Genomic DNA, 42,980 nt, shown 5'->3' on the forward strand with positions numbered 1-42,980 from the left:
ACCGCGGCAGCCCGAAACTCCGGGCTGAAGTGCTTGTGTTTCTCGTGTTCCATTTGTCTATCCAATCCTGAATTCAGGAGGACTGTCCGGAAACACTGGGTCACCCCAGATGTTCTGGGCGGGGTTTGAGCAAAATCTCCGTCGAATTCGTTCGGCCGGGGGTCCGTGGCCGGGCTCGGAGACCGGGTCGCCGGGTTTCGACAGGCTCAACCATCGGGGGGCGGGTTTAGCGATAGAGTCGCCGGGTTTCGACAGGCTCAACCACCGGGGGGCGGGTTTAGCGATAGAGTCGCCGGGTTTCGACAGGCTCAACCACCTGGGGCGGGGTTGCAGGCTGGCCCGCCGGGTTTCGCTAAGCTCACCCTCCGGCGGCGGACAGCGCGACGAATCTCCGTCGAACGCGCATCCCCGTGCACAAAAAAACGGCCGCGCAGCCTGAGCTGCGCGGCCGTTCTGGAACTATACGGTCGGCTGGACTACGCCGGCGAGGGCATCGTGAAGCTCTTTGGCTTCAGCGTCGTTCACAGAGACGACAAGTCGGCCTCCACCTTCGAGCGGAACACGCACGATGATGAGGCGCCCCTCTTTTACAGCCTCCATTGGCCCGTCTCCGGTCCTTGGCTTCATGGCCGCCATGAACTCCCCTTCCATTCATTCGTCTGAACTTCTATTATCTGCCATTGCGCGCTGAGACTGTAATTAGGGAGGTGTCCAGTCCGCTCCGTCGACCCCCCAGCACAGCAGGAGCCAGCCCCACTGGCCGGCAATGAACAGCAGCACCATCCCCACCCGGTACAGCGTGCTCCGCGGTTGGGCCACGGCTCCGAGCAGCGGAAACATCGGCATCAGCAGGCGGAAGGTGCTCGACTGCGGGAAGAAGACCGCCAGCAGGTAGAGACCGTAGCCGGCCAGCCAGAAGCGCAGGTCGACGCCCAGCCGGCGAACGGCCGGGAGGAACAGGGTCAGGCCGAAGGCCAGGATCAGCACCGAGACGACGACGATGCCGAGCGGCATCCCGAGCCACCAGACGCCGCCCTGGAACCAGGCGGTGAACGGAACGAGCTCCTGGTAGCCGATGTAGGCCGATCGCCAAGCCAACTCTGTGTCGGTGTAGGCCGTAATCGACCCGGTAATGATCCAGGCGATGGCCGGCCAGGCCAGTCCGGAGATGCCGCTGAACACGGCCACGGATGCCGCCAGCATCCGTTCTCTCACCGGGAAGGGGTCTCTCGCCCGGGCGATCCAGCGGTGCACGCAGTGCAGCCCCAGCGCGAGCGCAAAGGCCAGGCCGCTCGGCCGGGTCAGCGCCATCACGGCGATCACCGGGAACAGCAGCACATACCGCCGCTCGAGCAGCAGGAGGAGCGCCAGGATGAGCAGGAAGAGGTACAGCGACTCGGCGTAGCCGAACTGGAGCACGGGCGACAGCGGGGCCACGCAGAAGAGCACCACGGCGAACAGGGCCACAGTGTGCGGCTGCACCGTGCGCATCAGCCTGTAGAAGAGCAGGGCGGCGCCCAGACTCGCGGCCAGGGACACGACCACGGCCACGGGTGCCCACGGAGCGCCGCTGAGTGCCATCAGCAGGCGCACGACCACCGGGTACCCCGGCATGAAGGCCCACGCGTTCTCGGCGATCTCCCCACCGGCGGTCAGCGGCAGCACCGAAGGGTAGCCGGTGACGGCGACGATGTTGTACCAGCGGGCGTCCCACATGTTCGCGAACTCCGCATAACCCGGCGATGCGCCAGTCCAGGGGTTGGCACCCTGAACGTTGGCGAGCAGCAGCACCAGGGCCGTGGTGACGATCCGGGACGCGGCCCAGATCAGGGTGACCAGGGTCCACCACGGCACGAGTAGAAGACGGGCCCACCAGTAGGAGCGGCTGCCGGCCGGGCCGCCGACTGCGCCACTGAGCGGTGCCGGGGCTACCCGACGCTTGTGCTCAGCCACGCGCGGAGGCCGTCCTCGCAGTCCGTGATCTGCGCCAGGGCGACGCGCTCATCGTCGGCGTGGGCTTTCAGCGGGTCGCCGGGGCCGTAGTTGACGGCGGGGATGCCGAGCGCGGAGAACCGTGCGACATCCGTCCAGCCGTATTTGGGCTTGGCCTTGCCGCCGACCGCCGTCAGGAATTGCAGGGCCAACGGTGCGTCCAGGCCTGGCCGGGCGCCCTCGGCCCGGTCCACGATAGTGATCTCGTAGCCCGCGAAGAGGTCTTCCAGGTGCAGGACGGCCTCCGCCGAGGTGCGACTCGGGGCGAAACGATAATTCACGTGCACCATGCACTCGTCGGGGATGACGTTGCCGGCGATGCCGCCAACGATACCGACGGCGTTGAGGCCCTCACGGTAGACGAGGCCCTCGACCTCGACCTGCCGCGGCTCGTAGGCAGCCAGGATGTCGATGACGGGCCCGATCTTGTGGATGGCGTTGTCGCCGACCCAGCTGCGGGCGGAGTGGGCGCGCAGCCCGAAAGTGCGGATCTCCACTCGCACGTTGCCGTTGCAGCCACCCTCGACCTGGCTGTTGGTGGGCTCGCCGAGGATGGCGAAGTCGCCCTCGAAGAGGTCGGGACGGTTGCGGGCGAGGCGGCCGAGGCCGTTGAGGTCGTCGGATACCTCCTCGTGGTCGTACCACATCCACGTCACGTCGACGATGGGTGCGGTCAGTTCGGCGGCCAGCTTGAGCTGCACGGCCACGCCGGCCTTCATGTCGACCGTGCCGCGGCCCCAGAGGTAGTCGACGCCGTCGACGGTCTCGAACCGCGTCGGCAGGTTGCGGTTCACCGGGACCGTGTCGAGGTGGCCGGCGATGATCACACGTTGGGCCCGGCCGAGATTGGTGCGGGCCACGACGGTGTCGCCGTCACGGATGATTTCGAGGTGCGGGAACCCGGCGAGAGCGCGTTCGACCGCGTCGGCGATGGCGGTCTCGTCACCGGAGACCGACTCGATGTCGCAGAGTGCGCGGGTGAGCTCGATCGAGGTCGCGGAGAGGTCTAGGTTCACGGCGTTTTGGGGCACTCTACTAACCTAGAGGCATGATCACCGCCGTGCCCCCGACATCCGTTTCCCCCTCGAACGCCTGGGGCTACGGCCTCGCCACCGTCGCCGGCGACGGCACGGTGCTGGACACCTGGTTCCCGGCACCCCGGCTCGGCACCCTGCCGGCCGGCCGCGACCGCTGGATCGTGCCGTCCGAGCTCGAGGAATTCGCCGGGGAGGACCCGAGGCGCCAGGTGCGGATCGAGGCCGTCACGGTCGAGATCGACCTCACCGCGGCGCCGGCCGGAACGTCGGATGCCTACCTGCGCCTCCACCTGCTTTCGCACCTGCTGGTGCGCCCGAACACCCTCAACCTCGACGGCATCTTCGGCTACCTGCCGGCCGTGGTCTGGACCAACGCCGGCCCGATGCTGCCCGCCGATTTCACCCGGCTGCGGCCGGCCCTGCAGCGCCACGGCATCCAGGCGACCGGGATCGACAAGTTCCCACCGCTGCTGAACTACGTCACGCCCGATCGGGTGCGGATCGCGGACGCCTCACGGGTGCGCCTGGGGGCCCACCTCTCCCCCGGCACCACGGTGATGCACGAGGGTTTCGTCAACTTCAACGCCGGTACGCTCGGCACCTCCATGGTCGAGGGGCGGATCTCCCAGGGCGTGGTCGTGGGTGACGGCGCCGACATCGGCGGTGGTGCCTCCATCATGGGCACGCTCTCCGGCGGCGGCACCGAACGGGTGTCGATCGGCGAACGAGCGCTGCTCGGCGCCAATTCGGGGGTGGGCATCTCCATCGGGGCCGACAGCGTCGTCGAGGCGGGGCTCTACGTGACCGCCGGCACCAAGGTTCTGTTGCCGGGTCAGCCGCGTACGGCCGACGGCAGGATCCCGTCGGTGAAAGCGGTCGAACTCTCCGGGGTCGCGAACCTGCTGTTCCGCCGCAACTCGGTTTCGGGTGCGGTCGAGGTGCTGCAGCGCAGCGGCACCGGCATCGTGCTGAACGCCCAGCTGCACGCCTGATCCGGGTACCCCGCATCCGTCGCCGCGCACCGACCGCACCGACCGCACCGACCGCACCGACCGCACCGTAACCCAGGAGATTTTCGCGACACGCCGACCAACCCGCCTGAAAACACGGTGAGCCGCAAAATTGTCCGGTTTTAGGTCGCAACGGATGCCCCTGCACACGCCGCTCCGCTTGCCCCTCGCCCCCCTGACGAATTCGACGGAGATTTTCGCTGTCAACACCTTAAACGGCCCCGAAAGCGGCTCTTCCGGCAAAATCTCCGTCGAATTGGTTCGACGGAGACTTCTGGGGCAAGCGGCGCGACACCCAGCGAAAGCGAAACCCAGCGGCACGGCACCCAGCGCAGCGGCACCGCGCCACGCCGCGTTCAGGCTAGCGGTGCGGGAAGTCGCGGGCCGGGGATCCGATGTAGAGCTGCTGTGGGCGACCGATCTTGGTCGTCGGGTCCTCGTTCATCTCACGCCAGTGCGCCACCCAGCCGGGCAGACGGCCGATCGCGAAGAGCACCGTGAACATACTCGTCGGGAAGCCCATCGCCTTGTAGATGACGCCGGTGTAGAAGTCCACGTTCGGGTAGAGCTTGCGCTCCCGGAAATAGTCGTCATTGAGGGCGATGTGCTCGAGTTCCTTGGCGATGTCGAGCAGGTCGTCCTTGACGCCCAGGGCGGCGAGCACCTCGTCGGCGCTCTCCTTGACCAGGGTCGCGCGCGGGTCGTAGTTCTTGTACACCCGGTGGCCGAAGCCCATCAGGCGCACGCCCTGTTCCTTGTTCTTGACCCGTTCGACGAACTTCTCGACGCCCTCGCCGGATGCCTTGATCTCGCCGAGCATCTTGAGCACTGCCTCGTTGGCGCCGCCGTGCAGCGGCCCGGAGAGCGCGTTGATGCCCGCGGAGACCGACGCGAACAGGTTCGCCTCGGTGGAGCCGACCAGGCGAACGGTCGAGGTGGACGCATTCTGCTCGTGGTCCTCGTGCAGCATCAGCAAACGTTCGAGGGCCTTACTGACGACCGGGTTCACTTCGTAGGGCTCGGCCAGGGTGCCGAAGATCAGCCGCAGGAAGTTGTCCACGTAGCCGAGCGAGTTGTCGGGGTACAGGAACGCCTGGCCGATGCTCTTCTTGTAGGCGTAGGCCGCCATGACGGGCAGCTTGGAGAGCAGGTGCACGGTGGCGAGCTCAACCTGCTCCGGGTCGTTGGGGTCGAGTGCGTCCTGGTAGTACGCGGCCAGCGCCGAGGTGCCGGCGGAGAGCACGGCCATCGGGTGCGCGTTGTACGGCAGCACGTCGAAGAGGCGCCGCAGGTCTTCGTGCAGCAGGGTGTGACGACGGATGCGCGTGTCGAAGGCCTCGAGTTCGCTCGCGCTGGGCAGCGCGCCGTAGATCAGCAGCCAGGCGGTCTCGAGGAAGTTGGAGTTCTGGGCGATCTGCTCGATCGGATAGCCCCGATAGCGCAGGATGCCTTTCTCGCCGTCGATGAACGTGATCGCCGACCGCGTGGCGGCGGTGTTCACGAACCCGGAATCGAGGGTGACCAGACCCGATTTGCGGGTCAGCGTCGAGATGTCGATGCCGGAGGCGCCGGCCGTGCCGCGCACGATCGGAAAGTCGGCGGATCCGCCGGGAAACGACAGTGTCGCCTGCTTGGGTTCGATGGATGGCGTTCGCTCGGCGATGTCGCTCACGGCGGCTCCCTGGGTCTGACTGAGTGTCACTGATATCACTACCTAACCGTCTGGTGGCTGACCGTCTGTGGCGAATGGCCACAGCACACCGGTGTGTCTGGAGACGTCAACGCTGATACAGCCTAATGGGCGCAGCCGCCTACTGTTGCATTCGACAAGAATGCCCCCGCTCCATTGGAGAGCGTTGACAATTCGTGAATATGGACTACTGACCGGCGTGCAACCGATCAGCAGCCGCGGCGATGCGTTCGTCCGTGGCGGTGAGCGAGAAGCGCACGTGTTGCGGGTAGCCGTCGCCATAGAACGGACCGGGGCCGGCCAAGATGCCCAGTCCGGCGAGCCGCCCGATCGATTCCCAGGCCGGTCGTCCTTCGGTCGCCCAAAGGTAGAGCCCGGCCTCGCTGCGGGTGATGCGGAAACCCGCCGCCACCAGCGCAGGCAGCAGCACCTCGCGGCGCGCCTGATACCGCCGACGCTGCACCGTCACGTGCGCATCGTCGCCGAGCGCGGCCACCATGGCGGCCTGCAGCGGCGCCGGCAGCATCAGGCCGGCGTGCTTGCGCACGGTCAGCACCCGGGCGAGCAGGTCCGCGCAGCCGGCCGCGAACGCGCCCCGGTAACCGGCCATGTTGGACTGCTTGCTCAGGGAGTAGAGCGCGAGCACATTGTGCCGGTCCTGCCCGATCACGCGGGGGTCCAGGATGCTGGGGGTCGGCCGGGTGTCCCACCCGTGGGTCCAGCCGAGCTCGGCATAGCACTCGTCGGAGACGATCACCGCGCCGAGTTCCCGGGCGCGCGCAACGGCCGCCCGCAGCTCGTCGACCGACAGGACCCGGCCATCCGGGTTGCCCGGACTGTTCAGCCAGACCAGCTTCGTCGTCTCGGGCCAGTCGGCGGGGTCGTCGGCGGCGAGGGCATCCGCTCCGGCCATGGCCGCGCCGATGCTGTACGTCGGGTACGCGGCGAGCGGGTGCACGATGGTGTCACCCTCGCCGCACCCGAGCATGAAGGGCAGCAGGGCGACCATTTCCTTCGACCCGATGGTCGGCAGCACGTTCTTCTCGGTGAGGCCGGTCACGCCGCGCCGTCGCTCGTACCAGTCGATGATCGCCCGCTGCAGCTCCGGCGTTCCGGCGGTCTGCGGGTAGGAGTGGGCGTCGGTGGCGTGGGCCAGCGCCTGGCGGATGACCTCGGGCGTCGGGTCGACCGGCGATCCGATCGACAGGTCGACGATGCCGCCGGAGTGCGCTCGCGCCCGGGCCGCGAAGGGGACCATCTGGTCCCAGGGGTAGTCGGGCAGCGGCTTCAGCACGTCTGAATCAGCCCTGGGGAGGCAGCACGGAGATGATCGGGTGGTCCTTGTGGATCACGCCGACCTTGGCGGCGCCGCCGGGCGACCCGATGTCGTCGAAGAACTCGACGTTGGCCTTGTAGTACTCGGCCCACTGCTCGGGCACGTCGTCTTCGTAGTAGATGGCCTCGACCGGGCAGACCGGTTCGCAGGCACCGCAGTCGACGCATTCATCGGGGTGGATGTAGAGCGAGCGGTCACCCTCGTAGATGCAATCGACCGGACATTCGTCGACGCAGGCGCGGTCCTTCACATCGACGCACGGCAAGGCAATGACGTATGTCACGTTGGAGGGCTCCCTTCACGAGCGAATATCCAGTCTATGCCGAACCCGGACGGGCCGGGATTCGCGGCCAGGCCAGCACGATCGTGGCCACCAGGGTCGGAACGACGGTCCAGAGCAGGCCCGGAATTCCCTCGGGGACCAGGACCGAGCCGCCGGTGCTGCGCAGCGACAGGATGAAGATCGTGCCGAGGAGGCCGATTGCGGAGGACAGGACGGCCATGCGACCGCCCAGCACCAATCGAAGTCCCACCAGAAGCGCCGTGATACCGGACAGGGCCAGGATCAGCCCGATCGGGACCGTCACCGACCCGATCGAGACGGTGGCCTGGTGCGCGATGGTGCCGAGCACGCCGAAGACGACCCCGGTCAGGAGGGCGACGACCGCGGCCAGGCCGCGGTTGAGCGGTCCCGGGGCCGCCTGGGCGTCGGGAGCGTGCTCCGGGGACAGGCGAAGGAACGTCTCGGTTCCGCCGATCGTGACCGGGAGCTCGACCGGCCCGACCGGCCCGACCCGCCCGACCGACCCGACCGGCCCGACCGCCTTGACGGCGTGGTCGGTGACGCTCCACAGGCGCGGGTAGGCGGCGATCGCACGCAGCTTCTGGTCGACCTGGCCGCTCACGTCGATCGCGACCAGAAGCCGGCCCACGGCATCCGTCACCCGGCGATGTTCGAAGACCGGCACATTCAGGCTGCCGGCGGCCCCGGCGGCGGCCGTGCGCAGGGTGTCGTCGGCCGCGCCGAGCACGACCGCGGTGGCCTGCACCTCGTCGAGCACGTCGGCGACGGCCTCGGCCAGTGACTGCGCCCCGGATGCGGCGGGCAGCATCCGCCAGTCGCTCACGTCGAGCGCCGCCATGGCCGCGCGCACGTCGGAGTCTGCTGCGGAAAGGGAACCTGCGGAGGGGAAACCTGCGGACGCGGAGCCGAAGAGAACGATGACCTCGGCGCCGTCCGACCGAAGCCGGGCGATGGTTCCGCCGGTCAGGAATGATTCCAGGCCGGGCCGGTCGTGCACGAAAACGACTCGTTCTGCGCTGCCGGACATGACCATTGCTGAGCTCCACGGAGTTGGGACGGGCGGACACCCACGCATGAATGATAGCTGGACACGGTCGCGGAACCGAAGCTAGAGTAAGGCAGTAAGGCAAGCCTAACCAAACCTCTGCCGTTTGAACCAGAAAGTCAGCGCTGTGATCCCCCCGGACAGCTGGTACGGCACCCTGCTGAAGGGCACCCTCAACTTCTCCCCCGCCACCACCTGGATCGAGCTGGCCGCCTGGCTGGCCTATCTGCTGCCCGCGTTGACCCTCTTCATCCTGAAGAGCCGGCAGGGCCGCCCCACCAGCACAACCGGCACCGCCGCACCCGAGCGCCAGATCGCGATCGCGGCGGTCCCCGGCTGACCGAGCACCAACCTCCCGAACCGCACCTCACCTGCTAAGGACACTCATGCGCGCCCGCCTTCTCCCCCTCGCCGTCGTTTCCTCGTTCGCCCTGCTCGCCCTCACCGGCTGCGTCGCCAACACCCCGGCCGGTTCCACCGGCGCGTCGCTCACGGTCGACAGCAGCGCGGATGCCTGCACCGTCTCCGCCCGGGAGGCCCCGGCCGGCAACCTCAGCTTCAGCATCACCAACTCGGGCGACCAGGTCACCGAGTTCTACTTGCTCGCCGACGACGGCCTGCGCATCGTCGGTGAGGCCGAGAATATCGGTCCGGGACTCACCCGCGACCTGGTCGTGCAGCTGGCCGAGGGCGAATACGTCACCGCCTGCAAGCCCGGCATGACCGGCGACGGGATCGGCACGGCCGGCTTCACGGTCACCGCGTCCGGTCAGGAGGTCACGGTCGACGAGGGCCTCGAGGCGCAGATCGAGACAGCCAACGTCAACTACGCCTCGTATGTGCGCGACCAGGTTGCCCAGCTGGTCACCGGAACCGACGCGTTCGCGGCCGCTTACGTGGCCGGCGACCTCGACACCGCCCGCGGCCTCTATGCGCCGACCCGCGCGCACTGGGAGCGGGTGGAGACGGTGGCCGAGTCGTTCGGTGACCTCGACCCGCAGCTCGACCTGCGCGAAGCCGACCTCGAAGAGGGCCAGGACTGGACCGGCTGGCACGCGATCGAGAAGGACCTCTGGCCTGCCGGCGCCGAGGCCGGCTTCGCCGCCTACCCGGCCGAGGAGCGCGGGCGCCTCGCCGACCTCCTGGTCGCCGACACGGCGACCCTGAACGTGAAGGTGCAGACCCTCTCCTTCACGCTGTCGCAGCAGACCAACGGCGCGATCGGCCTGCTCGACGAGGTCGCCACCGGCAAGGTCACCGGCGAGGAGGAGTTCTGGTCGCACACCGACCTCTGGGATTTCCAGGCGAACATCGACGGTGCCGCGGTGCTCTACGCGGGAGTGCGGGACATCCTGGTCGACAAGGATGCCGCCCTCGCCGAGAGCCTCGACACCGAGTTTGCCGAGCTGCAGGCCCTGCTCGACGCCGAGCGCGTCGGTGACGGCTTCACCCTCTACACGGACCTGAGCGACGCCGAGATCAAGGCCCTCGCCGATCAGGTGAACGCCCTCGGCGAACCGCTGAACCGGCTCACTGCGGCGCTGGTGCTCTGAATGACCGAGGAACCGGTGGCCGGGAAGCAGATGACCGGGGAAGAGGTGACCGGCGAACAGCCGGCTCGCGGCCTGTCGCGCCGCGGACTCCTCGGACTGGCCGGCGCGGGCGTCGCCGGGCTCGGCCTCGGGGTGGGCGGCGACCGGGCGGCGATCGCCGTTTCGGCAGCCTCGGCGTCCGCACCCGCCACGGCCGTGTACCCGTTCTATCAGGAGCACCAGGCCGGCATCCTGACCCCGGCGCAGGACCGCCTGCACTTCGCGGCCTTCGACGTCTCGGCGGGTACCACCCGGGCCGGGCTGATCGCGCTGCTCCGGGATTGGACCGTGGCCGCCGCCGCCCTGGCCGCGGGGCGCGATATCGGCGATTTCGGGGCCGTCAGCGGCCCCTACGACGCACCCCCGGAGGACACCGGCGAGGCGCTCGGCCTGCCGACGTCCGGACTGACGATCACGTTCGGGTTCGGCCCGAGCCTGTTCGAGGATGCCGTCGGCGTCGACCGGTTCGGCATCCGGGCCCGGCGTCCGGCCGAGCTGGCCGAGCTGCCGCACTTCCCCGGGGACATGCTCGAGCCGGGGCGGAGCGGAGGCGATCTCTGCATCCAGGCTTGCGCCGCCGACCCGCAGGTGGCCGTGCACGCTATCCGCAACCTGTCCCGGATCGCCTTCGGTCGCGCGGCCATCCGCTGGTCCCAGCTGGGGTTCGGGCGCACCTCCTCGACCAGCCGGGCCCAGGCCACCCCGCGCAACCTCTTCGGTTTCAAGGACGGCACATCCAACATCAAGGCCGAGGAGTCGGCTGCCGCCGCCGAGCACGTTTGGGTCGGCGCCGGAGACGCGCCCGCCTGGCTGGCCGGCGGTTCCTACCTGGTGGCGCGGCGCATCCGGATGACCATCGAGACCTGGGACCGCACCAACCTGCGCGAGCAGGAGGCCGTCTTCGGTCGCAACAAGGGCGAGGGTGCCCCCCTATCGGGCGGCACGGAGTTCGCCGCGCCGGACTTCGCCCTCACCGGCCGGGCCGACCTGCCGCTGATCGGCTCGGCCGCGCACGTGCGCCTGGCCCACCCCGCCCAGAACGCGGGTGCACGGATGCTGCGCCGTGGCTACAACTTCGTCGACGGCACCGACGCGCTCGGCCGCCTCGACGCCGGACTGTTCTTCATCAGCTTCCAGAACACGCCGCAGACCTTCACCGCCGTGCAACTGAACCTGGCCCGGCACGACACGCTGAACGAGTACATCCGCCACGTCGGGTCGGCCCTGTTCGCCGTTCCGCCCGGTGCCGCCCGCGGCTCCTACGTGGGAGCCGCCCTCTTCGCCTGATTCCTCCGCGGCTGCTGCCCGAGCTCTGACGGTGTCGCCTTCGAGGCCGAGACCGCACCGCAGCGACTCCGACCCGAACGAATTCGACGGAGATTCTGCCTGAATCAGCCCCAAACAAGCCCAAACAGTCGTTTTGCGGCAGAATCTCCGTCGAGTTGGTTCTCAGCCACGCGGCCAGGCACACCGCCCGGATCAATCACGGGGTTAACGCACGAAACCGCAGGGCATGACCATGGAAAACCATGGCCACACGCACTGCGGTTTCGAACTCCGAGCGGAGCGAAGGTTAGTTCGCGTCCTGCTTCTTCAGACGGGAGACGTTGCGCTGACGCGCCGAAGCGGCCAGCTCCACCTTGCGGATGCGCACGACGGCCGGGGTGACCTCGACGCACTCGTCCTCGCGAGCGAACTCGAGGCACTGCTCGAGCGTGAGCTGCTTGGACGGGGTCATCGACTCGAACGTGTCGGAGGTGGACTGACGCATATTGGTCAGCTTCTTCTCCTTGGTGATGTTCACGTCCATGTCGTCGGCGCGGGAGTTCTCGCCGATGACCATGCCCTCGTAGACCTCTTCGGTCGGGTTGACGAAGAACGACATACGCTCCTGCAGGGCGATGATCGCGAACGGCGTGACCACGCCGGACCGGTCGGCGACGATCGAGCCGTTGGTGCGGGTGTTGATCGTGCCGGCCCAGGCCTCGTAGCCGTGGAAGATCGCGTTGGCGATACCGGTGCCGCGAGTGTCCGTGAGGAACTCGGTACGGAATCCGATCAGGCCGCGCGACGGAACGATGAACTCCATGCGGACCCAACCGGTGCCGTGGTTCGCCATGTTCTCCATGCGACCCTTGCGGGCGGCGAGCAGCTGGGTGATCGCACCGAGGTACTCTTCCGGCGAGTCGATGGTGAGGTGCTCGTACGGCTCGTGGATCTTGCCGTCGACGCGCTTGACGACGACCTGCGGCTTGCCGACGGTGAGCTCGAAGCCTTCGCGGCGCATCTGCTCGACCAGGATGGCAAGGGCGAGTTCGCCTCGGCCCTGAACCTCCCAGGCATCCGGGCGTCCGATGTCTATGACGCGGAGCGAGACGTTGCCGACGAGCTCCTTGTCGAGACGGTCCTTGACCATGCGGGCGGTGAGCTTGTGGCCCTTGACCTTGCCGATGAGCGGCGAGGTGTTGGTACCGATGGTCATCGAGATGGCCGGGTCGTCGACCGTGATGGTCGGCAGCGCGCGCGGGTCCTCGGGGTCGGCGAGGGTCTCACCGATGGTGATGTCGGCGAATCCGGCGACGGCGACGATGTCGCCGGGGCCGGCGCTCTCGGTCGGGTAGCGGTCGAGTGCCTTGGTGATCATGAGCTCGGTGACACGCACGTTCGCGATGGTGCCGTCGTGCTTGATCCAGGCGACCGTCTGGCCCTTCTTGATGGTGCCCTGGAAGATGCGCAGCAGCGCGAGGCGGCCGAGGAACGGCGAGGAGTCGAGGTTGGTGACCCAGGCCTGCAGCGGGTGCTCGTCATCGTAGACCGGCGCGGGGATGTGCTCAAGGATCGCTGCGAACAAGGGCTCGAGGTCGTCGTTGTCGGGCAGTTGGCCGTTCTCGGGACGGTTGAGGCTGGCAGAACCGTTGCGGCCGGACGCGTAGACGACCGGCACGTTGAGCACCAGGTCGAGGTCGAGGTCGGGCACGTCGTCGGCCATGTCGCTGGCGAGGCCGAGGAGCAGGTCCTGGCTTTCCTCGACGACCTCGTCGATGCGAGCATCGGGCCGGTCGGTCTTGTTCACCAGGAGGATGACGGGCAGGTGGGCCTCGAGCGCCTTGCGCAGCACGAAGCGGGTCTGCGGCAGTGGGCCCTCGCTGGCGTCGACGAGAAGAACGACACCGTCGACCATGGACAGGCCGCGCTCGACCTCGCCACCGAAGTCGGCGTGGCCGGGAGTGTCGATGACGTTGATGGTGATGGGGCCATCCGTGGCGTGCATGCCCTTGTAGGAGATCGCCGTGTTCTTGGCGAGGATGGTGATGCCCTTTTCGCGCTCGAGCTCGTTCGAGTCCATGGCGCGCTCTTCGGTGTGTGCGTGCTCAGCGAACGAGTTGGTCTGCTGGAGCATCGCATCAACCAGCGTGGTCTTGCCGTGGTCAACGTGGGCTACGATCGCGACATTTCGGAGGTTATTGCGCGTGGCAATCGCCATGAAGTAAATCCTTACGAAGAATGGATGCCGCAAAGTACCGCATGCGACGAAGAATGGATGTGTGTGGTCAAAGTCCGACCCAACGGATAATCCTACCGCACTCTCCCCGTCCGGAGGCTGAGAGACCCTCGGATCCGCTCCGAGGGCACGAAAAACGGGGCGGGAACCGAAGTCCCCGTCCCGTCGTCCGTGCTGTGTTGCGGTTGTTTCGGTTCTACTTCCTCCAGCCGACGATGGTCCAGTCGACCGTTGCGAACTGGGTGGCGCCGTAGTTGACGAGTCCGGACTTCACGGCGTACACGTTCGGCAGCGGCGCGATCGGGATGATCGGCACATAGGCGGCGAGCACGTTGTCGATCTCGTTCGCGATGCCGATGCGCTTGTCCGGTTCGAGCTCCGTGTTGGCCTCATCGAAGAGGGCGGAGAGCATCTCGTCGGTGATACCGGTGAAGTCCGACTCGGAGTCGACCGGGGAGAACAACGCTTCGCTCGAGGAGATCGGCCACGGCGTGCCGACCCAGGAGAAGCTGGTCATCCCGAAGTCGCCCGGGATGATGTAGTCCGAGAAGTACTTCGCGGCGGGAACCTCGTTGAGTTCGACGGTGACGCCGACCTCCTTGAGGTCAGCCTGCACCTGCACGGCACGCTGCTTGTTCGTGGGGGTGTCGGCCGGCACGGTGATGGACAGCTCGAGGGCCTTGCCGTCCACCGAGGACCGGGCCGAGGTGCGGGCCGAGGACGGCGCGCCCCGGCACGGCATCGGCCAACAGCGTGGCGCAGAGCAGAACCAGGGCGACAAAGACAGCCACGGAGGCCGGTGCCCGCACGGCGATCGGGGTCCGGCCCTGGCCTGCAGGATCTTCCCGGACGGGCGCCTGCCGGGGTTTCCGGCGGCCGGGGAGAACGTCCCGGGCCGCCGGAACCCGGTCAGCGGCCAAACTGGAAGTTGCCGCCGGGGATGGCTGCGAGCAGTTCCTGGGTGTAAGCCTCGCGAGGACTGTCGAAGACGTCGTCCGTGGACGCGGTCTCGACGATCCTGCCCTGCTGCATGACGCAGACATTGTCGGCCACCAGCCGCACGACCGCCAGGTCGTGCGTGATGAACAGGTAGGTCAGTCCGAGGTCCGTCTGCAGTTCGGTGAGCAGGTTCAGAATCTGCCCTTGCACGAGCACGTCGAGGGCGGAGACCGCCTCGTCGAGCACGAGCACGTCCGGCTTGAGGGCCAGGGCGCGCGCCACGGCGATGCGCTGGCGCTGCCCGCCGGACAGTTCGCTGGGGTACCGGTACCGGGTGGCCCAGGGCAGGGAGACCTGGTCGAGCAGTTCGCGCACCCGGGCCTGGCGATCCGCGGAGGTGCCGATCTTGTGCGCCAGCAGGGGCTCCGCGATCGTATTGCCCACGTTGTACTGCGGGTCCAGGGAACCGTACGGGTCCTGGAAGACCGGCTGCACGCGGCGCCGGAACTTGAGCAGCGCCGCGCCCTTGAGCCCGGCGACATCCTGGCCGTCGAATTCGATCTGCCCGCTGGTGATGCTCTCCAACTGCAGGATGAGCTTGGCAACGGTGGACTTGCCCGAACCGGATTCGCCGACGAGCGCCGTGGTGGTGCCCTTCTTGATGGCGAAGGACACGTCGTTGACGGCCAGCAGTTCGTTGTACTTCAGTCCCTTGGTGCGAATGCGGTACAGCTTGGAGATGTTCTGCACCTTGATCAGGTCTTGCGTTGCCGCCGCGGGCTCCCGCTCGGCCGCACGGGCCACGAGGGTCGTGTCGAGCGAGCCGCCGGAGAAGATCTCCGCGCCGGCCGCGTCGTCGTTCTTGGCCGACTGGATGCGACGGGACGCGAGGCTCGGAGCGGCCGCCACGAGACGCTGGGTGTAGGGATGCTGTGGGTTGGCGAGGATCTCCTGCGACGGCCCGGATTCGACGACCTTGCCCTTGTACATCACGACAAGCTGTTCCGCCCGCTCGGCCGCGAGACCGAGGTCGTGGGTGATGAACAGCACCGAGGTGCCGTAGTCGCGGGTGAGGGTGCCGAGGTGGTCCAGGATCTGGCGCTGCACCGTGACGTCGAGCGCCGAGGTAGGCTCGTCGGCGATCAGCAGCTTCGGCCGCGCGGACAGGCCGATGCCGATCAGAACGCGCTGGCGCATGCCGCCGGAGAACTGGTGCGGGAACTGCTTGAGGCGGTCTTCCGCGTCGCTGAGGCCCGCCTCCTGCAGCACCTGGATCGTGCGCTGGCGGGCGGCCTTGCCCTGGGCCACGTTGTTGGCCTTGATGGCTTCCTCGACCTGGAACCCGATGTTCCAGACGGGGTTCAGGTTGCTCATCGGGTCCTGCGGCACGTAGCCGATCAGGCGACCGCGCACATCCTGCATCTGCTTGTCCGACAGCCCGGCGAGGTCACGGCCCTCGAACAGGATCTGCCCGGCCGTGATCGTGCCGGTGCCGGCGAGGAGTTTGATGATGGCCTGCGCGGTCGTGGTCTTGCCCGAACCGGACTCCCCCACGATCGCCAGCGTCTGGCCGGCGTAGAGAGTGAGGCTGACCCCGCGCACGGCGGGGACGACGCCGTGCTGGGTTTGGAAACCGACCTCGAGGTCGCGGATCTGGAGCAGCGGCTCCGTGGAGGCGTCGGAGCTCTCGCTGACGGGTTCGATGACGGTCTGGCTCATCGGCGGGCCCTCGCTTCGGGGTCGAGGGCGTCGCGCACGACGTCGCCCAGCATGAGGAACGCGAGAACGGTCACGGACAGTGCCGCCGCGGGGTACAGCAGCACCTGGGGGTTGGTGCGCAGCGAGCTCTTCGCGGCATCGATGTCGTTACCCCAGCTCATGATGCCCGGCGGGAGGCCGATGCCGAGGAACGACAGGGTGGCCTCGGCCACGATGAACGTGCCCAGTGAGACGGTGGCGATCACGATCACGGGGGCGATCGAGTTCGGCACGACGTGCCGCAGAAGGATGCGGAACCGGCTGACGCCCAGGGCGACGGATGCCGTGACGTAATCCGAGTTGCGGGCGGAAAGCACCGCGCCGCGCATGATTCTCGCGATCTGGGGCCACGCGAAGAGCGACAGCACCAGCGCGATGGTGACCGGGGTGCGCTCCGGCAGCACCGACATGAGCACGATGGCGCCCAGCACGGTGGGGACGGCGAAGAAGATGTCGCCGATGCGGGAGACGATCGAGTCGAGCAGGCCGCCGTAGTAGCCCGCGAGCGAGCCGACGACGATGCCCGTGAAGGTCACCAGCATGGTGGCGAGGAGGCCGACGGTGACCGAGGCCTGCGTGCCGAAGATGATCCGGGCGTAGATGTCACAGCCCTGACGGGTGAATCCGAGCGGATGTCCGTCTGACGGACCCGCGTGGCTGTCGCCGAGGTCGCACTGGGTGGGCGAGGCCTGGGCGAACAGGCTCGGGAACAGGGCGACGATGACGATCAGGAGGATCAGGGCCGACGAGATCCAGAAGCTGGGCCGCACGCGCATGGCGTCCCAGGCATCCGCCCAGGTGCTGCGGGCCTTCTGCGATTCGTCGAGGCGGTCGACGGTTTCGACCGGGGTCTCTTCCAGCGCGGCGACGTAGTGCGTCTGCGCGTTCGGGTTCTTATTTGGCATAGCGAATCCTCGGGTCCAGAGCTGCGTAGAGGAGGTCGACGAGCAGGTTGGCCAGCACGAAGATCACGACCATCACCGCGATGAACGACACCACGGTGGGTCCTTCGCCGAGCTTGATCGCCTTGTAGACGGTGCCGCCGACGCCGTTGATGTTGAAGATGCCCTCGGTGACGATGGCACCGACCATGAGCGAGCCGAGGTCGACGCCGAGGAAGGTCACGACGGGGACCAGAGAGTTGCGCAGCACGTGGACACCCACGACGCGACGGCGGGATAGGCCCTTCGCGGTGGCGGTGCGCACGAAGTCCGCGTTGAGGTTGTCGGAGACGCTGGCCCGGGTTAGCCGCACGATGTAGGCGAATGAGACCGAGGCCAGCACGAGCGCCGGCAGCAGCAGTTCATTGAGGGGAGCCTCGCTGCTCACCGTCGTGCGTGCCCAGCCGAGCTTCACCGCGAAGACGTACTGCAGCACGAAACCGATCACGAACGTGGGAACGCTGATCAGGAGGAGGCTGACCACGAGGGCGCTGGTGTCGAAGAGCTTGCCCTTGCGAAGCCCGGCGATGAGGCCGACGAGGATGCCGAAGAACGCTTCGATGGCCAGCGCGAGCAGGGCCAGGCGGGCGGTGATCGGGAATGCCTTCGCCATCACGTCGCTGACCGGGCGGCCGGAGTACGTGGTGCCCAGGTCACCCTGGAAGAAGTTGCCGATGTAGATGAAGTACTGCACGATGAACGGCTTGTCCAGGTTGTACTGGGCGCGGATCTGGTCGATCACGCCCGGAGCGGGGGGACGGTCGCCGTACAGTGCCGCGATCGGGTCTCCGGGAAGGGAGAACACCATGAAATAGATCAGGAGCGTTGCACCGAAAAACACCGGGATCATCTGAAGCAGCCGTTTGCCGGTATACCAGATCATCAGGTCCCCAAACCGGAACGTATGTACATGAGATTCACAATCACTGGTTGAGTCTAGTCAGTGTGGGGTCCGGGGCTGAACGCCCCGGACCCCACACTTGTCATTCATTTACTGCTGTCGAACGGATTGAACGAAGATTACTCGCTCTTGGTGATGTCGGAATACAGCGGCACGGAGTCCCAGCCGAACACGACGTTCTCGACCGACTCGGACCAGACACCGGTCACGTTGGAGTACCAGAGCGGGATCGTCGGAAGGTCGGCGAGCAGGACTTCCTGCGCTTCCTGGTACTTCGCGGTGGCGTCCTCGACGGAGGACGCTGCTGCGCCTTCCTTGAGCAGCGCGTCGAACTCGGGGCTGGTGTAGTCCTCGTAGTTAGAGCCGGCACCGGTCTGGTACAGCGGGGCGAGGAAGTTGTACAGCGACGGGTAGTCGCCCTGCCAGCCGGCACGGGTTCCACCGGTCAGCTTGTCGGCGGCACGGTCGTCCAGCGCCGCGGCGAACGTCGGGTACGGCTTGCCGATGGCTTCGATGCCCAGCGTGTTCTTGATGCTGTTGGTGACCGCGTCGACCCAGGCAGCGTGGCCGCCGTCGGAGTTGTAGGCGAGGTCGAACGTGCCGGTGTAGGGCGCGATCTTGTCAGCTTCGGCCCACTTGGCCTTGGCCTCTTCGGGGTTGTATTCGAGGACTTCGGCACCCTTGAGGGAGTCGGAGTAACCGTCGATGACCGGCGAGGTGAAGTCGGTCGCGGGGGTGCGGGTGCCCTGGAAGATGACGTCCGTGATTTCCTTGCGGTCGATCGACATCGAGATGGCGGCGCGGCGCAGCTTGCCTTCCTCACCACTCCAGTGCTCGAGGTAGTACGGCATGTTGAAGCCCTGGAAGATGGCCGCCGGCTGGTTCACGAACCGCTCCGGGAAGTCCGACTCGTAGGACTCGAACGCGGCGTCCGGGACGGCGTCGAGCACGTCGAGGTTGCCACCCTGGACGTCCGCGTAGGCGGCGTCCATCGAGGCGTAGAAGACGATGTTCAGGCCGCCGTTGGCGGGCTTGCGAACGCCCTCGTAGTCAGGGTTGGTGACGAGGTCGATCCCGACCTCGTGCTCCCAGGCACCCTCTCCGTCCAGCATGTACGGGCCGTTGCCGATCGGGTTCTCGCCGAAGGCGTCCATGTCGTCGTACGCGGCGGACGGGAGCGGCATGAACGCCGTGTAGCCGAGGCGCAGCGGCCAGTCGGCCTCGGGAGAGGCCAGCTCGACCGTGAAGGTGGAGTCGTCGACGACCTTCAGTCCGGTCAGCTCCGAGTCGGCTTCATAGTCGAAGCCGACAATGTTGTCGAAGAAGTAGGAGGCGCTCTGGGCGTTACTGAACTTGGCGCCGAAGTTCCAGGCATCCACGAAGGAGTCGGCCGTGACGGCCTCGCCGTTGGTGAACTCCCAACCGTCGTTGATCGTGACGGTCCAGTTCTGCGCGTCGTCGGACTCGATCGACTTGGCGACCTCGTTCTCGGTCTCGCCCTTGGCGTTGTACGAGACGAGTCCGGCGAAGATCGAGGTGGCGATCTTGCCGCCACCGGTCTCCGTGGTGTTCGTGGGGATCAGCGGGTTCTGCGGCTCGGAGCCGTTCGTCGTGATGATCGCCGCGGAGTCGCCCTCGGCCGGGGTGGCTTCTCCGCCTGCACAACCGGAGAGCATGAGCGCTCCCGCGGCGGCCAGAGCGATGGCAGGTATGCCCAGTCTCCTGATTTTCAATTTTCCTCCAGTAAGCAGGGAGATACCGCGCGGCCTGTGGGCACGCAGACATCTCGGATATTTCGACCCTAAAGAGCGGTCGCGCACTTCGCATAATCTATTGCCGAAACGTTACACATGCGAAACAAACTGCGCAGGATAGTTGCGCCCCAGCAGGTTCTTGCGCGCAATCCCTCTGCAGAATACAGCAACCTGCACGTTCCGGGCAGTGAGAGAATCGAAGGATGACCGTCACCGCTTCCGCCCGTCCTCCGCTGTTGATCTTCGACGGCGACTGCGCGTTCTGCACCACCTCCGTGAACACCATGAAGCGACTGCTTCCCGGCATGCCGGCATCCGCCCCCTATCAGTGGACCGACCTGGCCTCCTATGCGCTGACGACCAAGGATGCCCAGTCCCGGGTCTGGCTGATCGTCGACGGCCACCAGTACGGCGGCGCCGCGGCCGTCGCCGCCCTGCTCCGGCACCAGCCGAATGCGACGCTGCGTGCCCTGGGCTGGCTGGGGACCGTTCCGCCGTGGTCCTGGGCGGCCGAAGTGGGCTATCGGTTCGTGGCGCGCTATCGCCACCGGTTGCCCGGGGGAACGCCGGCCTGCCGGATGAAGCCCGGCGCGTGACCCTGCGCGACCCACACACCGCATTCCGCTGGGAAGTGGGGATCGTCCTCGGGCTCTCGCTCGGGGCATCCGCCCTCTATTCGATCGTGTCGATCATCGCCCGGCTGACCGACACCCGACCGCTCTCGGAGCAGTCCGCGACCCTGAACGGGTCGCAGTCGTCCCGGGAATGGCTCGATTTCACCTATCAGTTCCTGGGTATCTTCTTCGCCCTGTTCGCGGTGGCCCTGGTGCTCTACCTGCTGTGGCTGCCGGGGCAGAGTTCGTTCCGGCGACTCGGCTTCGACTTCACGCAGCCGGGCCGCGACCTGCTGCGCGGCTTCGGGCTGGTGCTCGTGATCGGCATCCCCGGCCTGGGGCTCTACCTCGCCGGGCGGTCCCTCGGCTCCACCGTGGCGGTCGTGCCGTCGCCACTCGACACGTTCTGGTGGACGGTCCCGATCCTGGTGCTCTCGGCGCTGCGCTCGGCGCTGGTGGAGGAGCTGATCGTGGTCGGCTACCTGTTCACCCGGCTGCGCGAGCTGGGCTGGTCGACCTGGACGATAATCGTGTCCTCGGCGCTGCTGCGCGGCAGCTACCACCTGTACCAGGGCATCGGCCCGTTCTTCGGCAATGCGGCCATGGGAGTGCTGTTCGGCTGGTGCTACCTGCGCTGGGGACGCACAATGCCGCTGGTGATCGCGCACTGGATCCTCGACATCGTCTCCTTCGTCGGGTATCCGCTCGCCCTCGCCTGGTGGCCCGGGCTCCTCACCCCCGCCGCCTGACCTGCCGGCGGGCGTGCGAATTCGACGGAGATTGTGCCGAGAAAGCCGCCAATCGGGCCAAAACCCGGCCGAATGGGCAAAATCTCCGTCGAATTCGTTAGGGAGCGGGGCGTTCTACTCGAAGGCCTCGGGCGGCGGGCAGGCGCAGACCAGGTTGCGGTCGCCGAAGGCGTTGTCGATCCGGCGCACGGGCGGCCAGTACTTGCCACGGATGAGGCTGCGCACCGGGTAGACGGCGGTCTCGCGGTCGTAGGCGTGCGTCCACTCCCCCTCGATCACGGACTGCGCGGTGTGCGGGGCGTTGTGCAGCGGGTTGTCCTCGGCAGGCCAGCGGCCGGCGGCCACGGCATCCGCTTCGGCCTTGATCGCGATCATGGCCTCGACGAACCGGTCGATCTCGCCCAGATCCTCGCTCTCGGTGGGTTCGATCATGAGCGTGCCGGACACCGGAAAGCTCATGGTCGGCGCGTGGAAACCATAGTCGATCAGGCGTTTGGCCACATCGTCCACGCTGACCCCGGTGGCCTCGGTGAGCGGGCGCAGGTCCAGGATGCACTCGTGCGCGACCAGTCCGTTGTCGCCGGAGTACAGCACCGGGTAGTGCGCCTCGAGCCGCTTGGCCACATAGTTGGCCGCGAGCACCGCGGCGCCGGTGGCCTCGTGCAGACCCTCGGCACCCATCATGCGCACATAGGCCCAGGAGATGGGCAGGATGCTCGGGCTGCCGTACGGCGCCCCCGAGACCGGCCCGCCGGCGTGCACGACCGTGCGGCCGATCGTGCCACCGCCCGTACCGCCGGCAGCGCCATCGGCACCGTCGTCGCCCACGGCGTCGCCGGCACCGAGCAGGTAGTGCTCGTCGCTCTGGGCCAGGGCATGCCCCGGCAAAAACGGCGCGAGGTGCGCCTTGGCCCCGACCGGACCGACGCCGGGTCCGCCGCCGCCGTGAGGAATGCAGAACGTCTTGTGCAGGTTGAGGTGCGACACGTCGCCGCCGAAGTCGCCGTACCGAGCGAAGCCGAGCAGGGCGTTCAGGTTGGCGCCGTCGACGTAGACCTGGCCGCCGGCGTCGTGCACGGCCGTGCAGATGGTGCCGACCTCATGCTCGTAGACGCCGTGCGTCGACGGGTAGGTGATCATCAGCGCAGCGAGGTTCTCGGCGTGCTCGGCGATCTTCGCCCGCAGGTCGTCCAGGTCCACGTTGCCGAGCTCGTCGCAGGCGACGACCACGACCTTCATCCCGGCCAGTACGGCGGATGCCGCGTTGGTGCCGTGCGCACTGGACGGGATCAGGCAGACCGTGCGCTGGGTGTCGCCGGTGGAGAGGTGGTAGCCGCGGATGGCCAGGAGCCCCGCGAGTTCACCCTGGCTGCCCGCGTTGGGCTGCAGCGACACCGAGTCGTAGCCGGTGACATCCGTCAGCCAGGTTTCGAGCTGCCGGATCAGTTCCAGGTAGCCCTCGACGTCGGCGCGTGGAGCGAATGGGTGCAACCCGCCGAATTCGGGCCAGCTGACAGCCTCCATCTCGGTGGCCGCGTTCAGTTTCATGGTGCACGAGCCGAGCGGGATCATGCCGCGGTCGAGCGCGTAGTCGAAGTCGGCGAGGCGCTTGAGGTAGCGCATCATGCTCGTCTCCGAGCGGTGCGTGTTGAACACCGCGTGGGTGAGGAACTCACTCGTGCGGTGCAGCTCGGGCGGCAGGCCGGCCTCGACCATGCTGAAGTCGACCAGGCCGAAGGCGTCCCGGCCCCCGAACGCGCCGACGACGAGGGCGAGATCGGCGAGGGTCGTCGTCTCGTCGACGGCGATGCCGATGGTGTCCGCGTCGACGAGGTACAGGTTGACGCCGTTGGCGGCGGCGGCGGTGACGACGTCGGCGGCACGACCCGGAACGGAGACCCGGACCGTGTCGAAGAAGGTCGCGGTGACCACGTCGACGCCGGCGGCGAGGAGGGCGACGACGAGCTGCCCGGCGCGTTCGTGCACCTGGGCTGCGATCTTCCGGAGTCCGTCGGGCCCATGGTAGACGGCGTACATGCCGGCCATCACGGCCAGCAGCACCTGGGCGGTGCAGATGTTCGAGGTGGCCTTGTCCCGACGGATGTGCTGCTCACGCACCTGCAGCGACAACCGGTAGGCCGGGTGGCCGGCCGCGTCCACGCTGACGCCGACCAGGCGGCCGGGGAGCTGACGCTCGAGGCCCTTGCGCACGGCCATGTAGCCCGCGTGCGGACCGCCGAAGCCCATCGGCACGCCGAAACGCTGGCTGGTTCCCACGGCCACGTCGGCGCCGAGCTCACCGGGCGAGGTGATCAGGGTCAGGGCGAGCAGGTCGGCGGCGACGACGGCCAGTGCACCCTGCGCCTGCGCGGCGGCGACGACGCCGGCCGGGTTCCAGACCCGACCGGATGCGCCGGGGTACTGCACGAACAGACCGAAGTACTCGCCGAGGTCGGTGGTCGAGCCGCCTCCGGTGGTCGAGCCTGTCGAGACCCCCGCCAGGTCGACCTCCACGAGGTCGATCCCGAGGGCGGCCGCACGATTGCCCAGCAGCGCCTTCGTCTGCGGCAGAGCGTCGGCGTCGACGATGAACCGGGTCGACGTCGACTTCGACGCCCGGCGGGTGAGGAGCATGCCCTCCACGACGGCGGTCGACTCGTCGAGCATGGACGCGTTGGCCGTGGACAGTCCGGTCAGGTCCGCGATCATGGTCTGGAAATTGATCAGCGCCTCGAGGCGGCCCTGCGAGATTTCGGGCTGGTACGGCGTGTAGGCCGTGTACCAGCTGGGGTTCTCGAACACATTGCGCTTGATCACGGCCGGGGTGACCGTGTCGTAGTAGCCGAGCCCGATCATGGAGCGCTTCACGGTGTTGCGGCCGGCAAGGTCCCGCAGCTCCGCGATGGCCTCACGCTCGGTGGCTGCGGGCGGGAGGGTGCTGTCACCGATGGTGCGGAACTGGTCCACCTGGATTGATTCGGGCACGGCCGCGTTGACGAGGGCGTCAACCGAGTCGTAACCGAGGATGGACAGCATGCGGGACTGTGCGTCGGCATCCGTGCCGATGTGGCGCTGGGTGAAGGGCTGTGACATGGGTGCGGGAACCTGCGCTTTTCGTTTTCGTTACTCGCCGATGAGGGCGGAGTATTCGGCGTAGCTAAGGAGGGGAGGGAGCTCGGCGAACGTGACCTTGATCAGCCAGCCGTCGCCGAAGGGGTCGCTGTTGACGAGCTCCGGGCTGTCGACGACGGCGTCATTGGTCTCGGCGACGGTGCCCGTGACGGGGGCGAAGAGCTCGCCGACCGACTTCGTGGACTCGATCTCGCCGACGACGGTGCCGCTCGCGACATCGCTTCCGACATCGGGCAGCTCGACGAAGACGACATCGCCGAGCTTGTCGGCGGCGTAGGCGGTGATGCCGACGGTGGCGGTGTCGCCGTCGACGAGAATCCACTCGTGCTCGGCGGTGTACTGGAGTTCAGACTGTTCAGCCATGGGGGCGTTCCTCTCGAGGGGTGGATTACTTCTGGCGTTTGTAGAACGGAAGGGCGGTGACGGTTGCGGGGACGCGGGTGCCGCGCACGTCAACGAAGACCTCGGTGCCGAGGCGCGCCAGCCCGGGCGCCACGTAGGCCATGGCGATCGGATGTCCGAGCGTCGGCGACAGGGCCCCGCTCGTGATCACGCCGTCGGCCACGGTCGCGTCTGCACTGCGATACACCAGGTAGTCGGCCCGCCCGGCACGCTTGCCGGCCGACGCCAGCCCCACGAGCACGCGCGCCTCGGCGCTGGGACCCTCTTCACTGGCCTCGCGGCCGATGAAGTCGACCTCCTTGGCGAGGTTGACGACGCGGCCGAGCCCGGCCTGCGCCGGATAGGTGGTGGTGTTGAGCTCGTGGCCGTACAGCGGCATGCCGGCCTCGAGGCGGAGGGTGTCGCGGCTGGCGAGCCCGGCCGGGACGAGGTGGAACGACGCTCCCGCGGCGCGGAGCGCATCCCAGAGCGCCGCGGCATCCGGCACGTCGACGTAGAGTTCGAAGCCGTCCTCACCGGTGTAGCCGGTGCGGGCGATGAGGACGCTGCCGGCTTGGAAGGTGCCGCCCAGAGCGCGATAGTACTTGAGCGCGGACAGCTCACCGTCGACCGTGAGGTCCACGGTGGCCTCGAGGATGGCACGCGAATTCGGACCCTGCACGGCGATCAAGGCGACGTCGTCGCTCCGGTCGGTGACGGTGACGTCGAAGCGGGCGGCCCGGGCCGTGAGCGCCTCGAAGGCCTGGAAGCGGTTGCCCGCGTTGGCGATGACGAGGAACTCGTTCTCATTCGTGCGGTAGACGACGATGTCATCGATGATGCCGCCGGCCCGGTTCAGGATAAGGCTGTACTTGGCCTGCAGGATGTCGATCGCGGAGAGCCGGCCGGCCAGGGCGTAGTCGAGGTACGCGGCGGCGTCCGGCCCGGCGACCACGATCTCGGCCATGTGCGAGAGGTCGAAGATGCCTGCGCTGGTGCGCACCGCGTGGTGCTCGGCGAGATCGCTCGAATAGCGCACCGGCATCTGCCAGCCGGCGAAGTCCGTGAAGCCGGCACCGGCGTCGACGTGCGCCTGGTGCAGTGGGGAGAATCGCTCCACCGCGGGGGTGGAATCAGTGTGGGCGTCAGTGTCCGAGGTCATGAGTTCTCCAGGTTGTCGTCGGCCGCGGGCCGAGCGAGAATCTCCGGGGCGCGATCGAGCGACCGAACCCCTGGGAACTCCCCCTCTGTCGTTTCGGCCTGAGAGCTTCACCGCATCCGCTGGTCGGGTGCGACTTTCACCATGGGCGAGTCGCTGCGGTGCCGCGACTACTTTTCAGAGTGGCCAGTCCGATGCGGTACGAGTACCTGAGAGATTGTCGGGGAGGATTGCTCCTTCGGTGTTCGGCTGCCTAGCGGCACCGAACTCTCCCGCATCGACCTTGATGGCCCGGTATTCACTTGAGGGACACGTCGCAACCGGGTTCTGAGTGGGTGCGCGTGTGCGCTCACAGCCTAGCCTGTGCGGGCCCGGCGGTGCGCTGCGTCCGCTGCCGGGGCCTCCCGCCGCCGCCCGCAGCGGGAACGCGTACCCTAGTGAGCCTGCCCGCGAATCGTGCGGCGCACGAAGAAAGGCGTTCCGTGGACCTCACCCTCCTCCGGCATTTCATCGCCGTCGCCGAGGAATTGCATTTCCCGCGCGCCGCGATGAACCTCAATGTCTCCACCCCCAAGCTGCGCTCCTCGATCGCGAAACTCGAGGCCAACCTCGGCGTCGTGCTGATCGACCGCACCACGGAGACCACCCGGCTGACCGCGGCGGGCAACCTGTTTCTGACGGATGCCCGCACCGAGCTGGCCGCGGCGGACGAACCCTGGAAGCCGCCGCTCCCCGCCGGCGGCAAGGCCAAGGCCGCCAAGGGCAAGGGCCGCGCGCCCGAGGTCAAGGGCCAGCCGCGTCCGGGGAAGCGCCGCCAGGGTCGCTAGCCCGCACGCTCGCCCTCGGCATTTAGAGTCCGGGCAGACGCCCCGTGTCCACTGGTCGATCGTCGCCGACCACGTCGACCAAGGCCCGTCGCCAGGCCGAAAAGCTGGCCACCGAGCCGCTGTGCGGCGCCACCAGCCACGGCCACGGATGCAGTTCGGCCGCCCCCTCCGCGTAGCGGGTGAAGCTGGGCACCGGCGCGAACGTGACCGCTGCGTCGAGACCCGGAACGATCACTCGCGGGTCGCCCAGGTGCACGATCACCTCGCGGCGCCGGGCCAGGTCCTGCAGGGTCTCCACCGTGAAGATCAGTCTTTTGCTCGAGAGCCGCAGCCGGGCCAGGGCCGGCTCGTCGAAGACGAAGACGGCCGGAAGCTCGGGATGCGCGCGGAGGGCCGGATCGGCGTCACCAAGGGAGTCCACCGTCAACAGCACCGACCGGGCAGCGCGGCGCCGCAGAACGCTGGCGGGTCCGCTGGTGGCGGACAGGTGCGGATCGTGCGTGAGGTTTCCCGGAGCATCCGTCACCCGCGGCGGTGCGGAATCCGCCGGGAACTGTTCGATCGGGCAGGACCGGGCGAGCGGGCAGGCCCGGCAGAGCTGGGGGGCCCGTTTCTCCACCTGCCAACGGGCGAAGCCGTAGGGAGCGCCGGTGCCGGCGCCCACGGTCCACTGCCAGCCGAGCAGGTTGGCCGCACGGGAGCCGTCGAGTAGGTGCCGATAAAACACTTCCTGGCCGGCATGCCAACCGGCGCCGGACCGGACCGTGTACTGCGAAGCCAGCCACATCCGCGTCTGGTTCACCAGCCAGCCGTCGGTTTCCAACTCCGACAGGACCGAATCGACGCAGTGCATGCGTCGCGGCCAGGCCTCGGGTTCGAATTCGCCGTCCCAGGGTGCCGCGAAACGCAGGTTCCGGTGCAGGGCGACACCCACCCGCGCATAAAGATGCCGGGCGTACTCCTGCCAGAGCAACTCGTCCCGGAATTTTCGGGCGTCCCGGGCCGGTCCATCCGCCACGTGCTGCCACACCCGCCGCAGCGGCAGGAGGGAATGCCGAATGTACGGCGAGAGCCGGGATGCCCCGCGGGCGGTTTCCGGCAGCACCTGACTGCGCCTGGCCGCGTATCCCGAGACCGAGAAACCGGCCAGGGCACGGTCGGCGCTGGTCTGGCCGCCCCGGATATCGGGACTCGCCCGCACCTCGTCGTCGACCAAGTGGTTCAGGTGGCGGCGCACGATGGCATCCGCGGTTCCGTCGTCCAGGGGGATGAGCACACCTGATTTTAGACTCTGCCTGACAGTGACCGGACAGTGAAAACGGGCCTGGGCCGGTAGCGATCACAAGGATCACGACCGGCCCAGGCCCGGTGGCTGCGAGCAGGACGCCGAGTAGGCCTAGTTCCGGCGAGCGTTCGTGCTGGAGATCATCTCGTCGGCCTCATCGACAGACAGCTCGAGGCGGGCGAACGCCGGGTCGTCCGCGAACGACTTCATCCGCGCGATCTTGTAGATGATCAGGCCGTAGAGGGCCTTGGCAAGGATGTCGGCGATGGAGTAGCCGACCTGCTTGCCGACCCAGGCATCCGAGCCGTCGATGCCGAGCATGGGCAGCAGGTAGGCGATCGGGTAGACGCCCCAGGTCAGCAGCAGCAGCAGGCGCAGCTGGCTGATCGTGCGGCGGACACTTGCGGGCTGGCGGTCGAGAGACTTGGTCAGTTCGACGAACAGCACGTAGAGGATGTACGCGAACGGGATGGTCGAGAGCAGACCGAAGATGCCACGCACAGCGTTATCGCCGCTGAGCTCACCGGGGTAACCGAGGATGATCATCAGCGCCGATGCCGGGATGAGCCGGTAGAGGAGGCTGGTCTGGACCTTGCGGGCCAGGGCGAGAACCGCGATCAGTTCGAGCAGGAGCAGGGGAACGGTGAGCAGCCAGTCAACATAGCGGTAGCCCTCGTTGAAGGATGCCCCGGCGACCTGCACATAGTCGCCCGCACCACCGATGGCTTCGGTTACGAAGGCCGCCTTGAAGGAGTCGAAGATGCGGAAATAGTGATAGGCGGCAATCGCACACACAATGGCCGCGACAGTCATCGCCTGCCGGTAGCGCGGGAGGATCCGCTTGAGGGAAACGATGATGAAGATCGCCGTGAAGAGCTGTGAAGCGATGACGAGCGAAAACACGTTGTACACGGTGTCGTATTGAATTTGAGTGAGGGAATCAGGAATCACTTTTTATCCTCCGGATGAGCGAAAAAGCACAGGGGAATATCACAGGAATAGCAGCGGACGTGCCTTGCTGTGTTGCTTGACTATTCAGGTTCCGAATTGCCTGTTCGGTTGCTTACTAGGAAATTAGTACGAGTTCCCTGAGTCTTAGCAGGGAGTATCCACACCGATCAGACAGTGAATTCGCGGCCGCCCGGCTGGGTGCGGCTGGCCGGCCTGTCTCACTCGAATTCACCCCCGTTCGTGGGCGGGAAGCACCGGGCCAACCGCAATAACTTCTGGGCATGCGCGAAACCTCGGATGGCCTGATGAACCTGGCTCTGTTCGCCATCGACCATGCGACCAGTTCCGTGGTTCCCCGAGGCGGCCCGTTGATTCCGTTCGCGGTGATCGAAAAGGACGGCGATCGCGACCTTCACCGGTTCGAAGTCGGCCGACTCGAAGCGATGGTGGCCGCCGGCCGGCACTTCGTGCGCGAGCAGAACGACCTCGATCGGGTCGCGTTCGCCTGGGACGGCTACCTCAGCCTCGACGGCGAGCGCTCGGACGCGGTGTTCGTCGAGGCGTCCGACGCGCACGCCCCGTCGAGTGTGATCCTCGCCCAGTGCTACGCCACCAGGGGCCGTTTCCACACGCGCACGTTCGCGGTCGGCCAGCCCGTGCACATGGGAACCGGGAACCTGTTCTGAGTCGGCCTCGAGTTGCCCGGGGCCCGGACGCGGCGTCACGGTCTCGCGCGGCACGTCAGCCGGCTTGTGCACTTTGAACCGCCCGCCTTGTTGCGGTGTTCCGGCTCCTCGAGAAAATCGCAAGTCTGCTCGCTGTACTGGGGACCCACTGCACGCTCCTTGGCGTGGTCGGCGGCACGCTATCCGCGAGCACCGGCCTGCTTGGCCACCCGACGAAGGAACAGCAGCGGCAAGGTCACGGTCGCGAGGGCCGTGACCAGCCACACCACCAGGGTGGCCAGAATCCAGGTCTGCCAGCCGGTGATGACCAGCCCGTTGGCGACGACGGATGCGATCAGTAGCGCCACGAATGTCGACACCAGCCCGACCCCGCCCAGGAATGCCGGCGCGTTGCGTGCGGTCAGTTTCATGATGAAGGGCGACAGGATGCTCTGCGCAGCGGCGAAGACCAGCACGGTGACGACGAAGCCCTGCCAGGTGAGGGTGAAGTCCTCGAGTACCAGCGACGCCACCCACAGGCCGATCGCGGCGGAGCCGAGGAAGACGGCCGTGCGAATCAGCAGACGCACCATGGCTACTCCTTCTCGGATCTCGCCGCGGCCTTCGCCGCGCGTTTGGTTTCCCGCACCCGGGCCAACGATTCGGGGTCGACGATGTCGGCGACGGATCGGAGCGAGCCGTCCTCGCCGTAGGGAGCGGATGCCTCGCGCCAACCCGGCGCGGTGAGGCCTTGCCGCTTGCCGAGCAGGGCCAGGAAGATCTTCGCCTTCTGCTCGCCGAACCCCGGGAGCGCTTTCAGGCGCCGCAGGATCTCGGCGCCGTCCGGGGAGCCGGTCGTCCACAGGGCGGAGGCGGCGCCGCTCCAGTCGGTGGCGATGACGCCCGCGAGGGTCTGCGTGCGCGCGGCCATCGACCCCGGATAGCGGTGCACGGCCGGCGTGGCCCGGAAGACCTCAACGAACGCGTCGGCGTCGAAGGCGGCGATGGTCGCCGGGTCGAGCGTACCGATCCGGTCGCGGATCTTGGCCGGCCCGGCGAACGCGGTCTCCATCGCGATCTGCTGGTCCAGCAGCATCCCGAGGAGGAGCGCGAAGGGGTCGTCGCTGAGCAGGGCGTCGGCGGCGGTATCGCCGGTGAGGTTCAGCATCATGCGCCCATTGTGTCACTGGCGGCGCACCCGCGGGACTCCCCTAGAATCGGCGCATGTCCCGCCTCGTCGTCGTCCTCCCGCTCACGCCCCTGCGCACCGGAGACAGCTTCCCGGTGGCGGACTGGCCGCTGCACATCACCGTTCTGCCGCCTTTTCACACGGATGCTGCGGCATCCGTCATCGCCGGTGTCATCGCGGTCACGGCGGTCGGCCGCACCGCCCGGACGGCAGTCGCGGGCGCCGACGCGCTGTTCGGGCGGCGCGAGGACGTTCCGGTGACGCTCGTCGCCGAGAACCCGGGCCTGACCGAGCTGCACCGGGCACTGGCCGACGCCGTTCGGCCGTTCGCGTCCTCCCCGGATGAACCCGCGTTCACGGGTCCCGGCTTCCGGGCCCACATCACGATCAAGAACGGCGTCCGCGTGCACGAGGGTGAGGCGCTCACCCTCACCCAGATCGCCCTGGTGGACATGGCGCCCCGCGCGGCGGCGGGCGGCCGCACGGTGCTCGCCACGTTCCCCCTGCCGGCTCCGAGCTGAGAGCTGTCGTCCCGGCGCAGAGGATTGCGCGCCGGGTTCGACAGCACCGGTCCAGTTCGAGAGGCATGCCGCTCGAACTCGACCGCGAGTGTCGAACTCGATGCCCGTCCCCCGCGAGGGCCCACCGCTACGTCAGGGCCGGCCACAAGAGAGGCAACGTGGTGCTGCGCGTCCCGTCCGGTTGAGCGGCAGGCGTCGCCGGTTTCATTTCCTTGCCCTTTCCTCCAGGGGCCCGATGCCTGAGCCCGCTCCGAAAGCGTCGAGCGCACCGAACGCGCCTCTGAAACCACTGGGCGCCGACACGAACAGGGGCAGGCTTGGGCAGGAACTACGCGGGCGGGACCCGGCTACACGTTGAAGCGGAACTTCACTACATTCCGTTACCGAAAGACATGGCCCCGCCTGCGAGGGCCGCCGCCACGTAATCTGTGCAACGATGTCCCGACAGCAGTCAGATCCAGGCGACATCGGGGGAAGTGTGACCGTTCACGACGTCTCAGGTAAGTTCGGCAAAACGCTGGCAGTACTGTTTCTGGTTGCGGGTCTGTTTCTGACCGGATGTTCCGGACCGCCGGATCCCGTCCTCGGCGGCAAAAGCCCGACGGCAACATCAACGGCGCCGCCGAAGGCGCCAGCAACGGCAACGCCGGACCCTATTGAAGCGGCGCGTCCGTCAACTCCGGCCCCTGTGACGGACCTCCTCATCACTGCGACATCGCTCGAACTTCGAGATGCGTCCGGCACGTCTCTGTCCACGTTCGATTATTTTCAGCCTGCCAGCGAGTTGGTTGCCGGCCTGTCCACGGCTTTCGGAAGCGCACCGATCTCAGAACGCTACGAGGGCGGCAGCGAAGTGCCTCCGGGAACCGGGTACATCTGGAGCAATATCCTGCCCGCAGACCCTAAGTCGCCTGGTCCAGAGGGCGATTTCGTCCTCATGGACGGTGTGCCAGGCGGGACGTCACCACATGAACCGAACACCTGGGTCAAAGTTTCCTCGTCCACCGTGAAAGGTGTTCACATCAGCACCGTCGACGGTATCTCTGTTGGAGATGACGCCGCAGAGATCGCGGCACGATACCCAGACACCGCAAACCCACAAGGCAGCAGACTTGACGTTTTCGTTGGTCACGTGCCGCTCCCACCCATGGATTCCCTGTCAGAACTGACGTTTTCAGTCTGGCTCCTCGCCGCCGATCCACTCGGTCCGATCACCGAGTTCCGCTCCCCCTCGCCGAACTGGGGCGGGTGAGGCCCGGGTAGAGGAACTCACCCACGAGATCAGGGCGACTGTTGCCGGAACGGACAACTGTGCCCCGCGCACCGGCCACAATTGTCCGAATCGGCGACAATTGCGCCCGGCACAGCGAAGCGAAGCTACACGTTGAAGCGGAACTCCACCACGTTCCGGAACCAAAGAGCGTGACCTTGAGACGGCAACACCAACCCACTCCTGAGGAATATCTGATCGTCTGTGTAACGATGTACCGAGGGCGCTATGCGTCCGATGACTCTGGGGGAAAACCATGGCCGATCACGGCGTGTCTGGTGTGGGCGCAGTCCTCTCAGCCCTGCTCCTCGCTTTTGGCGCGGTGCTGCTGACCGGCTGTTCTGGTCCAGCAGTTCCCATCCCCCGCACTCCCGGCCCGACGGCAATGCCCACGGCGGCACCGACACCAACTCAATCGGTGTCGCCGCCCGATCCAGCCGAAGTGACGGACATCTTCCTCAGTGCGACGTCGATCGAGCTGCGGGATGCATCGGGCAATGCCCTGTCCACATTCGACTATTTCCAGCCCGCCAGCGAGTTGGTCCCTGCACTTTCGTTGGCCCTGGGCAGCGCGCCAATATTCGATACCTTGGGCGACGAGCGGCATCCGAAAATCACCTACTCCTGGGGCGATTTTGTCGTGCAGGATTGGGATCGGGATTGGGATAGCCCGAATGCACCTCGTTGCCCGAACACCACTTTCGCAGTGTCAGCCGAGACCGTGAACGGGGTCCACATCGGCACAGTCGACGGAATCGCCGTCGGAGACAACGCCGCTGAACTTGAAGCCCAGTATCCCGATTCCTCGTGGAACATCTCTTCGCTTGGCCAGCCCACGGATGACCCGCTCCAGCTCCGCATCGTCGTGGGTCATGTTTCACTTCCACCCTGCACACCATCATCAGACCGACAAGACCGCACATTGTCAGTGGTCCTCATCGCCGACGATCCACTCGGTCCGATCACCCACTTCTATGTCCCCTCGGTGGATTCAGGCGCCTGAGCCGCCACACACCCCGTGAAAGGGTCTGCCCAACCCCGCCGGCTGCTGCGCCTATCGCGAGAGTCGTCCCGGGTCTATGAGACTGCGGGCTCCACGTTGAAGCGGAACTGCGCCAGCTGACCGGGAAGTGCATGACGCGAAAATAGGCCGTCCAGCCGGCCAAGAGGAGGTAAATCACACCTGAGCGAGACGGAAACTCTGCTGCCGCATGCGGGCCCGCAGTCCACGAGAGAGGTGCTCACCCACGAGATCAGGGTAGTTGTTGCCGGAACGGACAACTGCTGCCGGTGCGCCGGCCACAATTGTCCGAAACAGGAACAGTTGCAGCCGGGACTACGAGCTAGACGTTGAAGCGGAACTCGACCACGTTCCGTAGCCGAAAAACCTGACAACCGCCGGCCGCGATGTGTCAGCCGACACTGATTGCGTCGTTGGGTTGTTTCTTCCCCACTTCCTCTGGCGGTAGACCCCGATGCCCCAACGGACACCTGTGCCAAGATTTACCCGAAGGCAGTTATCTGCCGATGGCTTTGGGGGAAATATGACTCTTCGCAGTGTGTCGGGTGGGTGCGGCACAGCGCTCACAGCGCTGGTCTTGGTTGTCAGCGTTCTGCTGCTCACCGGGTGTGCGGGTCCATGGAATCCCGTCCGGGGCACCCTGAGTCCGACGGCAACGCCGCCGGCCTCTACTACAGCGGTGCGTTCCCCCGCGCCAGAAGCAGTAACGGATATTTTCGTCAGTGCTACGTCAATCGAGCTCCGCGATGCATCGGGGAAGACTCTGTCCACGTTCGACTATTTCCAGCCCGCAAGCGAGGTGGTCGCCGGGCTGTCCCAGGCTCTGGGAAGCGCGCCGATCCTGGACAATTTCGAGGGCCGCAACGACGTGCCTCCGACGACAAGGTACGAATGGGGCGGCTTCCTCCTCAACGACCCGTTGACGGGAGGGATGCCACCATTCAGTTCAAATACGTGGGTGCGGGTGTCATCCGAGGCTGTGAACGGCGTTCGCATCAGCACAGTCGACGGAATCGCCGTCGGGGACAGTGCAGCAGACCTCGAGGCGCGATATCCCGACACCTCGTTCCGGCACCCGTTGGCAGGCCAGTCTGAACTTCACATCGGCGTTGGGTTTGTGCCGCTCCCACCCTCCGATGACTATGTGGGATCCGAGCTTACGTTTTCAGTCCAGCTCTTCGCTCGCGACCCACTCGGGCCCATCACACAGCTCACGACGCCCTCGCCGAACTGGGGTGCATGAGAGCCCGCGCTTCGAGCAGCAGGGGGCGCTCAACATCAGCAATCGGCGCCGGTGTCAGGACCAGATTCGAGCGCCCTGGGCCGCCAACTCGCGACGCTTTAAGCGCCTGCGCCATGGTGACCGAGTCAAAGTGGGTCTTCGTGCCCGGTGCGCATCGTGCGACGAGTTCCATGTCAGCGGGCTTCCGCTGTCGAAAGCCACGAGCGGCACCGTGCAGAACGGCGGCGGACGCCCTCGCTCACGCACGCCCGGCTCTCCCACCGGGACGTTGCGCTTCTTCAGCAGGCCCTTGGACTCGTACGGTTGCACGATGAGCATCCCCCTGCCGTGCCGCTTTCGTAGACCTCAACTAAGATCGCGTCGATCCGGCGCCCGGTACAGCTGGTGAACCCGGCCCACACCACACTGCTCGAGTGGGCTCCTCACTTTCGAAAACAAGCGAGAGCGTGTCCGCCAGCATGTCCTCGAGCCGGTCGGCTACGGCGCAAACCAGGTTTCTGCCGGACGGTCTCTCCGTGAGAGCGAAAGGCCAGAGCGGACCCCGCGGCTGGATCGACCGAAGTGGATAACGCCCGCGAACGTCGAGGCTCGCAAAATCAATTTGCCGACTTCGACGGATGCGCTCGAGTTCGCCAGGTGTGCCTGTCGAACTCGACCGGAACTGTCGATCTCGGCGATCGCGGCGCTGGGCGGAGACGAGCCTCGCGCTAGGAGCAGCCCGAAACGGGCTAGACGTTGAAGCGGAACTCGACCACGTTCCGTCACGGATAAACATCTGAAAGCCCGGCTCCAGGCACATTAACATCCGGTGTTTCATAGGCCGGTCAGCCGACCCACCTGGGAGAAGATGCCTTGCGCGACCAGCCTGGTCTCCTCGTCGTCGTCGAAGCCTTGACCTCCAGCTGTCCTTGCAGAAGCTGCATTACCCCCGACCAGAAGGTGGCACGACGTCGAACCAAGTGAATGGGTGCCGCGCAGCAATAAATGCTGGCAGGAACGGGTGATTCCTAAATATAGGGACTTCCCACTCATCCCAACGGCACCGGTCGTCGAACGCATCACTCACGGACCCCCAGGCGTCGTCGCCTGACGTGTGGTCGTCCTCAGATCCAGAGTCCTTTCGTGGCTCGAGTTGCCGGAAGAGATCGGGCATGTCGTTCATCATCGTTTCTGCCTCCGAGAGCGAGGCGGCGACTAGCAACTCATCCATGTATGCACCTTCCCGGTCAAATGGAAGTACTCCGCGCTCTATCTCGTCAGAGACTGCATAACAACGCTCGCGAACGCTTTCGACCCAAGCCCGGTTCTCATGTACATGGAATAGGACACGGCGGTCAAACGACGCGAACGGGGAGATCGTATGCAGAGGCTCGGTCGGCGCTCGAAGCCAATCTTGAATTTCTCCGTCGGCCCACAGATCGAGCACGGACGCGATGGCGTACGCCTGTCTCGGAGACAAATAGTGACAACTCGACCAGGAGCGCTCAAATGCCTCTGCGGATTTGGCCAGCGCCTGCGAATGGCTGGATTCGTCTTCTAGTACTTGTTCGCACGTCGAACGGGTCTTAGCGCTCACACCGTCCGGGTCCTCTTCCCAACGCCTCCAGGTAGCCAGGCTCACCCCAGCTCGCAGGGCGGCATCGGACTGCGTGATCAAAAGCGTCTGGCGGCGATCGGAGCGTTCATTCATAGAAGCTACCTTACCTGAGTACTCAGTGAGTAGTCAAGGGCGATCCAAAGCCTAGGTACCGAACCGGCGTCCTACTCCGAACTGGCCCTCGGGAGCGCCAATAGCACGGGCGGCTAGTTATTGAAGCGGAATTCCACCACGTCGCCGTCCTGCATGATGTACTCCTTGCCCTCAATACGGGCCTTGCCCCTCGAGCGGGCCTCCGCCACGGAGCCGGCCTCCATCAGGTCTTCGAAGGAGAAGATCTCTGCCTTGATGAAGCCCTTCTGGAAGTCGGTGTGGATCACACCGGCCGCCTGCGGGGCGGACCAGCCCTTGTGGATAGTCCACGCACGGCACTCTTTCGGGCCGGCCGTCAGGTAGGTCTGCAGGCCGAGGGTGTCGAAGCCGATGCGGGCGAGCTGGTCGAGCCCGCTCTCGGCCTGGCCAGTCGAGGCCAGCATCTCGGCGGCGTCCTCCGCGTCGAGTTCGCTGAGCTCAGATTCGAGCTTCGCGTCGAGGAACACGGCGTTGGCCGGGGCCACCAGCGCGGCCAGGGCGGCGAGCTTCTCGGCATCCTGCAACACAGCCTCGTCCACGTTGAAGACGTAGATGAACGGCTTCGCGGTGAGCAGCCCGAGTTCCTGGATCGGCTCGATGTCGAGCGTCGCCGACGATAGGGGCTGGCCGGCGTCGAGGATGGCCTGCGCCTTGAGCGCGGTCTCGAGCACGATGGGGGGCAGCTTGCGCCCCTTGACCTCTTTCTCAAACCGCAGCACGGCCTTTTCGAGGGTCTGCAGGTCGGCGAGGATGAGCTCGGTGTTGATGGTCTCCATGTCGCCGGCCGGGTTCACGGCCCCGTCGACGTGCACCACGTCGGGGTCGGCGAACCCGCGGATGACCTGCGCGATGGCGTCGGCCTCACGGATGTTGGCGAGGAACTTGTTGCCGAGCCCCTCCCCCTCGCTGGCGCCGCGCACGATACCGGCGATGTCGACGAAGGACACCGGGGCCGGCAGCAGGGTCTTGCTGTCGTAGATGGTGGCCAGCTCAGCGAGCCGGAAGTCCGGCAGGTTGACGATGCCGACATTGGGTTCGATGGTGGCGAACGGATAGTTCGCCGCGAGCACATTGTTCTTGGTCAACGCGTTGAAGAGGGTGGACTTGCCGACATTGGGCAGTCCGACGATTGCAATAGTAAGAGCCACGGGAGTCAAGCGTACCGCCTGCGACCAGGGGCGCGGTCGGCCCTGGTCCGGTCGGCCCACGGGGACGCGGCGTCGGCGGCCCGTGACAGGATGAAGCGGTGCCAGTCAACTTCACCGCCATCGACTTCGAGACCGCCAACTCCTCCAGCGCTTCGGCGTGCTCGGTGGGGCTGGTGAAGGTTCGAGACGGCAAGGTGGTCGACAAGGTCGCCTGGTTCATCAAGCCGGCCGTCGGGCACGACATGTTCCTGGCCTGGAACATCAAGATCCACGGCATCCGGCCGACGGATGTCGCGGGTGCGGCCACCTGGTCCGAGCAGCTTCCCGACCTTGTCGCCTTCGCCGGCGACGACCACCTTGTGGCCCATAACGCCGGGTTCGACCTGGGTGTCATCAAGACGTCCTCCACGGTCGCCGGGCTCGTCGTGCCCGACTTCACCTACGTCTGCAGCCTGCAGGTGGCCCGCCGCACCTACCACCTCGACTCCTACCGGCTCCCGGTGGCCGCGATGGCCGCCGGGTTCGAGGGTTTTGCCCATCACGACGCCCTGGCCGACGCGGAGGCCTGTGCGGCCATCATGATCCACGCGGCCCATCGGCACGGGGCCGGCACCATCGAGGAGCTGGCGCAGATCACCGGTGTGAAGATCGGCGCCATCGGTCCGGTCGCCATGATGGAGAAGTCCGCCACGCACGGGCCGATGGCACTCAACTAGGCACCCTCCGGGCACCCGACCCGGCGCCGCCTCGGGCGATGTCGGTCGCCACTGACAGAGTGGAACCATGGATTCCTGGTTCAGTCTTCTTCTCGGCCTTGTCGTCGGCGCCCTGCTCGGCACCCTGCTCACGGTGGTCTTTACGGCGCGTGCCGCGGAGCGTCGCAGGAAGGGGGTGTCCGGCGCCGACGACCCGCTCGTGACCGAGGCCCGCCACCAGGTGGTGCTGGCCGAGGTGCGCGCCCGGGAGGCCGGCATCCAGTCCATCCTGCGCCAAGAGCTGGCCTCGGTGCAGGCCACCGTCGACGCCCTGCGCGATCAGGTCGTCGATGCGGGACGGCAGTACCGTGAGCTGAGCGATCGACAGCGCGACGACCAGGAGGCGCGCACCGAACAGCAGAAGCAGGAGAGCAAGGTGCTGCAGGCCCTCGCCCCGGTCAAGGAGAGCCTGCAGGACATGCAGCAGAAAGTCGCCGAGCTGGAGGCCCAGCGCAGCCTGCAACACGGCCAGCTGAGCCAGCAGCTGCGGTCGGCGACCGAATCGGAGGAACGTCTGCGGAGCACCGCCGAGTCGCTTGCGTCGGCCCTGCGCGCCAACAACACGCGCGGTGTTTGGGGCGAGACCCAGCTTCGCAGCGTGGTCGAGGCCGCCGGCCTCATCGAGCGGGTCGATTTCGACGTGCAGTCGAGCATCACCTCCGATGCCGGCGCCGGCCGGCCCGACATGGTCGTGCACCTGCCCGGCGGCAAGAACATCGCCGTCGACGCGAAGGTGCCGTTCACGGCGTTCCTGGAAGCCAGCCAGATCCCGGTCACCGCCACCGGAGAGTTGGGCGCCCAGCGGGCCACCTACCTGAAGGCGCACGTCAAGGCCGTGCGCGACCACATCACCACGCTCGGCGGCAAGGCCTACTGGCAGGGCCTGGAGGCGTCCCCGGAGATTGTGATCGCCTTCATCCCGAGCGAGTCTCTGGTGTCCTCTGCGCTGGAGGCCGACCCCTCGATCATGGAGTTCGCGTTCTCCAAGCGGGTGGCCCTGGCCTCCCCGGTGACCTTGTGGTCGGTGCTCAAGACGGTGGCCTTCACCTGGCAGCAAGACGTGCTCACGCATGACGCCAAGGTCCTGTTCGACCTCAGCCGGGAACTCTACGGGCGCCTGGCCACCACGGCCACGCACATCGAGAAACTGGGGCGGTCGATCGAGCGCACGGTGAAGGACTACAACGGCTTCGTCGGTTCGATGGAACGCCAGGTGTTGCCCACCGCGCGCAAGCTCAACGCTCTCGACGAGTCGAAGGTGCTCGCTCCGCTGGTCGGCGTCGAAGACGCCCCGCGGGAACTGGCCGCCTGGGAGTTCGTGTCGGCACTGGAGACCGCGGCACTGGAGACCGCCGCACTGGAAACCGCAGCCCGCGAAGCCGCGTCGCTGCCTGACCGATTAACCGATGCCGAGAGTCGCCTTTAACGCTGAGAATCGCCGTACGAACGGCGATTCTCAGCGTTTCGAGCGACACTCGGTGAGGACCCGCACGAAGTTTACGGGCCGCGCAGGCCCGAGTGTCAAGCGACTAGAGCCGACGGGTTAGAGCCACTTCGAGGCGAGGTGTTCGCCGATCACGCGACGCGTGGTGCCGGACTTCGCGCGCAGCACGATGCTCTCGGTGCGGATGATCGGGCCCTGGCGGCGCACGCCGTCGACGAGTCCGCCATCCGTCACGCCGGTGGCGACGAAGAAAGTGTTGTCGCCGCTGACCATGTCGTCGAGCTCAAGCAGCTTGTCGACGTCCAGGCCGGCCGCGATGGCGCCCGCGCGCTCGGCCTCGTCCTTCGGGGCGAGGCGCCCCTGCATGTAGCCGCCGATGGCCTTGAGCGCGCAGGCCGTGGTGATGCCCTCGGGGCTGCCACCCTTGCCGACGCACATGTCGATGCGCGTTTCCCAGCGAGCCGCATTGATGCCGCCGGCGACGTCGCCGTCGCTCATCAGCCGGGTGCCGGCTCCGGCGCTGCGGATGGCGTCGATCAGCTCGGCGTGACGGGGACGGTCAAGCACCGCGATGATCATTTCGCCGACCGGCTTGCCGGTGGCGCGGGAGAGCTCGCGGATATTGTCACCGATCGGCGCGTCAAGGCTGACGACTCCGCGGCCGGCCCCGCCCGTGACGATCTTGTCCATGTAGAACACGGATGACGCGTCGAGCATGGTGCCCCGGGAAGAGACCGCGATCACGGAGAGGGCGTTCTGGCGACCGGCGGCCGTGAGGCTCGTGCCGTCGATCGGGTCGACCGCGATGTCGCAGGCCGGTCCGGTGCCGTTGCCGACGCGTTCACCGTTGAAGAGCATGGGGGCTTCGTCTTTCTCACCCTCGCCGATGACGATGAGTCCGTCGAAGTTAACGGTACCGAGGAAGACGCGCATGGCGTCGACGGCGGCCTTGTCTGCAGCGTTCTTGTCGCCGCGACCGATGAACGGAACCGCGCGAATCGCTGCGGCTTCGGTGGCCCGCACCAATTCCATCGCGAGGTTGCGGTCGGGGTGAGTGAAATTGGGGGCGACTTCGGGGCTGTTCACAGATGGTCCTTCCCGGACGAAGAGTGCTGCAGTGGCAAGGCCCATCTTTGGGCCGGCACCGGTTTCGGTACTGCCTCCTTCAGCCTAGCGCCCGCTCCTCATCGAGGAGGTGGTCGCGTGCGCTGGCACGTGCCGAGAGCCACCTCGGTAGGATGAGAGGACCGAAACGGTTCAATCGAGGAGACTCAACAATGCCCATCGCAACCCCAGACCAGTATGCCGAGATGCTCACCAAGGCCAAGACGAAGGGGTTCGCCTACCCGGCGTTCAACGTTTCGTCCTCTCAGAGCATTAATGCCGTCCTTCAGGGCCTGACCGAAGCCGGCTCCGACGGCATCATCCAGGTCACCACCGGTGGCGCAGACTACTTCGCCGGCCACACGGTCAAGAACCGCGCATCCGGTGCGCTCGCGATGGCGCGCTTCGTGCAGTCCGTCGCCGACAATTACCCCATTACCGTTGCACTCCACACGGACCACTGCCCCAAGGGCGCGCTCGAGGACTTCGTCCTTCCGCTCATCTCCGCCTCCGAAGAAGAGGTGAAGGCCGGCCGCAACCCGATCTTCCAGTCGCACATGTGGGACGGCTCCGCCATCCCGCTGGCCGAGAACCTGGAAATCGCCAAGGACATCCTGAAGCGCACCCAGGCGATCAACGCCATCCTCGAGGTCGAGATCGGCGCCGTCGGCGGCGAAGAAGACGGCGTCGAGGGCGACATCAACGAGAACCTGTACACGACTCTCGACGACGCCCTCTCGATGATCGACTCCCTTGGCATGGGCGAGAACGGCCGATACATGGCTGCCCTCACCTTCGGCAATGTGCACGGCGTCTACAAGCCCGGCAACGTCAAGCTGCGCCCGGAGCTCCTCAAGGAGATCCAGGACGGCGTCGCCGCCAAGCTGGGAACCGGCCCGAAGCCGCTTGACCTGGTCTTCCACGGTGGGTCGGGCTCGACCGACGCCGAGATCGCCGAGGCCGTCGCGAACGGTGTCGTCAAGATGAACATCGACACCGACACCCAGTACGCGTTCACCCGCGCCGTCGCCGGCTACATGCTCAGCAACTACGACAGCGTGCTCAAGGTGGACGGCGAAGTCGGCAACAAGAAGGTCTACGACCCGCGCGCCTGGGGCAAGGTTGCCGAGACGGCCATGGCCGCTCGCGTCGCCGACGCCACCCGCCAGCTCGGCTCCGCCGGCCACTCGAACAGCTAGCAGCGGATGACGATGGCCGAGAATTCTTCGTCGACTCCTTCGGGAACCCCTCCGGAGGATTCCCGGCCGCGTCCGCAGTACGGCGAGCTTGCGCCCGAGGGTTGGAGTTGGACTCCCACCCCGGATGAGCGCACGCTCGCCGCGCCGTCTGTTCCGGCACCGTCCGCGGCCTCGGAGAAGGCCGCGCGCCCGGCCGGAACCGCACCGGCCTGGGACCGGCCGGTGACTCTGAGCCTGCTTGTCCTGGGGCTCCTCTCCACGTTCTTCGCGGTCAGCATGCTGACGATGATGACCGAGTCCATCCAGTTGCTCCACGCCCAGCTGAACCTTGCCGCGTATGAGCCCGATCCCTCCGTGACCGGGCTGGTCGCGGCCGGAATCGTCGGCGTGTCCCTGGTCTGGTTGGCCGCGGCGGCCGGGGCAATCCTGTTACTGGTCCGGGGCAAGCGTGCGTTCTACGCGCCGCTGATCGGCGCGGTGCTGTCCGTGGTGGTGTTCATCGCGTTCACCGCCGCGGTTCTGGCCACCGACCCGACGCTGCTGAACGACCCGAACCTGATGGACGTCTACGGCCAGCTGTAAGCGCTACTTTTCCGCCGGGTCCGGCACAAACGAAGGCCCCCGTCACTCAGATCATCGATTTGAGTGACGGGGGCCTTCGTGGTGACGGCGGCAGGCCGATGCCTAGCTGTAACTCCCAAGGAGGTTGTGAACGGCGTGGCTTGAGTTAAATGGGCGAGGACCTCCGGTATCGAAGTGGGTAACCACACTCACTCGATTTCCAGGAGGCCCT

39 protein-coding genes and 1 riboswitch are annotated in these 42,980 nt (G+C 66.7%); of the genes, 16 read left to right on the plus strand and 23 right to left on the minus strand.

Annotation, left to right across the window (positions count from 1 at the left end; translation table 11 throughout):
- Window positions 1-459: 459 nt before the first annotated feature.
- The 3 genes from E3O67_RS11330 to dapE form a co-directional block, all read right to left on the minus strand.
- Window positions 460-636 carry a DUF3117 domain-containing protein gene (locus E3O67_RS11330; protein ID WP_104099180.1) on the minus strand — a complete coding sequence of 59 codons (177 nt, stop codon included), beginning with the start codon at window positions 634-636 and terminating at the stop codon, window positions 460-462.
- Window positions 637-699: 63 nt separating this feature from the next.
- Complete coding sequence (locus E3O67_RS11335; RefSeq protein WP_241982135.1) at window positions 700-1,953, minus strand: hypothetical protein; 1,254 nt, start codon at window positions 1,951-1,953, stop codon at window positions 700-702.
- A complete protein-coding gene (dapE, locus tag E3O67_RS11340) occupies window positions 1,929-3,023 on the minus strand; it encodes a succinyl-diaminopimelate desuccinylase (protein WP_135102730.1) in 1,095 nt (364 codons plus the stop codon). Before dapE ends, E3O67_RS11335 begins: the two co-directional genes overlap by 25 nt.
- A 17-nt stretch (window positions 3,024-3,040) precedes the next feature.
- Between dapE and dapD the strand changes: the two genes are divergently transcribed.
- Complete coding sequence (gene dapD, locus E3O67_RS11345; protein WP_134433011.1) at window positions 3,041-4,021, plus strand: 2,3,4,5-tetrahydropyridine-2,6-dicarboxylate N-succinyltransferase; 981 nt, start codon at window positions 3,041-3,043, stop codon at window positions 4,019-4,021.
- 379 nt (window positions 4,022-4,400) lie between these two features.
- On the opposite strand, the gene E3O67_RS11350 is transcribed toward dapD, so the two are convergent.
- The 4 genes from E3O67_RS11350 to E3O67_RS11365 form a co-directional block, all read right to left on the minus strand.
- Entirely contained in the window at window positions 4,401-5,681 is a 1,281-nt protein-coding gene (locus E3O67_RS11350; protein ID WP_370260447.1) for a citrate synthase, read from the minus strand.
- A 235-nt stretch (window positions 5,682-5,916) separates the two neighbouring features.
- The gene (dapC, locus tag E3O67_RS11355) at window positions 5,917-7,023 is read right to left on the minus strand and encodes a succinyldiaminopimelate transaminase (RefSeq protein ID WP_277613375.1); all 1,107 of its coding nucleotides are present in this window, start codon (window positions 7,021-7,023) and stop codon (window positions 5,917-5,919) included.
- A 7-nt stretch (window positions 7,024-7,030) separates the two neighbouring features.
- Window positions 7,031-7,348, minus strand: coding sequence for a ferredoxin (gene fdxA, locus E3O67_RS11360; RefSeq protein ID WP_134433013.1), 318 nt, complete (start codon window positions 7,346-7,348; stop codon window positions 7,031-7,033).
- Window positions 7,349-7,382: 34 nt separating this feature from the next.
- On the minus strand, window positions 7,383-8,396 hold the full coding sequence (locus E3O67_RS11365; protein WP_135102731.1) for a PIG-L deacetylase family protein: 1,014 nt from the start codon (window positions 8,394-8,396) through the stop codon (window positions 7,383-7,385).
- A gap of 145 nt (window positions 8,397-8,541) precedes the next feature.
- Here E3O67_RS11365 and E3O67_RS17475 point away from each other — a divergent pair, with 145 nt between their 5' ends.
- The 3 genes from E3O67_RS17475 to efeB are packed head-to-tail and all read left to right on the plus strand — an operon-like array spanning window position 8,542 to window position 11,293.
- Window positions 8,542-8,754, plus strand: a complete 213-nt coding sequence (locus E3O67_RS17475) for a hypothetical protein (RefSeq protein WP_370260443.1) — start codon at window positions 8,542-8,544, stop codon at window positions 8,752-8,754.
- Window positions 8,755-8,800: 46 nt separating this feature from the next.
- A complete protein-coding gene (gene efeO, locus E3O67_RS11375) occupies window positions 8,801-9,967 on the plus strand; it encodes an iron uptake system protein EfeO (RefSeq protein ID WP_135102732.1) in 1,167 nt (388 codons plus the stop codon).
- On the plus strand, window positions 9,968-11,293 hold the full coding sequence (gene efeB, locus E3O67_RS11380; protein ID WP_135102733.1) for an iron uptake transporter deferrochelatase/peroxidase subunit: 1,326 nt from the start codon (window positions 9,968-9,970) through the stop codon (window positions 11,291-11,293).
- Between the two features lie 286 nt (window positions 11,294-11,579).
- On the opposite strand, the gene typA is transcribed toward efeB, so the two are convergent.
- The 6 genes from typA to E3O67_RS11410 form a co-directional block, all read right to left on the minus strand.
- A complete protein-coding gene (typA, locus tag E3O67_RS11385; protein WP_134433021.1) occupies window positions 11,580-13,490 on the minus strand; it encodes a translational GTPase TypA in 1,911 nt (636 codons plus the stop codon).
- 214 nt (window positions 13,491-13,704) lie between these two features.
- Complete coding sequence (locus tag E3O67_RS11390; RefSeq protein WP_135102734.1) at window positions 13,705-14,250, minus strand: ABC transporter substrate-binding protein; 546 nt, start codon at window positions 14,248-14,250, stop codon at window positions 13,705-13,707.
- Window positions 14,251-14,417: 167 nt separating this feature from the next.
- Window positions 14,418-16,166: an ABC transporter ATP-binding protein gene (locus E3O67_RS11395; RefSeq protein WP_135102735.1), complete on the minus strand. Its 1,749-nt coding sequence runs from the start codon at window positions 16,164-16,166 to the stop codon at window positions 14,418-14,420.
- Window positions 16,163-17,110, minus strand: coding sequence for an ABC transporter permease (locus tag E3O67_RS11400; protein ID WP_134433027.1), 948 nt, complete (start codon window positions 17,108-17,110; stop codon window positions 16,163-16,165). Before E3O67_RS11400 ends, E3O67_RS11395 begins: the two co-directional genes overlap by 4 nt.
- Window positions 17,100-18,029 (minus strand): ABC transporter permease, encoded by a 930-nt coding sequence (locus E3O67_RS11405; RefSeq protein ID WP_134433029.1) that lies wholly within the window; start codon window positions 18,027-18,029, stop codon window positions 17,100-17,102. Before E3O67_RS11405 ends, E3O67_RS11400 begins: the two co-directional genes overlap by 11 nt.
- Window positions 18,030-18,166: 137 nt before the next feature.
- The gene (locus E3O67_RS11410) at window positions 18,167-19,780 is read right to left on the minus strand and encodes an ABC transporter substrate-binding protein (RefSeq protein ID WP_134433031.1); all 1,614 of its coding nucleotides are present in this window, start codon (window positions 19,778-19,780) and stop codon (window positions 18,167-18,169) included.
- Between the two features lie 224 nt (window positions 19,781-20,004).
- Between E3O67_RS11410 and E3O67_RS11415 the strand changes: the two genes are divergently transcribed.
- Window positions 20,005-20,397 carry a thiol-disulfide oxidoreductase DCC family protein gene (locus E3O67_RS11415; protein ID WP_134433033.1) on the plus strand — a complete coding sequence of 131 codons (393 nt, stop codon included), beginning with the start codon at window positions 20,005-20,007 and terminating at the stop codon, window positions 20,395-20,397.
- The gene (locus tag E3O67_RS11420) at window positions 20,394-21,164 is read left to right on the plus strand and encodes a CPBP family intramembrane glutamic endopeptidase (RefSeq protein ID WP_241982137.1); all 771 of its coding nucleotides are present in this window, start codon (window positions 20,394-20,396) and stop codon (window positions 21,162-21,164) included. The genes E3O67_RS11415 and E3O67_RS11420 overlap by 4 nt, the downstream gene beginning before the upstream one ends.
- Before the next feature lie 114 nt (window positions 21,165-21,278).
- On the opposite strand, the gene gcvP is transcribed toward E3O67_RS11420, so the two are convergent.
- The 3 genes from gcvP to gcvT are packed head-to-tail and all read right to left on the minus strand — an operon-like array spanning window position 21,279 to window position 25,839.
- Window positions 21,279-24,257, minus strand: a complete 2,979-nt coding sequence (gene gcvP / locus E3O67_RS11425; protein WP_135102736.1) for an aminomethyl-transferring glycine dehydrogenase — start codon at window positions 24,255-24,257, stop codon at window positions 21,279-21,281.
- A 30-nt stretch (window positions 24,258-24,287) separates the two neighbouring features.
- Complete coding sequence (gene gcvH, locus E3O67_RS11430; RefSeq protein WP_135102737.1) at window positions 24,288-24,659, minus strand: glycine cleavage system protein GcvH; 372 nt, start codon at window positions 24,657-24,659, stop codon at window positions 24,288-24,290.
- Between the two features lie 25 nt (window positions 24,660-24,684).
- Window positions 24,685-25,839, minus strand: coding sequence for a glycine cleavage system aminomethyltransferase GcvT (gcvT, locus tag E3O67_RS11435; protein WP_135102738.1), 1,155 nt, complete (start codon window positions 25,837-25,839; stop codon window positions 24,685-24,687).
- A gap of 184 nt (window positions 25,840-26,023) precedes the next feature.
- Window positions 26,024-26,121, minus strand: a riboswitch (glycine riboswitch).
- A gap of 197 nt (window positions 26,122-26,318) precedes the next feature.
- On the opposite strand from gcvT, the gene E3O67_RS11440 reads away from it, so the two are divergent.
- Window positions 26,319-26,663, plus strand: a complete 345-nt coding sequence (locus tag E3O67_RS11440) for a LysR family transcriptional regulator (RefSeq protein ID WP_134433041.1) — start codon at window positions 26,319-26,321, stop codon at window positions 26,661-26,663.
- 22 nt (window positions 26,664-26,685) lie between these two features.
- Here E3O67_RS11440 and E3O67_RS11445 read toward each other — a convergent pair whose 3' ends face one another.
- Together E3O67_RS11445 and E3O67_RS11450 are read right to left on the minus strand one after the other, a co-directional pair.
- The gene (locus E3O67_RS11445; protein WP_198417218.1) at window positions 26,686-27,939 is read right to left on the minus strand and encodes an FAD-binding domain-containing protein; all 1,254 of its coding nucleotides are present in this window, start codon (window positions 27,937-27,939) and stop codon (window positions 26,686-26,688) included.
- A gap of 120 nt (window positions 27,940-28,059) precedes the next feature.
- A complete protein-coding gene (locus tag E3O67_RS11450; RefSeq protein WP_134433043.1) occupies window positions 28,060-28,899 on the minus strand; it encodes a bacteriorhodopsin in 840 nt (279 codons plus the stop codon).
- A gap of 281 nt (window positions 28,900-29,180) precedes the next feature.
- Here E3O67_RS11450 and E3O67_RS11455 point away from each other — a divergent pair, with 281 nt between their 5' ends.
- Window positions 29,181-29,585, plus strand: coding sequence for a hypothetical protein (locus tag E3O67_RS11455; RefSeq protein ID WP_135102739.1), 405 nt, complete (start codon window positions 29,181-29,183; stop codon window positions 29,583-29,585).
- Between the two features lie 179 nt (window positions 29,586-29,764).
- On the opposite strand, the gene E3O67_RS11460 is transcribed toward E3O67_RS11455, so the two are convergent.
- Entirely contained in the window at window positions 29,765-30,157 is a 393-nt protein-coding gene (locus E3O67_RS11460; protein WP_135102740.1) for a phage holin family protein, read from the minus strand.
- 2 nt (window positions 30,158-30,159) lie between these two features.
- The gene (locus E3O67_RS11465) at window positions 30,160-30,735 is read right to left on the minus strand and encodes an HhH-GPD-type base excision DNA repair protein (protein WP_135102741.1); all 576 of its coding nucleotides are present in this window, start codon (window positions 30,733-30,735) and stop codon (window positions 30,160-30,162) included.
- 53 nt (window positions 30,736-30,788) lie between these two features.
- Here E3O67_RS11465 and E3O67_RS11470 point away from each other — a divergent pair, with 53 nt between their 5' ends.
- From E3O67_RS11470 to E3O67_RS11485, 4 genes are all read left to right on the plus strand, one after another.
- On the plus strand, window positions 30,789-31,274 hold the full coding sequence (locus E3O67_RS11470; protein WP_135102742.1) for a 2'-5' RNA ligase family protein: 486 nt from the start codon (window positions 30,789-30,791) through the stop codon (window positions 31,272-31,274).
- Between the two features lie 478 nt (window positions 31,275-31,752).
- A complete protein-coding gene (locus tag E3O67_RS11475; RefSeq protein WP_135102743.1) occupies window positions 31,753-32,526 on the plus strand; it encodes a hypothetical protein in 774 nt (257 codons plus the stop codon).
- Between the two features lie 274 nt (window positions 32,527-32,800).
- Window positions 32,801-33,547: a hypothetical protein gene (locus E3O67_RS11480; RefSeq protein WP_135102744.1), complete on the plus strand. Its 747-nt coding sequence runs from the start codon at window positions 32,801-32,803 to the stop codon at window positions 33,545-33,547.
- 697 nt (window positions 33,548-34,244) lie between these two features.
- On the plus strand, window positions 34,245-34,808 hold the full coding sequence (locus E3O67_RS11485) for a hypothetical protein (protein WP_134433057.1): 564 nt from the start codon (window positions 34,245-34,247) through the stop codon (window positions 34,806-34,808).
- Window positions 34,809-35,730: 922 nt separating this feature from the next.
- Here the strand turns inward: E3O67_RS11485 and E3O67_RS11490 are convergent.
- Window positions 35,731-36,498, minus strand: a complete 768-nt coding sequence (locus tag E3O67_RS11490) for a hypothetical protein (RefSeq protein WP_135102745.1) — start codon at window positions 36,496-36,498, stop codon at window positions 35,731-35,733.
- A gap of 113 nt (window positions 36,499-36,611) precedes the next feature.
- Window positions 36,612-37,685, minus strand: a complete 1,074-nt coding sequence (gene ychF, locus E3O67_RS11495; protein ID WP_135102746.1) for a redox-regulated ATPase YchF — start codon at window positions 37,683-37,685, stop codon at window positions 36,612-36,614.
- A gap of 98 nt (window positions 37,686-37,783) precedes the next feature.
- Between ychF and E3O67_RS11500 the strand changes: the two genes are divergently transcribed.
- Both E3O67_RS11500 and rmuC read left to right on the plus strand, forming a co-directional pair.
- Complete coding sequence (locus tag E3O67_RS11500) at window positions 37,784-38,401, plus strand: exonuclease domain-containing protein (protein WP_135102747.1); 618 nt, start codon at window positions 37,784-37,786, stop codon at window positions 38,399-38,401.
- A 67-nt stretch (window positions 38,402-38,468) separates the two neighbouring features.
- Window positions 38,469-39,866 (plus strand): DNA recombination protein RmuC, encoded by a 1,398-nt coding sequence (rmuC, locus tag E3O67_RS11505; RefSeq protein ID WP_135102748.1) that lies wholly within the window; start codon window positions 38,469-38,471, stop codon window positions 39,864-39,866.
- A gap of 117 nt (window positions 39,867-39,983) precedes the next feature.
- Here rmuC and glpX read toward each other — a convergent pair whose 3' ends face one another.
- Entirely contained in the window at window positions 39,984-40,916 is a 933-nt protein-coding gene (glpX, locus tag E3O67_RS11510) for a class II fructose-bisphosphatase (protein ID WP_241979395.1), read from the minus strand.
- Window positions 40,917-41,161: 245 nt separating this feature from the next.
- On the opposite strand from glpX, the gene fbaA reads away from it, so the two are divergent.
- Together fbaA and E3O67_RS11520 are read left to right on the plus strand one after the other, a co-directional pair.
- The gene (gene fbaA, locus E3O67_RS11515) at window positions 41,162-42,187 is read left to right on the plus strand and encodes a class II fructose-bisphosphate aldolase (RefSeq protein WP_134433068.1); all 1,026 of its coding nucleotides are present in this window, start codon (window positions 41,162-41,164) and stop codon (window positions 42,185-42,187) included.
- Window positions 42,188-42,199: 12 nt separating this feature from the next.
- A complete protein-coding gene (locus E3O67_RS11520; protein ID WP_134433070.1) occupies window positions 42,200-42,769 on the plus strand; it encodes a DUF6264 family protein in 570 nt (189 codons plus the stop codon).
- Window positions 42,770-42,980: the final 211 nt, after the last annotated feature.

The sequence above is a fragment of the Cryobacterium sp. TMT3-29-2 genome (assembly GCF_004564305.1).
Lineage (GTDB): Bacteria > Actinomycetota > Actinomycetes > Actinomycetales > Microbacteriaceae > Cryobacterium > Cryobacterium sinapicolor.

Bases quoted from the DNA above. Each gene is read 5' to 3' on its own strand.
- E3O67_RS11330 (WP_104099180.1), bottom strand. From the start codon at position 636: ATGGCGGCCATGAAGCCAAGGACCGGAGACGGGCCAATGGAGGCTGTA.
- dapD (WP_134433011.1), top strand. From the start codon at position 3,041: ATGATCACCGCCGTGCCCCCGACATCCGTTTCCCCCTCGAACGCCTGG.
- E3O67_RS11365 (WP_135102731.1), bottom strand. From the start codon at position 8,396: ATGTCCGGCAGCGCAGAACGAGTCGTTTTCGTGCACGACCGGCCCGGC.
- efeO (WP_135102732.1), top strand. From the start codon at position 8,801: ATGCGCGCCCGCCTTCTCCCCCTCGCCGTCGTTTCCTCGTTCGCCCTG.
- efeB (WP_135102733.1), top strand. From the start codon at position 9,968: ATGACCGAGGAACCGGTGGCCGGGAAGCAGATGACCGGGGAAGAGGTG.
- typA (WP_134433021.1), bottom strand. From the start codon at position 13,490: ATGGCGATTGCCACGCGCAATAACCTCCGAAATGTCGCGATCGTAGCC.
- E3O67_RS11390 (WP_135102734.1), bottom strand. From the start codon at position 14,250: ATGCCGTGCCGGGGCGCGCCGTCCTCGGCCCGCACCTCGGCCCGGTCC.
- E3O67_RS11395 (WP_135102735.1), bottom strand. From the start codon at position 16,166: ATGAGCCAGACCGTCATCGAACCCGTCAGCGAGAGCTCCGACGCCTCC.
- E3O67_RS11400 (WP_134433027.1), bottom strand. From the start codon at position 17,110: ATGCCAAATAAGAACCCGAACGCGCAGACGCACTACGTCGCCGCGCTG.
- E3O67_RS11405 (WP_134433029.1), bottom strand. From the start codon at position 18,029: ATGATCTGGTATACCGGCAAACGGCTGCTTCAGATGATCCCGGTGTTT.
- E3O67_RS11415 (WP_134433033.1), top strand. From the start codon at position 20,005: ATGACCGTCACCGCTTCCGCCCGTCCTCCGCTGTTGATCTTCGACGGC.
- gcvP (WP_135102736.1), bottom strand. From the start codon at position 24,257: ATGTCACAGCCCTTCACCCAGCGCCACATCGGCACGGATGCCGACGCA.
- gcvH (WP_135102737.1), bottom strand. From the start codon at position 24,659: ATGGCTGAACAGTCTGAACTCCAGTACACCGCCGAGCACGAGTGGATT.
- gcvT (WP_135102738.1), bottom strand. From the start codon at position 25,839: ATGACCTCGGACACTGACGCCCACACTGATTCCACCCCCGCGGTGGAG.
- E3O67_RS11455 (WP_135102739.1), top strand. From the start codon at position 29,181: ATGCGCGAAACCTCGGATGGCCTGATGAACCTGGCTCTGTTCGCCATC.
- E3O67_RS11460 (WP_135102740.1), bottom strand. From the start codon at position 30,157: ATGGTGCGTCTGCTGATTCGCACGGCCGTCTTCCTCGGCTCCGCCGCG.
- E3O67_RS11465 (WP_135102741.1), bottom strand. From the start codon at position 30,735: ATGATGCTGAACCTCACCGGCGATACCGCCGCCGACGCCCTGCTCAGC.
- E3O67_RS11470 (WP_135102742.1), top strand. From the start codon at position 30,789: ATGTCCCGCCTCGTCGTCGTCCTCCCGCTCACGCCCCTGCGCACCGGA.
- E3O67_RS11480 (WP_135102744.1), top strand. From the start codon at position 32,801: ATGGCCGATCACGGCGTGTCTGGTGTGGGCGCAGTCCTCTCAGCCCTG.
- E3O67_RS11490 (WP_135102745.1), bottom strand. From the start codon at position 36,498: ATGAATGAACGCTCCGATCGCCGCCAGACGCTTTTGATCACGCAGTCC.
- rmuC (WP_135102748.1), top strand. From the start codon at position 38,469: ATGGATTCCTGGTTCAGTCTTCTTCTCGGCCTTGTCGTCGGCGCCCTG.
- glpX (WP_241979395.1), bottom strand. From the start codon at position 40,916: ATGGAATTGGTGCGGGCCACCGAAGCCGCAGCGATTCGCGCGGTTCCG.
- fbaA (WP_134433068.1), top strand. From the start codon at position 41,162: ATGCCCATCGCAACCCCAGACCAGTATGCCGAGATGCTCACCAAGGCC.
- E3O67_RS11520 (WP_134433070.1), top strand. From the start codon at position 42,200: ATGGCCGAGAATTCTTCGTCGACTCCTTCGGGAACCCCTCCGGAGGAT.